Here is a 57671-nt window from a genome sequence, read left to right on the forward strand (position 1 = left end):
GGGAGAGGAAGGGAAAGAGATAATTTTTATTTTTATTCTCCCCCTTGCTCCCTGCCCCCTGCTCCTCTGCTTTTTCCTCTGCCCCGACGCGATCGCACAATGCTACAGTGCGGAATGACTCAACTGATGAGGCAACTATTTTACCGTCGGTATCTGGGGCGAATTGATAGACTATCACGCGATCGCACTTCAGAAGTTGCTGTACTTCTGCTACAGCTGTATTCAAAATTTGCTCTAGATTAAGAGACTGGCGAATTCTGAGAGCAGTTGTCGCAATTAAGCGCTGTCGTTCCTGAGTTTTATTAAGTTGGGCTTGCAAGCACGATTGCTTAATGGCGTTGCGGACTGCTAATTGCAGTACATCTTGTGTCACATTGTGCTTAACCAAATAATCCAGCGCCCCCCGTTTCATGACTTGCACAGCCACTTCTTCATCACCCCGCCCCGTCAGCATAATTACAGGGACAGAAGTCTTAAATATCTCCTGCTGCATCCGATCGAAGAGTTCTAACCCACTCATATCAGGGAGGCAAAAATCTAGAAGAATGACATCGTAACGGATTTTTTGGCACAAAGCAAGTCCTTCTTCTGCACAATCTGCCTCAAAAATCTGGTAAGACTGGTGCGGATCTTTCAACAGATATCGGCGATAGATTTTCCGATCTGCTGCACAATCATCAATGATGAGTAGCGTCGATGTGTCCAACATATACAAGTATGAGGATTGGGAATGTAAATCCCTTTTATCCAGATTGTGTTTTTATTGCATAATTCTAAAAATAATATAAAATTAGTATAAATATAATCTAAATTCTTTAGTAATCCTAAAGAAATACCAAATAGTCAAAAATAGAAAAATGAGCAAAAGAATCTAGCAGAGACAAACAGACACAGTGACTCAAAGAGAGAAATGTCTCTGTGCCCTCTGAGCCGTCTCCTTTATTATCCTTTTTCTCTACTGCCTCATCAACTAGACAATAAAATAAACAAATTAATCCAACACTGGTGTCATATTGGCTTCAAGCCAGTAGTCCACAAATGCCTGAATCGTCTTTTTGAGTTCCAGAGCATCCATCGGCTTTACCATATATCCATTTGCGCCCTTTTGGTAGCACAATTCAATATCCTTGGGGTTAGATGATGTGGTAAAAACAACGATGGGGATTTCCTTGAAACTCTTGTCTTGCTTGAGCCGATCCAAGATGTCACGGCCATCAATACCTGGCAAATTCAGATCGAGCAAGATCACAGAGGGTCGTAATCCTACTTTAGAGTTGGGTAAACTTTCGCCTTTGCTATAGGCATTGCCCCCCAGTTGATAGAGAAACTCTAAAACCTCATCCCCATTCGTACAACGATGTATGGGGTTCTGGACTGACATTCGCCGCATTAGACGTTGTAGCATCCGAAAATCTTCATTGCTATCCTCAACAACAAGCAGAGGCTCATCAAGTTTTTTTGTCATTCGTGGTCTTAAAAGAACTTAACAAAAATATATATTTGGTTCTTATCTTAAACTATTCCAGCCTGAAATAGAAAATTGAGCCAACACCTACGGTAGATTCAACCCAAATTTGACCGTTATGAAGTTCAACAATCTTCTTAACAATAGCTAATCCTGCACCTGCTCCTCCACCGTATTTTTCCTGGGAATGCAACCGCTTGAATAATCTAAAGATGGTTTCTAGGTGATGTTGTGGAATGCCAATACCGTTATCTCGGATATAAAAGATTGGGGAAGGTGGGGCCCCCTCTGGGGATAAGGGGTAATGGGGATTGAGGATTGGGGATTGGGTATTCTCCTTGTCCCCTTGTCCCCTATTCCCCTTGTTCCCTAGTTCCCAGTCCCTAGTCCCCAGTCCCTCATCTAAGTAGCCAATCTCAACCCATTGCTCTGCTTTATCGTTGTATTTGAACGCATTGCCAACCAGGTTACTAAAAACCTCATTGACGAGAACTCGATCGCACTGAACTGTTGGTAAAGGCCGAGGAATGCGAATATCTACAAGCCCAGATTCTTGGCGACTAGCACGAAAGATTTCAATTACTTGGTTGAGCAATTCGTTGAGATCGGTTGCTTGCTCTCGAAGATGTGCTTGTCCTAACTGCGAGAGTCGCAGCAAAGCATTAATCAGAGTTTCCATGCGTACAGATAAGGAGACTACTGTTTGCAAGCACTCAATTCCATCATCATCTAAGACTTGGGCATAGTCTTCTAGCAGCACCGTTGAGAAGTTATAAATGCCCCGCAAAGGTTCTTTGAGATCGTGGGAAGCAGCGTATGCAAAGGATGCTAGCTCTTGATTACTGCGCTCTAACTCCAGGTTGATTTTAGCTAATTCATCCGCCTTCGAGAGGACAATACCAACGATCGCATTACTCAGAGCGATCGCACTTTCAACTTCGCAAGCTTTCCAAGGTAGAGAAGTTAATCTAACCGTTTCTTGCCATTGTTCAAAGGATTTTCGTGGAGACAGGGTATAGCTACCATCTACCTGGGCTTGAATAGATTCCTGTGGATTTCCTGCCCAGTGTACCGTTTGGATAACTTCAGGGCGAAACCATAGAATGTAATAGCGCCGAACTTTAGAAATTCGCAGCAGCAACAAACCACTGGCAGTATCTTTAAATACCAGCGCTTCTGGATAAAGCTTCGGGAGAGAATCGGTAGAAAACAAGTTGTCACTAACTTGAGTATCTGCCCATTCAATTAACGCCCGTACCTCATCAATATTTGGTGTTGCTCCCACAAGGTTAATTTCATTATCCAGACAAACCGCAGCTCCAGAGGCACTGACAAAATCTGGCAAGCGGATTTCCGGTTTGATTAAGGCATCGATAAAGTTGTCTGCTTGGGAAATAGACTCAAGAAACTCAGACTGTAGCGATTTGAGTTTTACCTTATAGTCCCATTCCGAATTACTAATTTTGTGCGCTAACTCTGAAGACACAATTTGTCCCAAAAATTCGCACATCTTGCGGACTTCATAAGAAATATGCTTTGGTGTTTGATGATGACAGGATATTAATCCCCAAAGCTTCTGCTCTTGAATAAGCGAAATCACCAAAAGAGCCTTCACTCCCATATTTTGATGATATTCAGCACAACACCAATCAAAACTTCTTAGCAGAGAGTAGCTTAAATCAAGAGGCTGATGTGTTGTCGGATTTTCCGTTGGAACTAACTCAACAGCTTCGGCCGTCAAATCAGGAAGAAATCGGAGAAAGCAGCGCATGTACAACTCCCTAGCCTGCGCTGGAATATCTGTAGCGGGGTAGTGGAGTCCTAGATAAGGTGATAAATCTTCCCGTTTAACTTCTCCAACAACAGAACCTGCTCCCGACTCATCAAATTGATAAACCATCACCCGATCGAAACCGATGATTTTTTGGACTTCTTCAGCCACTAGATGCAAAAATTCTACCAGGTTTGATGTCCTTTGCATTTTTGCGATCGCAACACCTACCAAAGCATAGAAGCTTAAAAAACTCACCTCAGATTTGGAGTCAGTCGGTTCTAACTCCAAAATCACAGCCTCTTCTGTCCGATGAGCGATCGCGTCAAAATCTCGTTTCTGATGCGAAGTATTTATTGATACTTTAAAGGCATTCGCGCCGCCAATTTTTTTCACCAAGCACTGCTTTACAGTTTCTACTTGTTGAGCTTCTAATAAATAGCTCAATGGTTTGCCAAGCAAGTCTTTTGGCTCTTTACCTAAATATGCTTGGGTATTGTTGCTCACTTGCAGTATCTCTAGCTGAGTACTGAGCGCAAGTAGTACACCGTGAGGTTGAATAGAGCCAGGTATGTGGATAGGTTTGCGATCGTGGTTAGTGAAAGCAGTCGCTTGGTTAGTAGTATCTTCAGGCTGGCTCATAAATCAACTTATGTAAAGCTGAATTTTACAATAGCGCAATTAAATGTGACATTTCTTTAAAGTATATGCCGATAAGTCAGGAATGCGATCGCATCTCATCTTTTTATAGTAAGTAAGCGCAAATAATTAGAAGATTGCGTAGGGTGTGTTACGGCTTCCGTAACGCACCGAAAATACAAATTATAGTATATTCAAAGTAGATACACAAAATAGCTTAAAGTAGGCGCTCAAGCTGCCAAAGTTTTATGTTTAGGTGTGTAATTCTCTAAGAAAGCATTTTGAGATAGTTATGACTACAGTTGTTGCTAAGTGGGGAAACAGCCTCGCTATTCGACTTCCGAAAGCTTTGGCTGAACAAGTTAATTTAAAAGAGGGGACAGATATAACTTTCAGCGTCTCAGGCAATAGTATTGTCATCACGCCGCAGCAGCGAAAAAAATATACCCTTGATGAATTATTAGAAGGTATGACTCCAGATAATTTCCATTCTGAAATAGATACCGGATCTGCTGTGGGGAATGAAGTTTGGTAGTTAAACCATACATTCCAGATAGAGGTGATATTGTCAAGTTAGACTGCGGAACTACAAAGCAAATTACGGCTGATTCGATCCGACGTGTATTAGCCCTGATAACATCAGGAATGTCATTTGAAGATATTGCTGAAACGCTTAATGCTGAACTAAAACCTCAAGGGCGTGAGCAGATGGGCTATCGTCCTTTTTTAGTTATGTCGCCATTAAAATATAATCGAATGGCTTCCATAGTTCTAATTTGTCCAATTACTAGTCAAAAAAAAGGTCTTAACTTTGAGGTTCCACTTCCTGACGGAATGATAACTAGTGGTGTGGTGCTAGCCGATCAGATTAAATCGCTGGACTGGAAAGCTAGGAAGATTTTGTTTGTAGAAAAAGTTGAAGACGATCTAATTGAAGAAGTGCAAGCAAAAATTGAACCTCTGATTTTATAAAGACACAAATAGATTGAACAGACGTAATTAATTACGTCTGTAAAAATCAAATAAAAATCATCACATGCAGCAATGCAACACCAATATCCAACATCCAAAATCCGAAGCTGACTATGGTGTTGGGAACTTTTTTTTTACAATTTTGCCTCCTTTTATATCCAGCAATTGTGCTAATTCGGTTGTATTCAATGATTTTACGAGACTTAAACCAAGAGACTTACTAGAAATACTTTGAGTGTAGGCGGCATTCAGGTATGGCGTGTATTGCGGCCTTCCTGCAATGTATGTTTGGAAGAAAGGTAAACTTAAAACATTCATGTAACGACGCGCTTGAGAAGCATCACCAACCATATCGGCAGGTAATGCTACTTGTTGATTTGCAGGATTGCCATTACCAATGGTGGAAAAGTGAGTGCCACCTACAAGCATAACGAGATACTTTTGTGAATTCGCAAACCAGGAGAAAGGTAAAATTTGCTCAGATAAAGCTGGTGCAACTGTATCATCACTACTGCTGACAATCATCACTGGAGTTTTGATTTGACTTAAGCCAGCTTTGCCAAAAATAGAACTAGTAATGGGATTAACTGCGATCGCAGCTTTCACTCTCTCATCCCGCAGGTTATAATCCTTGCCAGACTTGCTGATGTTCAATTCTAAAGCGCGACACTGGAGCAGTAAAGACATATTCCAGGTTTTTTGGAGTGCTGCTGGTTGACAGTCTTGTTTTAGCTGCTCAAAGTTGATTTTAGCGCCTGCTAGGGCTAAGGCTGTGTAGCCTCCCAAAGATTGACCAAATACTCCGACTTGTTGCAGATTTAAGCGACCTTTAAACCGTGAATCAGATTGATTACCTTTTTCCAATTGATTCAATATATATGTTATGTCCATTGGTCGGTCTTTGAATTCACCGGGTTCTGCTATTTCATTGGCGTGTCCCTTTAGCAGAGAACGCAATTGTTTAGTATCGCTACCAGGATGATTGGGAACGACAACGGCAAATCCATAAGAAGATAGGTGCGTGGCTAAATATTGAAAGTTGCTGCTATCTAAACCCAAGCCGTGAGAAATCACAATGACGGGTGCGGTTTTCTGGACATTGGGAATGTAAACATCAGTTAATAAAAGCCGATTGCGCGTTGAATCAAAAAACTTTAGAGTGTATTTTTGCGACTTAAACTTTCCCGGAACCTTTAAATCGGGCAATTGCGAGAAATTTGGTTGTGAAATAGTAGCAGCTTCTATTTTAGACTCTTGCGAAACTGCTGCGATCGCCCGATGAGTTTGGTTAACAAGTTTCTCCAATTCCGTCGCAATTTCCAAAGTCCCTGCGACATCAAGGTGAATGCTGCTGTTGGGATATTTACGCAACACATTCAAAAGTGTCAAGCCTCCCGATTCAGCAGCGGCTAAAATTAGCGCCGAACGCAAAGTACCAAGTTCTGCTTGAGAAGATTTGTTTATAATAACTTGCGCCAACCGATGCAGCAAAAATTCTCCTTGCGGTGTGTAGAGAAGTTGCGAAAGGACTACCGGACTAACTTTCACCCGATTAAGTAAAATCCGCCGCAATTCTGGAAGCTGTTCTAGAGGCAGATATTGCTGATAGGCTGCCAAGTCTTCGTTAATTACACCTGTTTTGGCATAGTTTTCTAAAGTATTGACTGAAATGGAAAGCTCCAATGCTGAATAAGATGCATAAATCCGCTCTGCTGCCAAGACAGAATTACTAATTCCAAGCGTTGGCAGCAGTGTTGAAAGAACCAGCAATAGGGAATTTTTTCTGAGGCTGCTGGCCCAATTACCAAACAAACTATTCATCGCTCAACTATTTCGGTGGTCTGGTTTTATCAGGTGTTGGCTTTGGTAGTTATTCGGACACCCTGCTTAGTTTACTTAAAGTTTTTAGCCTCAATTTTATCAAAACAGAATTTAGGAGTCAGTCGTTATAATTCAGGATGAATTGTGGATGACTTGCGAATGTATAAAGCTCGATCTGACTCCTAAATTCTGATTTCTAAATTCTTCTTCAAGAATTTTTATCTTGGCCATAAAGTCAAGAATCAGATACTACAGAGTCACACAGATGAGTAAAATATCCATCTAATTAAGAGGCTGACCCCGTAGTTTGCCTTCACTATCAAATCATAACAAATAAAAAATCCTCTGCCTCAGTAGTTATGTTGTAGCTTTGAATTTTGCCCGAATTAATTAGAGAAAAAACGCCGTAATAATCCTGAAAATCCTTACTATTAATCAGCTTTTACCCAGTGCGATCGCGACTGAACCTGTGACTACTAAACCCGCTCCGAATATTGCTATAAAACTGAATTGTTCTGCTGGTATCCAATTAGGTGCAATAACTGATACAACTGCAACTAAGATTAATGTCACAATGGGAGCTAAAGCTATTACTGCACTTACTCGTGATGCTTCCCAATGTTCTAACGATTCAGCAAAAGCACCGTAAGCGATTAAAGTATTCAAAGCACAAAAAGCCAACATTCCTAAATGGAAACGATCGAGTATAAAAAGTGATGTTACTCTGGCCAGAGGAGTGAATAATAAAGCACAACCCCCGTAAATTATCAGCATGATGCTGGCGGAAGATAAAGATTGTAGTAATTGCTTTTGCGCTAAAGCATAAATTGCCCATGACGTTGCTCCTAGCGCAATCAAAACACTACCTAGTATATATGTGCCATGCGCTGTAATTAAATTTGTTAGTTGTTCTCGAAAAAATAAAACATAACCGCAAATCATTACACTAACACCAATCCATTGATACAGGCGGTAACGTTCTTTAAAAATCACTAACCCTCCGAAACCTAATAAAAGGGTAGATAATTGAATCAGAACTTCAGCGTTAGCAGGTGATGTTAGTGCTAAACCTTGTGTAAATAAGAAGTAATTAATCCCTAAGAATAGTGTAGCGATCGCTAATAACTTCCAAGAAGCAGAACGCAGTTGTTCTAACTTTGGTAATTTACCGCGTATTCCTAAATACACACCAAGGAGTACAAATGATACTAAAAAGCGAAACCAAATGATGGTATACACATCAAGTACTTGCAGAGTTACCGCCAGAGCGATCGGCAAAATTCCCCACAATAATACCGTTAATAGCGATAAAGCTAACCCTAAGCGCCAGCGACCAGAACTTTGATGTAGCGACATTCAAATATCCTACCCAAAGTAGGGCTGATGATAATTTAAAACATATCCAATTTGCATAATCTAAATGTTATCAATTTTTATTGATAATTTATCTTAATAACCTTGTGAAAGCAAATTAAATATAGAATAGCTTCTCAACCCGACTCCATTTATTTTTAGTCCTAAACTATGGCATTTTTTGTTCATAGAAAATTCGTAAATTGCGTAATTCCTTTACATGAATATTAAATTTCAAACTTCCACATAAATGTATGATTTGTTTCAGTGTTCTTTTATTACAAAAACCTATGGGGTTTATACCCATGTTAAGCTTAGTAGTCTTTATTACAGGCTTATTCATTTACTTTCTAATGACCTCAAAAGGTCGATTTTTGCTCAAATCTGTGGTGACAAAAATAAAGCGCCAAGAGTGGAGATTCGGATATAGCAAGCTTAACTACCTGAGATCGAGATTTTCAAAGACTATAACAATTGCTGCTCTTATTATGGCAGCAGTGATAGCTGGAAATACTGTATCAGCCCAGGTTACGCCGCCGCCTCTAGCCTCGCTAAAAAGCGTATCGGTTCCACAGCCTGACAATCTTGGAGACTTCGTAAAAAACAAACCAGCTGCCATACAGTTAGGAAAGGCTCTTTTCTGGGATATGCAAGTAGGTAGCGACGGAAAGACCTCCTGTGCTACTTGTCACTTCCATGCTGGAGCCGACAGTAGATCCAAAAATCAGATTAATCCTGGGCTTTTGCAGATTAACGCTAATGGTACGGCGAATCCCGACACGATTTTTGATGTCGGTGGACTACCAAACTACCAGCTAAAACCAGGAGATTTTCCCTTCCACAAACTGTCAGACCCGAATGATGCGAAGACTGTTGTCTCTGACCGTAGCGATGTCAGTTCTTCTCCGGGGGTCTTCAATACTAAGTTTGTTGATGTCACACCTGGTAATGCCCAAGACCAAGTAATAAACGAACCAGATCCAGTGTTTAACGTGGGAGGCATTAATGTGCGCCGCGTCGAACCGCGTAACACAGCAACCGTGATTAATGCAGCATTCAACTTCCGCAACTTCTGGGACGGAAGGGCACAAAACATCTTTAATGGGGTGAATCCCTTTGGTTTAAGAGATCCTAACGCTGCGATCGCCAAAGCAGCAACCCCAAATCAACTAGAATTTGTCAATATCAGCCTGAATAATTCGTCTTTGGCATCCCAAGCGGTCGGCCCGCCACTCAGTTCTTTTGAGTCGTCTGCTAATGGCAGGACTTTTCAAGAAATTGGTGATAAGTTCGGGTCAATTGACAAAAGATCCCTCAGCGTTGGTAAGGGTAAAAAGCTACCCCGAAAACTTGCTAAAAAGTTATTTCCCCTGAGACCGCTAGGTAAGCAAATAGTGCATCCGCAAGACAGCGTTTTAGGTCAAGATAGTAGATGGCCCAAACTTGGACTTAAAGATAAAACCTATGAGCAGATGATTCAAGATGCCTTCAAGCCAGAGTGGTGGAAGTCTAATCGACTCATTCAAGTTGATGCTCAAGGTCAAAGGACTTTTGTCAAAAAGCCCGATCGCTCCTTGGAGACTAATGAGTATACATTGACTGAGTACAATTTCTCGCTATTCTTTGGGCTAGCAATTCAGTTATACGAGTCTACACTCATTGCTAACGATACGCCCTTCGATCGCTTTTTAGAAGGAAATACTACTGCCCTAACTCCTCAGCAGCAACGAGGTAAACAAATATTTGAGGGCAAAGGTCTGTGTATTGGTTGTCACGTTGGCTCGGAATTAACAGCTGCTTCAGTTAGCAGTGTGAAAAAAGACGGACGAATCAAACGTGCGCCGTTCCCTCCAAACGGCCCTGAAGACAATGGCTTCTTCAACATTGGTGTCAGACCTGTTACCGATGACCCAGGTTTGGGTGGTAATGACGGCTTGTTTGGTAACGGTCAAGGTAATCCGCTTTCAGAGGTACGATTGGCTCAGTTGGGGAAATTTCAAGTTCTCCTCGGCGAAAATCCTCCCATCCTCACTCCACCGTTGAGTTCTAGTGAAACTGTGTTTGCAGACGGAGCTTTCAAAGCACCTGGACTTCGCAATGTCGAACTCACTGCTCCCTACTTCCACAATGGAGGTCAGGCGACGTTAGAGCAAGTGGTTGATTTTTACAATCGCGGTGGTGACTTTGGAGTTCTTCCCCCCCTAAATCTCTCACCAGATGAAAAGCAGCAATTGGTCGCTTTTTTAAAGGGATTGACTGATGACCGAGTTCGGTATGAGAAAGCGCCTTTTGACCATCCGCAACTGTTCGTCCCCAATGGACATCCAGGTGGCCCTACATCTGTTATCAACGATGGTACTGGCCAAGCTACAGATGAGCTACTGGAAATAACTGCTGTTGGTAAAAATGGCGGTAGTGGTACTCCAAATTTCTTGAATTGATATTAGGACTAGTATTTGATTTTTGAAATACACGTAGGGTTTGTTAAGCGTAACGCACCAACAGCTTAGGATGGTGCGTTACGCTATCGCTAACACACCCTACAAGACTGCGGTCTTCACGATAAGTCCTTAAACGGACATGATATTATTCCCCATTCCCCATTATTTAAAAAAAGTCAGCCATCCAAGGTGAAGCACCTGCAAATATTTGCGTGGCTGCTAAGATAGCCGTTTCTGTACCACTCAGTTTTCCGGCTTGTTGCAAATGGTAGGGGGTGAATAAACCTGTATACAATGGTGCCAATTCCCGAATATCTAGCTGCAACTCACCCTTTCCACCTTTGGTAACTTCACCGCGTCCGTTGGCAACCGAAAGAATGAATTTACCATTATTTCCAGTTAGCAAATTATCTTGAATTTCTAAGTGCAATTGGGTCTGGATTCCTGGTGGATAACCCCGCAATTCTAGCGCCTTGACTACATCTACTACCCGCAGCATCCAGCGAAACTGACGGTATATCTTGGTAGTTTGCTCTGGTAGTAGCAATGTTAGGGAATCAATTGCAGAACTCTTCCATCGCACGTGTTGAATTTGGGAGCGATGATTTGCTAGAAAAGACCAGAAAGTTTGGGCAGCAGCAACTGTACTCAGTACCCAATCTTTCACCCAGAGGATTTCCCCATCTTCTGTTCGCTCTTGAGTAAAGATGATGTAACCTTGGGGTCGATCTTTAGTACCAATAAAATAGGCGTAGACTGTTTCCTGTTTATCTGGTTGGATTATTCGCTCCCAGATTGCTGAATGTCGGTCTAAGTAGCCATGCGTTTGTCTCGCCTGTTGCTGATATAGCTCGTGAAAGTCTTCATGATTGATGCTCGCTACTGGTTGCAGAGGTAGAGGTTGCTCCCGCACCTGGATATTCCTGGTTGCAACTTCCCAAATACACCAGCTACCCCCCTGCTCATAACCTACTTTTCGGTACAAAGTTTGAACGGCGGGATAAAGAGCGGAGATTGCTATACCTCTATCATAAAGTTCTTTGAGGGTGTGCTGCATGAGAGCGATCGCTGCTCCTGAACCGCGATATTCTGGAGCAATGCCTACTGCGGCAATTCCTGTCATGGGTACACGTTGACCACCCCACCACTGGCCCATATCCAAAGTTGCTAATCCACCAGCTAATTCTTCCAATCCCCGAATAATGCGGAAGTTTTCTACGCCAATCAGATTGATGTAAACTTCCTCGCCACCAAGGGCGCTGATGAAACATTGCTCAAGGATATACGCCAACGGCTGGATATCCTGTGGATGGGCGAGAGTACTGTATTCAAATTGAGCCGTCATCTCTTATACCATTAGTATTACAAAACCAGAATCATACTACAAAGGATGTTTTTTGAGTGTTTCACCAACTTAATACACAACAAAAAGATTAATGCGGTTTGTATTTGCAGATATGGGATACTTAGTAAAGTTACTTAATCTTCATATTAATTTACATAACAAAGCTGTACAAATGTCACAAGCTTTGAATACCTAAAGTTTTAACTTCACTATTTACAAGGGATTTCCAAGTAAAAAAATATTCCGTCGCAGAGGGACAAGGGGGACAGGGAGACAAGGAAGACAAGGAAGACAAGGGAGACAAGGAAGACAAGGAAGAAAGAAGTCTAGTTGAGTAGACAAATTGAATAATTTATTTTTTGGAGTTCCCCAATATCCAAGCAAAAAGCCTCGATATTGACTTTCTGAGGCTCGATATTGACCTTCTGAGGCTGGCTGACATTTAATTTTCGATTATAATTCCAAATAATTATTTCTAACTCAATAAAATACTAATGAAAGTTGTATTCCATTTATTCCTTTTTTTGCTGCCAATTCTGAGTAGCTTTTGGATTGCCCAAACTTGTAACTCTTTATCTTCTTATCAGCCTCTTCAGTCTATAGATGGGGCTGCTTTATATAAAAAAGAATTAACTAATGGGAATGAAGCTTATTTACAAGTTATCAATTTGGGCAAAATGCACATAGACCAAATTATCGGAGAAGTAGATAATATGGGTCTAAATGAGGGTAAATATTATCAGGGAGAAGGTAAATATTACAGCCCATTTTTCCAAAGAAAGTTGTTTTCTAAAGTTGTAAATGAATATAAAGAACTATACGCAAATAACGTTTTTTCGATGATTAATTGTTCTTTTTTTGAACAATACAAATCTAGTACTCAATTATCCTTTCCAATCAAACTAAATGGTGTTGTCATCAGTGGTGGCACTAGTCCTTATGGCCCCATCAAGGAACCAAAAGATAAATACTATAGTAATATTCGCCTCAAAGCCCTAGTCTGGGATAATAAGCAGGCATACATTACCGATTACAACCAGGTTAGCGGTGCGCCTCTCAACCAAAACGCAGTAAAAAATGCGATCGTTACTTACCGATACAGCGATCATCCCGCAAAAGTATTAGCCCAAAACCAAGCAAATAAGTATCAACTCATCGGGACTCTAGACAAAGATGGTGTTAAGGGTGACGAGTTATTGTTGATTATGACGGTGAAACAAGCAACTCTGGATGAGGCAGCCGATTTATTACGTAAATTAGGCGTTAAAGGCGACATCATTACTGTTGACGGCGGTACGTCTACTTATTTATTTAACTCCCAAAATGGAAATATTATTGTTCCCCAACAGTCTAGTCTGCAAGAAAATCCTACTTTCCGAAACCTCCCTCATTATCTGGGATTCCGTAAGAAAACCAAAAATCAGGTTACGCCAAAAATCTCGATCTCTCAGCCAGTTGCAAAAGTACTTCCAAAGAAGGATCAGCCTTATTTAATATTGTGGCGGGATAATTTTGATGGCGATGTCTCGATTAAGCTGTACGATGGAGACAAACTTATCCAAAACATTTCTTCTCGTACCGCTAGCGATGGTGTTTATGAGTGGACACCACATATTTCTGTAAAAGAAGGCTATTTTATTCGTATTTCTAGCTGGAAAGACCGGAATATTTTCGGGCAGTTGCAATTGTAATCAAGATCGACGCTGTTTTTAGCGGTGCGGAATGGGAAATTGCAATGGATAACTAGCTAAACGCAAACCTTTCAACAAGTTTGGCGGTATGGCAGCGATCGCAATTGTTATTGTTTCTCACAGCAAACAACTAGCTTTAGGTGTGCGGGAACTCGCCGCGCAAATGGTTCAAGGCCAAGTTTCTATCGCTGTTGCAGCAGGAATTGAAGATCCTGAAAATCCATTGGGTACAGATCCGATTCAGGTTTACGAAGCGATCGCTTCTGTTTTCTCTGATGATGGTGTCTTAGTATTAATGGATTTGGGTAGTGCTTTGCTAAGTGCAGAAATGGCTATCGAGTTTTTGCCAGAAGCACAGCAGCAAAAAGTATATTTGTGTGAAGCACCTCTAGTAGAAGGTGCGATCGCTGCTGTTGTTGCGGCGGCGGCTGGTAGAGATATTCACCAAGTCATGGCGGAAGCACGCGGCGCACTCCTCGCTAAAGCAACTCAATTGGGTGTAAGTCCGTTGTCTGTTGTTACTGACAACATCGAAGCAATAAATCCCGAATTTCCAACCAAAGAAATCCGGCTAATTGTCAGCAATCGCTTAGGATTACACGCCCGTCCCGCAGCCCAATTTGTGGGAACCGCAGCCCGGTTTCAATCTCAAATTCTAGTGCAGAATTTAACCAGGAATACTGGGCTAGTTCGGGGTGACAGTATTAACCAAGTCACAACTTTAGGAGTGCGTCAAGGACACGAACTAGTAATTAATGCCACCGGTTCTGATGCAGATGAGGCACTGGCAGCATTACAGGCATTATTCGCAAATAATTTTGGTGAAGATAATCTTGCCTTGAATTCTCCACCAGCATTTCACCATGAAGTTACTCCAGCAACTCACGGCGAACTTTCGGGAATTGCTGCTTCTGCGGGAGTTGCGATCGCACGTGTTGTTCATTATCAACCCACTCACATTACCATTACGGAATATCACGTAGACGATCCTGAATCAGAGTGGCAACGAGTACAAGCAGCAATTCACACCGCCAGACAAGAAATTCAAGCAGTTTTTTCCCAAGCATCTCTGCAAATTGGTGACACTGAAGCCGCTATATTTGATGCCCAATTACTATTTTTAGAAGATCCAGTATTGTTGGAAGCCGCTTATGGGCGTATTTCAGACCATCATATAAATGCTGAGGCAGCTTGGCAAGCCGTAGTAGATGAAGTGGCGACTTCTTACCGAACACTTGAAGATTCTTATCTACAAGAGCGAGTTGACGATGTTGTAGATGTCGGGCAAAGGGTACTACGATTATTAGCTGGAAATCTCCCTGCTAACTTGCATTTTGATGAACCAGCGATTTTAGTAGCGACTGATTTAACCCCTTCAGATACCGCTAGATTAGATCCGACAAAGGTATTGGGTATTTGTACAACTTCTGGTAGCGCTACTTCTCACAGTGCAATTATCGCCCGAACATTAGGTATTCCCGCAGTTTTGGGAGTGGATGCCCAAGTGTTGCATTTGGCAGATGGTACACTGATGGCACTTGATGGGGAAAGTGGCAAAGCTTGGGTAGAACCAGAATCACATATCCTGGATTTATTAGCAGCAAAACAGTCAGCTTGGCAAACTGCTCAACAGGAAGCACGAGCTACAGCACATCAGCCAGCAATTACTCGTGATGGTCGGCAAGTTAAAGTTTTCGCCAATATTGGTAGTATAAATGATGTCCAAGTTGCTGTGGCTAGCGGTGCAGAAGGGGTGGGATTACTCCGCACAGAGTTTCTTTATTTAGATCGGACAAGCGCTCCCACAGAAGAAGAACAACTTGAAGTTTATCAGGCGATCGCCCAAATTTTAGATAATCGTCCCCTAATTATTCGTACCTTAGATGTGGGTGGTGATAAGCCACTTCCTTATCTGAGAGTAGGGTTTCCAGAAGCTAATCCTTTCTTAGGCTGGCGAGGAATTCGTTTCTGTTTAGATCGTGTGGATTTGTTCAAAACTCAGTTACGGGCAATTTTGAGAGCTAGTGTAGGACACCAAATTAAGATCATGTTGCCAATGATTGCCACTTTAGGCGAGGTACGTGCAGCTAAGGTAATTTTGGGTGAAGTGCAGACTGAATTAAATCAAGCTGGTATTTCCTTTGATGCGGCGATGAAAGTAGGGATTATGGTAGAGGTTCCATCAGCAGTTGCGATCGCAGATCAGTTAGCAGCTGAAGTAGACTTCTTTAGTATAGGTACTAACGACCTGAGTCAATACGTCATGGCTAGCGATCGCACTAATCCACGGGTGGCAAACTTAGCTGATGCGTTACATCCAGCCGTGTTACGAATGGTGCAGCAAACTATCCAAGCTGCTCATGCGGCGGGAATTTCGGTAGGATTATGTGGAGAATTGGCAGCAGATACTTTAGCAACACCAATTTTATTAGGTTTAGGGCTGGATGAATTGAGCGTGAATCCTCAAAGTATACCTGGAGTCAAACAGGCGATCGCTCGGTTGAGTATAGTTGAGAGTGAAGCGATCGTGGCATCAGCATTACAACAAGATTCCGCAGTTCATGTCAGAGAACTAATCTCAACTTCAGTTATTCCCCCTGCATAATTCGTAATTCGTAATTATTGGGGAACACTCGTGCGTAATTGTCTTTTTTGGTGCAATACGGTTCAGTTAAAAAAAATTGTAGGTTGGGTTTCCTTCCTCAACCCAACCTACACAGTTTAAGGTTTTTGGCGTAGAAAGAGAACTTAGTTCTTAATTTTGGATAAAGTCGAGCTTAGACTCCAACTAATTAAATTACGAATTACGAATTACGAATTACGAATTAGTTAAAATCTTATTCCCAATTGCCCGTTAAAACCACGAATAGAATTGTAACCAGCACCGACAAAAACGTTATCAGTAGCGCCTACCTGAACGCCACCTGAAACCGCAACACCTTTATCCTCAGAATAAAGTCCAACTCCTACATAGGGTGAAATCACAGGTAAACTGATAAATTTCAAAACATCTACTCCCGTAGCACCATCAGGGCCAACTCCTAGCTCAACCCCGAAATTCAAAGCTCTAGCGCCTACAGCATAAGTTATGTCACCATCTTTTCCACCAACTGAAACCCAAGGTTGCGGTATAAGTTGAGCCGATGCTTGACTTGGGGCAAATAAAGTCAACAAACCGATAGATGTAATTAATGTTTTAGTAAAAATAGCTATTTTCACGTTGTTTTCCTACACTAATTGTTCCATGTTAATTGTTTTATCAAAACAAACCCTAGTGTTAACTAGGGTTTTTCTATGATGACTAATCGTGACGGATTGAACCTCTTATGAGTGCCCGATGAGTTCAAGGATTATTTTTGTAATGTAATATTAATTACAGTAGTACGCAGCCCTAATTGTTAATTGTCAAGCAATACGGTTCAGTTAAGTATTTCTTTCTTTCTTGCTTTCTTCTCTTAGCGTCCTTTGCGTCCTTTGCGGTAATGCCTCCGGCACGCTCCGCGAACGTTAAAAAATTGACTTTGGCAAAGAGTTTTAACCTTAACTAAACTGTATTGAATTATCAAGTATATTTGCTGATTACTTTATCAAAAATACCTAATTACTTTCTTAAAATACTGAAATGCTTTCACAAAATACTGAAATGCTTTCACAAAAGCTGATTTGACTTATTCAAAAGCTTGTTTGACTTACTCATTTTAGTGTTTTCCGCAAGCAAAAGCTAATTTGACTTACTCAAAAGTTAGTTTGACTTACTCATTTTGGTGTTTTCCGCAAGCAAAAGCTGATTTGACTTACTCAAAAGTTAGTTTGACTTACTCATTTTGGTGTTTTCCGCAAGCAAAAGCTGGTTTGACTTACTCATTTTGGTGTTTTCCGCAAGCAAAAGCTGATTTGACTTACTCAAAAGTAGACACATCTCGCAGCAAACTAGGAATTTCTCCTTGAGAGAAAGGAAACTCCAGTAAAGTTTCTCTAAGACCTAAATACCCAGATTCAGCAAAAGACAAAAGCATTCGTGAAAGTGCTAGCCACACCTCCGGTTCGTATTCCCAATCACGATAACGCGAAGCTTTACCAGCAATTGAACGTAACGCCCAGAAATAAGAGTTTCTCACCACCGAACCACCCTTCTTAAACTCTGGTAAATCTTCGTGATGGATAAAAAGTATTTGATTTTCAATTTTGGCTCTCATCGCAATTTGAGATTTTAGATTAAAACTAAATCTTAAACATGATGTGCCGTCTTTATCAAAAAACTCCTCTTTTCTCTGTGTTCTCTGCGCGGCAGTCGCTCATGGGGGAAACCCCCAAGACCGCGCTGCCTTGCCTCTGTGGTTCAATAAATAACTTTTAAACCGCAGAGGCACAGAGAACGCAGAGAGGAAAGCAGACACCTAAAAATTGGCACTTAAACCTACACGAAAAGTAAATCCAGGGCTATAAATGCGATTAACTCGCTCATATTGCTCGCCGAGTAGATTTTCTAAGTAAAATGTCAATCCTAAATTACTAGTTAAAGGTACACGCCCACTCAAATCTAAATTCACGAAAGACGGTGCAAAATCTGTAGGCTTGTCAGTAGAGTTAGCAAAGATGGATCTACGAGCGCCGCTATTGTAGGTAACATACAAGTTAGCCTGCCATCCTGCTTTTTCATAACCTAAGCCAGTTTGAAGTACAGAGTAGGGAATCAAGCCTAATTGTAAACCGCTCTCTGAGCCTGTTTTTATTTGAGCATCTGTATAAGTGTAGTTGAGGAAAGTTGACCAGCCACCCGCAATTCTGAATTGCAATGCAACCTCTAAACCATTGGTATCTACTAATCCAATGTTTTCCCATCTGCCGGCGGTGACTCCCAAGCGATCGCCTATACTACTACCAAAGTAAGTAAACTGTCCAATTAGATTTTGAGAAAAATTAACATCTACTCCCGCACTCCAACTAGAACCAGTTTCTGGTCTTAAATCAGGGTTAGGTTCCCAACCATGAACTGTATCATAAAAATACAACTGATCTAACCCAGGATTGCGTTGCGCTCCTGCCCAACTTCCACGTACTGCTACTATTGGTGTGACAGCATAACGTAATCCAACACTAGGGTTGAGATAATTTCCAAACTGGCTGTCAAAAGTTTGCCTTAACCCTAAATCTATTAGAAAGTTATCGCTAATATTCCAAGTATTGACCGCAAATAAAGCTGTATTGAACAAACTCCTATCTTCAGTTCCGTTTTTGGCAATTCTACTAGGATTTGTACTCAAAACATCACCGGTTAAATCGGTGTTTTTCAAATCTAATCCCCAGCGCAATTTATTATTGGAAGTAATTTTCCACTCATGATCTACTCTGGCTGTAAGTTGTTGCGTATCTAAAGTTCCTGTGCGGTAAAATGCTCCTGTAGGGCCATAGGTGCTGAAATAATCTTGGTTATAACCAATTGAGGTTGTCAGATTAGAGCTTTCCCCATTACCTAGTCGAGTTTTCCAAGATAAGCCAACATTTAAACCATCGTGGTCTAATCTATCTTTTTGGAGAGGGAAACCAAAATAAATTAAACCGCGACGACTGCTAAGTGCGGTAACATCCAAATTCAATGAATTTTTCTTATCTAAATCTAGTCCAATGCTCCCAAAGTAGGTACTTGTAGCTGTATCTGCATTCGATAAAAATCCTTGTTCATCACGATTTGCTGCACCTACAGGAACGCGGTAACGGTTATCTGTAAAAAATCTTTCAAAGCTAAAGTTGTATTTGACATTATTGGATGAACCACCGTAGGTTACTTGTTGATTATTTAAACTTAATGAGCCAAATTCTGCACTAGCATTCAATTTAGGTTTGCCATAACCCTCCTTGGTGATGATATTCACAACTCCCCCAAAAGCTGAGGAACCAAATAACGCAGAAGCTGTACCGCTATATAATTCCACTCGTTCAATCGCTTCTACAGGAATGCTATTTAAGTCAGTTCCACCATGATAAGTATTGACATTATTGTTAATGGGTCTACCATTAATCAAAAATACAGATTGATTAATTGAAGCTCCCCGGTAGTATGTACCTGTGTGAGTATCTGCACCATGACCGACATCATTGATGGCAAAACCAGGCATTCTTTTCAAAATATCGGCTAAACTGCTAGCGCCCTGCTTTTGAATTTCTTCTTTATCAATTACGTAAGTTGGTGTAGATTGAGGTAGGTTGTCTGGTTCTGCGATCGTTTCTATATAAATATCTGCATCATCGGTTGGAGTTTGCTCTGTTTCTGGATTAACTTCGCTCGGTACAGATTGTTGAGTTAATAATTCGGCATTAGTAGCAGGTAGCCCAATTTCACTCAAACTTGGAATATCTGAAATGACTTCGGTTGATTTATCAGTATTTATTTCCTTAATTTCACTCTCAGCAGCCAAGCCAGGAAACGCTATCAGCAAACTCGGTAAAGTCACTGTTAGCAACAAAAAATCCTTTTTCACGTTCTCTTTCACACCAACTAAAACAGTCACCACGTAGTATTGTTGCTGTAATAGTAAAATTGTGTCAAAAGACACGCCGTCATATTTCCCCAGTTCAGATGAGACTGTTAGTCAATTCACTGACTACGGGTTTAACTCCAAAGCAGCCACATTTAAATAAGCTAGGAGCCATGTAAAGAGCTATACAGGGGGGATATTTAACCCCTTGCTCCCTTCGGCTATTTGTTGCCGCGGGCTTAAATTTTTCCTACTTAAGGAATAGATATTTTTCTTACTAATGATAGAGTAATAAATATCATATATGAAGTTAAGGTGAAATGTTAGTGTCTTTAAGAGAGTTATTAGTAACTATAAAATTTAACTAATGATTCAAAATAATCGAAGTTGATTAATTGTCAAAAAAGTAATTATTGAAAATTAACTTATGTATGTAGCAGTATGGCCAGGGAATGTATATCCTTTAGGTGCAACTTGGGATGGTAAAGGGACAAACTTCGCTTTATTTTCAGAAAATGCAACTGGGGTAGAGCTTTGTTTATTTGATAACGATGACGAAGAGATTCGCGTGCCTTTGACAGAAAAAAATAATTTTGTTTGGCATGGTTACTTACCAGGAGTCGGGCCTGGTCAAAAGTATGGGTTTAGAGTGCATGGAATGTGGGCACCAGAAGCAGGTCATCGATTTAATGCAAATAAACTGTTAATTGACCCCTACGCTAAAGCAATTGATGGTGAGTTTAGTTACGATCCATCTGTCTTTGGCTATTCTCTAGATGCTGAAGAAAAAGACTTAGTTTTTTCTGAACTAGATGATGCAAAAATAATGCCTAAGTGTGTTGTCGTCGATCAATCTTTTGATTGGGAAGATGACAAACTGCTTGGTACACCTTGGCATACAACTGTTATTTATGAAACTCATGTCAAAGGTTTTACAAAGCTACATCCAGCTATTCCAGAAGAGTTGCGTGGTACTTATGCAGGGTTGGCACACCCAGCTGCAATTCAACATTTACTGCAATTAGGAATTACAGCAGTTGAATTGATGCCAGTGCATCACTTTCTATCCCATCCAGGACATTTAGAAGATAAAGGATTAAAGAATTACTGGGGCTACGATTCCATCAACTATTTTGCCCCCTATTCTAGTTACAGTGCTAATAGAACTGCGGGTCAACAAGTTACCGAATTCAAGCAAATGGTTAAGGCATTACATTTTGCTGGAATTGAAGTGATTTTAGATGTAGTTTACAACCACACAGGCGAAGGAAATCATTTCGGGCCAACGCTATCTTTGCGAGGTATTGATAATTCTGTCTATTATCGCTTGGTAAAAGACGATCCTCGCTACTACATGGATTTTACAGGCTGTGGTAACTCTCTGAATGTGCGTCATGCTCAAGTTCTGAAGTTAATTATGGATAGCCTGCGCTATTGGGTAATAGAAATGCATGTAGATGGCTTCCGATTTGATTTAGCCTCGGCACTAGCACGAGAATTATATGAAGTAGATAATTTATCAGCTTTCTTTGACATTATTCATCAAGACCCAATTTTAGCAGATGTGAAGCTAATTGCTGAACCTTGGGACTTAGGAGAAGGAGGCTATCAAGTGGGGAACTTTCCACTGCGTTGGTCTGAGTGGAATGGGAGATATAGGGATACAGTAAGAGATTTTTGGCGTGGTGTAGATGATAGTTTAGGACAATTTGCTTACTGTTTTACGGGTAGCCCTGACTTGTATCAAACAAACGGGCGCAATCCAAATGCAAGTATTAATTTCATAACTGCTCATGATGGTTTCACGTTAAATGATTTAGTCAGCTACAACGAAAAACATAACCACGCAAACGGGGAAGATAATAGAGATGGTGAAAGCCATAATAGATCCTGGAATTGTGGTGCTGAAGGCGAAACCGATGATGCAGAAGTGATGCGTTTGCGCGAACGGCAACGACGAAACTTTTTAGCAACTCTAATGCTATCTCAAGGTGTACCAATGCTATTAGAGGGAGATGAAATTGGCTGTAGTCAAAAAGGTAATAATAATGTCTACTGCCAAGATAATGAGATTTCCTGGCGGCATTGGGATTTGCATAAAGCCAACTCGGATTTACTTGACTTCACACGCGAACTAATTGATTTTCGCCATCAGCATCCAGTATTTCGCCGGCGTAAGTGGTTTCAAGGTCGCCCCATCCACGGTTTAGGGATTAATGATATTGCTTGGTTTAATGCTGATGGTAGTGGAATGACTGAGAAGCAATGGCTAGTTAGTTATGCCAAAGTAATGGAGATTTTCTTGAATGGGCAGGGAATTCTTACTCCAGGGGATCGTGGTGAGCGGATTATTGATGAAAGTTTTCTGATATTTTTTAACGCTCACTATGAGTTACTTGAGTTTGCTTTACCCGATGACTTTAAAGATAAGGTATGGGAGATAGTAATTGACACTAATGAACCTCGCTTTTTAGATAGAGGAAAATTAGTTTCAGGCTCTCAAAGTCTACCAGTTACAGATCGTTCTCTGATGCTGTTACGCCTTATTAGTTAGAGGATGTTTGAAAAGTCCTAGAGTAGACCAAAAACCCCGATTGTCTTCCTCTCTCCCACTTGGATAGAGGCTTTTTTTATCATATAATTTATTTACTACTATGTAGTAATTAGGAATTACGTTAACATTAAGAAAACTGGACGTTTTACAAACACAATAGAATGATTCAAACCTTACGTAAACTAGTTACATTCGATGAATTCGTTGCTAAATATCCTGACAACACAGGAAAACGTTATGAATTGCATGATGGAGTAATTGTAGAGATGCCGCAACCCACTGGCGACCATGAAGAGGTAGTTGGATTTTTAGCCTTTGAAATTACTAGAGAGTGTATTCGTTTAAATTTCCCCTACTTCATACCCAAAACAGTATTAGTCAGACCGCCTGAAAATGAATCTGCTTACTCGCCAGATGTGCTGATATTGAATCGCCCTAATTTAGTAAACGAACCTGTGTGGAAAAAAGAATCTACTGTAAGCCAAGCGGAATCAATACCCTTAGTAGTTGGGGTAGTGAGTAGCAATTGGCGTGATGATTATTTAAAAAAAGCTGCTGACTATGAGGCTGTAGGTATACCAGAATACTGGATTGTAGACTACGCTGCTTTAGGTGGTAGGCGATTTATTGGCAACCCCAAACAACGAACTGTCTCACTTTATACTTTAATTGAGGGAGAATATCAAGTCAGCCAGTTTCAAGGTAGCGATCGCATTATCTCACCTACCTTCCCCGAATTAAATTTAACTGCCGAACAAATTTTTCAAGCTGGTGCATACCCTGTATAGCTTTTACAGTCTTATAAAAAAGCGATTTCAGTTACAGAAGAAATTTTTTGTCGCAAATTCTTCAGCAAATCGAGAGTTTTTTCGTAGGCGACTCTCTTTCCTTGATTATCAAAGTACTCAGATGCTTTTTGTAAATCAGACATTGCATCTAAATGATATCCTAAGCGATAACGAGCTATTCCCCGATTAACGTAAGCCTGAGCATTACTGGGATTGAGTTTGATAACTTGAGAAAAATCACGTACTGCACCAAAGTCATCTCTATTTCGTCCGCAAGCGCAACCCCGGTTAAAATAAGCTCGATAATCGTTAGCGTTGAGACGAATTGCTAGATTAAAGTCGAGCATAGCTGCTTGGGTATCTTGCAAGATAAAATGCGCCAAACCTCGGTCATTGTAGATATCTGCAAGCAGTAAACTAGTGATTTGGGGAATTTGAGTTAGGGCTAAATTAAAGTCAAGAATTGCCTCCGAGTCTTTCCCATCCCCAGCACGGGCTAATGCTCGGTTGTAGTAAGCTCGAAAATCGTAGGGTTTAAGTGCGATCGCTCGATTATGATCGACAATGGCAGCAGGATAATCTCCTTGTCTGTAGTGTGCTACTCCCCGGTTCAGATAAGCCTCAGAGTCATCAGGTGCAAAATTTATGGCTTGGGTACAATCTGCGATCGCTTGATGGTAATCTTGTAATTGGAGATAAGCAAGACAGCGATCGCTATAAGCAAAAGCCAAATCTTTCTCAACTTCAATTGCCTGATTGAAATTCTCTATTGCTTCCTGGTAATTACCGCGCTGCATCTTATCTACACCCAACTGCAAGAAATCACTCGCTGTAATTTGGGTAATTAAAACGGGTGCTGAATGTGCGGATAAAGTCAAAAAAGTGAGAGAAACAGCAATAATTACACTGATAAATAATCGCCAGAAATTATCCATAGTACCAACTTAGGATAGGTAGTATTGTTTGATATTCTTGAAACAGTCTTTTTATCAAGACTTTTAATCCAAAATTGGTATAAACATCCTAATTTGAAAATTTCGGCAATCCTAAAATTCGCGGGACAAAAGCCCCGCAAATTGCTAATTTTTGAAGTTAGATGTTAGTCTACTTCCAGTCCTTATCTGCTTGTGAAAGCACATAAGCCGCTACATCTTCAATCTGGCTATCTTTCAAACGTTTGCCGAAAGCAGGCATGGCATTTTTACCTTTTGTAACCTGGGCAATAATCGCCTCTGCTGAGTACATATCATACTTTTCCAAAGCGTCTTTCTTCAGACTTTTGGCAGCTTGAACCAGATTCTTACCTCCAGCGTGACAAGAAGCACAATTAGCACTAAATACTTTAGCTCCACCAACAGCATCCCCTGCCAAAGCTGGACTGCTGAAGGCAAAGGTGAAGATTGCTATGCCTAACAGCATGACTGTAATCAATTTTTTCATTTCGTGTTCTCTCTGCAATAACGGCTTATTGGGTTCAATATCCTCCATAATTGTCAGTTGAGCCGCTCCTATAGTCAAACGACAAGCTGTCAAACTTCGCTTTAAAATTTTTGAATTTTTTGGTTTTTAGATACAGAGTCATATCTAGCGACAAACTGCTTTTCATTTACGCCGATCGTGAAAATGCAAATTTATATAAATATTTAATATTTTATAACCGAAAAATGATAGGCGTTTAAGGATGAAATATTCAAAATATTCATCTTTTATACTTCATCCTTTGTTTTTTATTTAACAGTTCCTAACTGAGTAAGCGCATCTTCTGTAACACGGCAAATTCGCCAATCATCTAATATAGATGCTCCCATACTGCGGTAGAATGCTTTAGCTGGTTCGTTCCAATCCAACACACTCCATTCTAATCTTCCACAGTCACGTTCTACAGTTATCTGGGCTAATTTAGTAATCAGAGCCTTACCAATACCTTGCCTACGATATTCTGGTAAAACAAATAAGTCTTCCAGATAAATTCCTGGCTTGGTCAAAAATGTTGAATAATTATGAAAAAATAGGGCAAAACCAACAGCTTGACCGGCAGATTCTGCTAAAATCGCTTCTATATATCTGTGCGAGCCAAATAAATGCTCTTTCAGTGCCAGAGCATTGCCAGTGACAGCGTGAGATAATTTTTCATACTCAGCAAGCCCCTGAATTAATTGAAATAGTCTGCTGTAATCAGTTGGTTCAGCAAAACGCAAAATCAAATTGCTACACGAAGTCATTAGTCTATAGTCCATAGTTCATAGTCCATAGTCTATAGGCAACTGGGCAATTTTTTTTGAGTAATGACTAAATAAAAGCCGAAAAAAGGTACAGAATGCCCGGTTTTGTAGATGTTGATAGATGAAGCTCAAGAAATATACAGATACAAGCTCGCCTTCATTCGTTAGGAATGTGGATTTAATAAAGAGCAAGTTTTGTAGGGTGTGTTATGAACATTTATCCTAACGCACCTAAAATTGATGATGGTGCGTTACGCTACGCGATAACACATCCTACGAAATTGAAAGCTTTGCACTTTATTCGATCCATATTCGTTAGTTAAGCTAATTAGGTCAGGTATTACATCTCTATCTTTGTAAATGTAACTAAATCAACCAACCTTTTAAGCGTTTAGCTATATGAGGACGGCGCAATTTCCGCATGGCTTTGCTTTGAATTTGACGCACTCGCTCGCGAGAAAGATTGAACATATTGCCAACTTCTTCTAAGGTACAGGGTTCGCTGGTTGTCAAGCCATAGCGCAGAGAAATTACATCTTTCTCCCGTGGAGTTAACACGTCACCCAATACTTCCCAAATCTCCTGACGCATCATGTTTTCATTCATTTTTGCTTCTGGAGACAGATTATCTTCATCTTCGAGCAAATCCATCAATTCCGTGTCTTCTTCTTTACCAACGCGGTGGTTAAGAGAAAGTGCTTGACGGCGTAATTGTTGTAGTTGGCGTAGTTGTTGGACGCTAATTTCCAAAGTTTCTGCCATTTCACCTTCGGTAGGATTACGACAGAGTTTTTGTTTGAGTTCTCGTTGCGCTTTTTTCAGCTTGTTAAGCTTTTCAACAATATGAATAGGTAGCCGAATTGTCCGCGCATCGTTAGCTATCGCCCTAGTAATCGCTTGTCTAATCCACCAATAGGCGTAAGTAGAAAACTTGTATCCCTTGTCTGGATCGAACTTTTCTGTAGCGCGATTTAAACCCATTGCTCCTTCCTGAATTAAATCCAGAAAAGGCACTCCCCGATTTAGATATCGCTTGGCAATAGATACTACTAATCTCAAGTTAGAGCGAATCATTTTGCGTTTCGCTACTCTACCTTGATACAAGCGACTTTCGAGTTGTTTTTCCGTCATTTCTAGCTCGGAAGCTACTTCTAGTTTGCTCGGTTCGTGTCCCAGTTTTAAGTTTAAAGCAGCTTGTAATTCCCTAATTTCCTCTAGAAACCTAACTCGCCGCGCTAACTCCACCTCTTCATCAGCTTTTAGAAGCGGATAACGCGCCATCTCTTTAAAAAACGCGCCGACAGCATCATCATGCTCGGTTTTATTGTATCCCGAAGGACGGGCCGCGGCCATATTATCCCCGTCGCGTTCATCTGATTCCAGATTTTCTACTACAATTGGAGTCTCTTCATCTGCTACTGCATCTAAACTATCGAGTGATGGTTCTTCAATATCAGCAACATTCTCCAGTATTTCCATTTTTCCCAATTCAACAATATTCATAGTTTCCTTTAGGGATTGTTGTTTTGTTTGGTACATAATTTAGTTTCAGCTACTCCTTTGAGGCTTGGTAGTTTTCCCTAATCCCTAATTGACGAATGCACCTGTTTATATGGCAAATAGAAGCTTCTGCTAATTTCTATTCAGGAATAAAAATATGTATCTACCGACAACCTACGGGTTACAGTTAGATACAACCTATAACGAAACTAACCTTAGCACCCAACAAAACTTTCTTCTCAGGCTTCCAACAGATTATATTCTTCATTTTTTTCTTAATTATTAAATATGTCAAACCCCCTCAAACTTTCTCAACTTAAACAAACATAAAATTTTCAGCTAACTATCCAAATTTCTTAAACTTTCATATATTTTTCTAAATAAATATTTTTATGTTTATGTATTGGAAGTCACTAGATAAACTCAAAACCTGGTGATGGGGTTATGAATTATCAATTTCAAGTAACCAAGATGATACAAATTACAATAATGGCAGCTTAATTTGGGACGATCTTACTTGTATAAAAGCATCTCATATACAGAAAGGGTTGAATATCTATCGATAGGCGGAAAAAGGCTACTCCCTATTTAGTAGATAGAGCAACTGTTGCAGCAAGTGCCGACATGCTTTTATTTGTATAGTGGATACCAAATATTTATTGCATGTATAGTTGATACGAATTTGTCTAGTAGATTACATAAGAGGAAACTTATCAAGTATTATGAATGATAACAGTATTGAGAAATACTATTTAAATTTAAGAAAGCAAAAAATTAGAGTTTATTTAGCTAGGTTAATTTTGACCAGCTATGTGAGGAAAACATCTAACTATAAAGTCAGCAACTATGTATATTAATGATGTAAATTTATCTCCCTTAGTGGTGGCTCAAGCTAGTGAATCGTACCATTCAGGTACAACTCTTAATAGGTGGGTTGAAGTATTGGTAGACTGTCCAGGAAGTACAGGATTATTTACTTATCGATTGCCAGCCCAGTTAGAAATAAAACCAGGAGATATTTTGAGCGTGCCATTTGGGGCACAACAATTAGGAGCGATCGCAATTCGGTTACTGGTACAACCAAATATCGATTTAGCACCAGAAAAAATCCGGGAGGTAGAAGATATAGTCAGCGTTGGATTTTTCCCAAGTGCTTATTGGGAATTACTCAATCGAGTTGCCGCATATTACTATACGCCCCTGATTCAAGTAATCCGGGTTGCTCTACCACCAGGGTTGCTGGGGCGATCGCAACGTCGCCTCCGTCTGGTTAGAGGAGGGCGGGCAGGGGGGAGTAGTTATTTACTGGCATCTCCTAATCCTTCAGCTTTTTTAACTCCAACCGCGCGGCAAGTTTGGGAACTTTTGCAAGGGCAGCCTGCGGGGGATTATAGTTTCGCTTACCTTCAACAAAAAGTCAAATCTGCTTATCGGGGAATTCGGGAGTTGCTGCGATTCGGTTTAGTAGAAAGCTACTTGGAACCGCCACGGCTGACTCGACCAAAGCTGCAAAAAGCAGTTACGCTTACAGGTGCAATCGATAGCGACTTAACTACCCGCCAACGAGAGATTTTGGAAGTGCTGCGGCGGCATAATGGGGAGTTGTGGCAAAATGAATTACTGCAAATTTGTAATGCTAGTTCCTCTATCCTCAAAACCTTGGGACAAAAGGGTTACATCGTTATTGAAGAACGGGAAGTATTGCGAACCGAACAGGGACCAGCATTGGCAGGTGATGGGGCTAAATCTTTAACTACTGCCCAAGCTAGCGCCTTAGCGACAATCCAGACACTAGATGGATTTGCTGAAGTTTTATTGCATGGGGTAACAGGTTCAGGAAAAACCGAAGTATATTTGCAAGCGATCGCACCTCTCATCAACCAAGGCAAATCCGCCCTCGTTTTAGTCCCAGAAATTGGACTTACACCCCAGCTAACCGATCGTTTTCGCGCCCGTTTTGGCAATAAAGTTAGCGTGTATCACAGCGCCCTCTCCGACGGCGAACGTTACGACACTTGGCGGCTTATGCTCACAGGAGAACCGCAAGTTGTCATTGGTACGCGCAGCGCCGTTTTCGCCCCTTTGCCCAACTTGGGTTTAATTATTTTAGATGAAGAACACGACAGCAGCTTTAAGCAAGACTCACCCATACCCACCTACCACGCCCGCACCGTTGCCCAATGGCGAGCCGAATTAGAAAATTGCCCCTTGATTTTGGGTTCCGCTACGCCTTCATTGGAGAGTTGGGTAAGCGTCGGAACCTCACCCCCTAACCCCCTCTCCGCAAGCAGAGAGGGGGGACAAGAAAGAAATCTTAATTCATCACTCCTAAATCAGAAGTTAGCAGGCAGAAGTTATTACTTAAGTTTGCCCGAACGTGTCAATTCCCGCCCTTTACCGCCGGTGGAAATCGTTGATATGCGGCAAGAGTTGCAGCAGGGAAATCGTTCTATATTTAGTAGATCGCTACAAGAAGCTTTGCAACAGTTGCAAGAGAGAAAACAACAGGGAATTTTATTTATTCATCGTCGGGGACACAGTACTTTTGTATCTTGCCGCAGTTGTGGATATGTGTTGGAATGTCCGCACTGTGATGTTTCGCTGGCGTACCACCACACCGAAGAAAAAGCGCCGGAATTATTGCGGTGTCATTATTGTAATTATGCGCGATCGCATCCCAAATTCTGCCCCGATTGTAGTTCCCCTTACCTGAAATTTTTCGGTAGCGGTACTCAGCGAGTCACACAAGAATTAGCGCGACAGTTTCCAGAGTTGCGCTTGATTCGTTTTGATAGCGATACCACCCGCAACAAAGGCTCACATCGAACTCTACTCACCCAGTTTGCCAACGGTGAAGCAGATTTATTAGTGGGTACGCAAATGCTTACCAAAGGTTTGGATTTACCACAGGTGACACTTGTGGGCGTTGTCGCCGCCGATGGATTGCTAAATTTATCAGATTATCGCGCCAGCGAACGGGCATTTCAAACCTTGACTCAAGTCGCTGGACGGGCTGGGAGAGGCGACGATCCGGGGAGGGTGATTGTACAAACTTACACTACAGAGCATCAGGTAATTGCAGCAGTGCGATCGCACGATTATCACACTTTCTCCCAAGCTGAGTTAGAACAACGCCAAGCCCTCAATTATCCCCCTTATGGGCGGTTAATTTTGTTGCGCTTAAGTAGTCTAGATCCCATTCAAGTGCAAAATACCGCGCAAATCATCGCCACAGCCTTGAGTACAGAAGAAGAATTCGAGATATTAGGCCCAGCACCAGCGAGTATTTTACGGGTAGCTAATCGTTATCGCTGGCAAATCTTGATAAAATTTGCCCCCGATGCCTTGCCACAATTGCCAGATTGGGAAGAAGTGCGATCGCTTTGTCCGCCCTCTGTTAGTCTAACTATTGATGTAGACCCATTAAATATTATGTGAATTAAAAGAAAGAATCCCGGTCATCATTGATGATAGTACCGACTCCTTGGTTATTAGCAAACCTAGCATTTGCCGCACCAGAGAGATTGACAAAAAATGTTTCGTTGCTTTCAACTTTATTATCACCTGTGACACCAATACTAATAGTTTTGCTGGTTTCCCCAGGATTAAAAACGACCGTCCCTAAAGCCGAATTGTAATCAGAGTCAGAAGTTTTAGCAGTACCATCGCTCGTGCTGTAACTTACAACTATTGGTTGATAGAATTCACTGGAAAGAGTGACGACAAATTTAGCATTAGTTGTCATTCCTGTAGTACCTTCATTGAGTGAGACATCTCCAATGCTAATGGCCGGAGGTTCGTCATCATTTATGATAGTAGCCACTCCCAAGCTATCAGTAATTGTGGCATTTGTCGCACCAAAGAGATTGACAGAAAATGTCTCATTGGCTTCAAATTTGTTATCGCCGATGACACCAATACCAAGAGTTTTGCTGGTTTCGCCAGGAGCAAAAATAATCGTCCCAGAAGCAGAGTTGTAATCAGAGTCAGCAACTTGAGCAGTGCCATCACTCGTGTTGTAATTTACAGTAACCTGCTGCAAACTGGGTGCAGAGAGAGTGACGGTAAATTTAGCATTATTCGTTGTACCTGCGTTACCTTCAAGAAGGGAGATATCCGAGATGCTGATAGTTGATTGGTTGTCATCATCAATGATGGTACCAACTCCTAAACTATCAGTAACTGTGGCATTTGTAGCACCCGAAAGATTCACAGAAAATGTCTCGTTGGCTTCAGTTTTGTTATCGCCAATGACACCAACACCAAGAGTTTTACTGGTTTCGCCAGGAGCAAAGATAATCGTCCCGGAAGCAGAGTTGTAATCAGAGTCAGCAACTTGAGCAGTACCATCACTCGTGTTGTAATTTACAGTAACTTGCTCAGAACTGGCATTCGAGAGACTAATTGTAAAGTTAGCATTAGTTGTTGTCCCTGTGTTACCTTCTGTAACAGAGATATCCGAGATACTGATAGTTGGTTGGCTGTCATCATTAATTATGGTAGCCACTCCTAAACTGTCAGTAATTGTGGAATTTGTAGCACCTAAAAGATTGACAGCAAATGTCTCGTTTGTTTCAAATTTGTTATCGCCAATGACACCAATACTAAGGGTTTTGCTAGTTTCCCCCGGATTAAAAGTAATCGTCCCTAAAGCAGAGTTGTAATCAGAGTCAGCAACTTGAGCAGTACCATCACTCGTGTTGTAATTTACAGTAACCTGCTGAGAACTTACATTTGAGAGACTGATAGTAAAGTTAGCATTAGTTGTTGTGCCTGTATTGCCTTCGGTAACAGAGACATCCGAAATGCTAATAGTTGGTTGGTTGTCATCGTTGATGATAGTACCAACTCCTAAATTATCAGTAATTGTGGCATTTGTCGCACCTAAAAGATTGACAGCAAACGTTTCATCAGTTTCAAACTTGTTATCGCCGATGACACCAATGCTAAGAGTTTTACTGGTTTCCCCAGGATTAAAAGTAATNGTNCCTAAAGCAGAGTTGTAATCAGANTCAGNANNTTNGGCNNTACCATCANTCGTGTTGTAATTTACGGTAATCTGCTGATAACTAGGATTAGAGAGACTAATAGTAAAGTTAGCATTAGTTGTTGTCCCTGTATTGCCTTCAGTAACAGAGACATCCGAAATGCTGATAGTTGGTTGGCTGTCATCATTGATAATGCTAGCCACTCCTAAACTATCAGTAATGGTCGCATTTGTCGCACTCGAAAGGTTAACAGAAAATGCTTCGTTGGTTTCAAACTTGTTATCGCCGATGACACCAATGCTAAGAGTTTTACTGGTTTCCCCAGGATTAAAAGTAATTGTTCCTAAAGCAGAGTTGTAATCAGAATCAGCAATTTGGGCACTACCATCATTCGTGTTGTAATTTACGGTAATCTGCTGATAACTAGGATTAGAGAGACTAATAGTAAAGTTAGCATTAGTTGTTGTCCCTGTATTGCCTTCAGTAACAGAGACATCCGAGATGCTGATAGTTGGTTGGCTGTCATCATTGATGATATTAACTGTAGCTGAACTGTTAGTAATTGTGGAATTTGCTGGTGCAGTTGTGAGGTTGGGGTTACTTAGGTTAACGGTAATATCTTCATTGAGTTCAAATATGTTGTCACCCAAAACATCGGCTGTAATTGTCTTTGTCTTTTCCCCTACAGCGAAGCTTAAAGTCCCAGATACAGCAGTTCCTCCACCTGTAACTTGAATATTGTTATAATCACTACCAAAAGTTGCCGTACCGATAAAAGCATAATCTACGGTGCTAGCCACGCCAATACCACCACTGCGAGTAACCGTGAAGGTAACAGCTTGAGTACCGCTATTACCTTCAGTTAAATTTGAAGTGGCGCTGGAAATTGCATATTGAATCGAATCATTAGCAGCAATACTCAGAGTAGTTTCAGTTATTGTCCCTAAATCAGCCCCTATTAGCGTGCCGAAGTTGAGTACAACTGTCTCTGCATTCTCAGGTAAGTCGTCTGGGTTAATAGTAAAAGTAATTAGCTTTGTTAAATTTGAACCTGTCGCCCCAGCAGCAAAGGAAATAGTAGTGGGGGAAAAAGTATAATCGTTGCCACTAGTAGCCGTACTACTATTTTTGACGACAATAGGAACTGTGACCGCCGTTTCTGGAGAGGCATTTAAGGTAACAGAAATAGTTACTATAGTGGCGGTACTATCTTCTGTTGTATTGTACGTAGCAGCACCAAAGCTGACTTTTGGAAGCAGGGATTCAAATGCCCCAATGTCAATTCTGCCGCTTTCAATCCGGTTAAAACCTGTGCCACGTTGATCGGTAGTTAAGCCACCATTGTAAGCCGGATCGCCAGCATTCCTGGCAGGACTGGAAGAGTTTAGGGCGTGAGTTTGTGTAGAACCACCATAATCTCCCAGTGGTTTGAGTCCGGGGTTGGGGTTAATAATATCTGTACCCGTGCCCAGAGTCCCGGATAATTTACCAGCAATTTTGCCAATCAGGTTGTAAGCATTACCATTGAAGTTGCTACCATAGACATCGGCTCCTTGATTACCTGGATCGATATTGCCAGCAATGATGCTATTGCTGATGCTTGCCGTGCCACCAGACCTAAAAATGCCGCCACCATTACCTGAGCCATTGTTATCACTATCAGCCGTATTGCCAAATATAGTGCTATTACTCACTGTGCTACCGCCAGAATAGATACCGCCGCCGTTGCTTTTCGCGGTGTTACTGGAAATAGTGCTATTAGTAAGTGTAGTAATGCTGGTGTAGATGCCGCCGCCACTAGTGTTCGCTATGTTGCCGGAGATAGTACTATTGCTCACTGTGGCACTACTGGTACCGTAGATGCCGCCGCCGTTGTTCGCGGTGTTGCCGGAGAAAGTACTATTGGTTATTGTGGCGTTGCTGCTGTAGACACCGCCGCCACTAGTGTTGGCGGTGTTGCCGGAGATAGTACTATTGCTCACTATGACACTACTAGTACCGTAGATGCCGCCGCCACTAGTGTTTGCTATGTTGCCAGAAATAGTACTATTGCTGACTGTGACAGTATTGGTGCTATAAATGCCGCCACCGTTGTTATTTCCTGCATTTCCCCCAGTTATGTTTAACCCATCAATTGAGAGGGAGGCACTAGCATTAAAAACACGGGAAGCATTGTTGCCACTGATGGTGAGTTTATTAGCTCCAGTTCCTTGAATTATCACTCCTTCAGTAACATTCAATTCCCCAGAAGTCAGGGTAATAGTATCAGGGGTAGCATCACCGAATATCCCAGTCGGATCAAAGATAATTGTCTCAATCCCTGGATCGTTATTGGCATTGATAATAGCTTGCCTCAACGAGCCAGCACCGCTGTCATTAGTGTTAGTTACTATATAGGTGGTGTTATCGACTTTGATAGATACATCGTCGATCGCTAAACCGTGATCGTTGCCTCCATCATCTATATCTTCCCAACGGAATATAATCTCTTCACCGTTAGCTATTGGGGTAGCTAGGGTAATTGTTACAGGTGTGATAACAACTCGATTGGCAGCTTGATTGCCATTCAGGGTAGCTACGGTTGCAGTTGCAATTGGGCTGGTGAAATCTAGTGATGTGACAGGTGTCCATGTTCCTGTTGTCAAACCTGTGAGAGTTGATCCAGTTTGATAACTAAATTTCAGCTGTTGCTGCGATGTATTACCACCATTACGCCATTGTTCACCCGTGTAACTGACTTGCAACTCAGTAATAGGTGAACCTGTGTTGTTTTGGAGGCGCAACCCATAATAAATAGTTCCTGTGGTAGCAGAAGCTAGAGAACCAAGTGCCCGGTCTGCGTTACTAGTACCAAAACTGTACAATCCACCTGTGTTATTACTACCATTACCAGGGATGTAATTTGTTCTTGTGGCATACCAGCCCGAAATGGTTGAATCATTAGCCCAAGGAATAGATGTTCCAGAACTAGCTAATGAGTTAAAGCTTTGAGAGTATGTGCCAGTAAAACTAGCTGGCAAAATAGACTGGTAAGCCTGCATTACTTCAGGTTTAAATGCTAGGGATGCCTCAATTTTCCCAGTTTTTACCTCTAAATCCCAGTCGCCACCTAAAGCTGCACTTCCTGTTTTGTCAGTGGAAGCAGCAACATCTGCCCCAGTAATTCGACTCAGAAACTGGACAAATTTTGTGCCTTCACCACTGGCTACATCACAGCCATAAAGTAGAATGTCAGCTTTATCAGTTAAAACATTTGCCCATTTTTGTAACTGATTTGCATAGCTATTAAGGTTGGTGAGGTTAAGATAAGTTGACCCCAATTGCAAACTCCCCTCACCACCGTGGGAGACAATGTGAACTGATTCAACTGAGTCAGGTTTACACCCTGCTAAAAACTCGCTGATTTGCGTTAAACCGTCTCGATTATGGTCAAGGATAACGACTTCACTACCCAGTGTTATCCCAGCTACCAAGCTTTGGTAATCGAGAACTGCTGTATCTATAAAAACAATATTTCTGCCTGCTTCTAATAACTTTTTGGTGGAATTACTTTGGGCTTCAAAGTGATTATTTTCTGTCATCATAATTATTGTCCTCTAATAAAAGTTTTGATTGAATAAAAGACTTGTTAGTTCTAAAGATTTACGTTAATAGCATTTATCACACAACATCAAATAGGAAGCGAATGACTAAACATCCGCTTCCACGCTCAACTGGAATTGGTAACAAAATCTCTTGTTTTTTTGAAAGAAAACCGCAATATTTCTAATCGTTATACGAACCCTAGAAAAACTAAGTTATGTTCTATCTATATTTCTTCTAGTACAATAAAATTTATACCGTATAAAAAATACAAGCAACTGTAATTATACTTAAATAGAGCGCAGCTACCCCAATACGATTTATTTTGAGGATTTTGCGATCGCTCTTATCTATAAAAAGCTATACTCTCTAACTAAAAAACCACTGTATTTACACTTAAATCTGGTCTAGCACCTAGCTCGATGTAAATGAATCTAGTTAATCAATAATTCTGGTGCTACCAATCCTTTTTGGATCGCTAAGACTGCGGCTTGAGTGCGATCGCGTACTTCTAGTTTCTGTAAAATAGCATGGACATGAACCCGCACTGTACCAGGGGCAATGTAGAGAATTTCAGCAATTTCTTGATTGCTTTTACCTGCTGCTACCAGTGCCAAAATTTCTTGCTCCCGCTTCGTTAGGGGATTTTCTAGAGTTCCCTCAGTTTTTGCAGGCAGAACCACAGTAGAATTCCCCTCAAAAGCGGCTCTAATCTCTGTTGTTGCCGTTTGATCCCACCAAGAAGCCCCGGCTGCAACCGATCGCACTGCCAATATCAGAGACTCAGCAGGAATACCTTTCAGGCAGTAACCTTGCGCCCCGGCAGCAATTAACCGTGAAATCAGGGGTTTTTCAGAACGAGATGTTAACACAAGAATTGGTAAATTTGGGTGCTTCTGCTTAATTTGCCGACAAGCTTCAATTCCACCAATGCCCGGTAAACCTATATCCATCAATACCAAATCCAGAGGATAGCGATTTGCTAATTCTAAAGCTTGTTCTCCATCTTCTGCCTCTGCGACAATCTCCAAAGTAGTTTCTTGTTGCAAACGCATCCGCAGACCAAGCCGAAACAATTCATCGTCTTCAACAAGTAAGATTTTTGTCATTTTTTATTGGTCATTGGTCATTGGTCATTTTTTATTGGTCATTTGTCATTTGTCATTGAAGACTGGTTGTTAATTCTTCTCCCCCTGCTCCCTGCCCCCTGCTCCCTGCCCTCATCTCCCCGGTGGTGGACAAGCTGGGAGTCGGAAACCAAAGAGTGCCCCTCTTGGCGAGCGATTCTCTGCCCAAATTGTACCGCCATGAGCAGCGATAATTTGCCTTGTTAAATAAAGCCCTAGTCCAGAGCCTGAGACGTGGCGATCGCTATGTCCTTGATAAAACCTCTCAAATAAGTGGGGTAACTCTTCTTCGGTAAAGCCGGAACCAGTATCGAGTATTTTTACTACTTGATCGCTAGAATAACCTTCAAGTACTACTTCCACTTTACCGCCACGCGGGGTATGGTTAATGCCATTACTCAGGAGATTGGTGAAGACTCGCCCTAGTTGTAAAGGATCGCCATCTACCCAGAGAAAGCTCCGAAAATCTGATTCGCCATAGTGCAGAGAAATATAAACCTGACGTGTTCTCGCTAGTTCAGTCAGGGTAGCGATTACCTCCTCTGCCACAGTTGCCAAGTTAACGGGTGATATCTGTAATTTCAGCCCTTCGGCATCATTGCGGTATACATCTAAAAGAGTTTGGACTAATTGCAGTGTACTCCGATGACTACGAGCCATTGTTTGGAGGACTTTTGCTTGCATTGGCGTGATTTCACCAAATTGCTCGTTTTGAAAATATTTCAGTGTTTCAATTGCTCCTAATAGGGGTGTTTTCAAATCATGCGTTAGGGTAGAAACAAAATCTTCACGCATGATCGCTAGTTGTTCTTGGGAGCGTAATTGTGCTTGGGTATAAGCGATCGCTTCTTCATTGCGGTGGTTGCGATCGCTTAACCAACCCGTCACCACCAACGCCAATACTGCAATCAACCTATTTGCCAACGTTGGGGCATTAATTATTTCTCCTCCTGGGACAAACAAATTTAACAATGTTAATCCTGTGGCTGCCAGAGTGATCCCCAATACTGCTCTCCGATTCAATCGAGAATCTGCTACCAAAATCGTCCCTGTGTAAAGGTAGCCAAATACGTACTCAGGTGGTGTCAAATATTCCAAGCCGATTACGATCGCAAAGGCGATCGCAATTATCCCATAAGTCTCCCGACGCTCATTGATAGCTTCTTTTATAGCCACTAATCGACTTAACATTGTTATTTATGATTTACTAAAATTTTTTATCCTACAATCTTTACAACTATTTAATTCAACGATTATGATTTATCTGCAATCTATATCTGCAAATATTCACTTGAGCATTAACTCGGAAATTACGATTGTCTAGATGTAAAAATGGGTGCTGGATACTGAGGATTGGGGACTGGGTAGTTGCCCAGAAGGGTCAGAGTATCTAACACAACCTTCTCAAACCGTAATCCCTTTTAGAAAACCCTGTTAAATATTTATATTCTTTGAAACTAGCAAACTTCGATAATGTATTGTATAAACAAATAATCCTAACTAATAATATAGATGAATTAAGAGTAAAAATTAAATATTCTTAACAAGAACTTTAACCAAAATCTGGAAAATAGTAATAACTGAAAATAGTAAATCCAGATTAAAAAATGGCGTTGATATCTCAAAGATCGCCAAATCCATCCAAATCAAATACCTAAACAGCTAATCTGTTATTTCTAAGAATTGGCTTGCTAGCACTTAAATTTAATTGAGCGGGAAATATATGGGACAAGGTTTTTTGCAAATTGGCTTAACGCTATGTATTGTCATAGGAATCACTCCGCTACTCGGTAGATACATAGCCCGTGTCTTCTTGGGAGAAAGAACACTGCTTGATTTTTTAATGAACCCCATAGAGCGAAGTATGTTCGTACTAGCAGGTGTCCGCAGAAAAGATGATATGACGGGTTTGCAGTATATCCGGGCTGTATTGTATAGCAATCTGATTATGGGTATTTCAGTGTATTTGCTGATATATTTCCAGAGACACTTGCCCTGGAACCCTAACGGCTTTGGTGCGCCCAGTTGGGATGTATTACTGCACACAACCATTTCCTTTGTAACCAATACCGACCAGCAACACTATACTGGCGAGACAACCTTAAGCTATTTTAGCCAGGTAGCGGCTTTAGGCTTTTTGATGTTCACCTCCGCAGCCACCGGCTTATCTGTGGGAATTGCCTTTATTCGCGGGTTGACGGGGAGAAAACTGGGAAATTTTTATGTCGATCTCGTCCGTGGAATTACGCGAATATTGCTGCCGATTTCGATTATTGGAGCGATCGCTTTACTTGTCGCAGGTGTACCACAAACATTAGCTAAGACTCTGGATTTGAGAACCTTAGAAGGTGGGACGCAATATCTTGCCAGAGGCCCAGTGGCATCCTTTGAAACGATCAAACTTTTGGGCGAAAACGGCGGTGGCTTTTTTGGCGTAAACTCAGCGCATCCTTTTGAAAATCCCAATGGCGCTTCTAACTTGATAGAAATGATCGCCATGATTTCTATCCCAGCCGCCTTGATTTACACCTACGGTATATTTGCCAACAACATCAAACAAGCTTGGCTACTTTTTTGGATGGTGTTTGTAATTTTTGTTGTTCTGGTGGGAGTGACAGCCGTGGGAGAATTGCAAGGCAATCCCCTGGTTAATAACGCCTTTGGATTAGAACAGCCCAATTTAGAGGGTAAAGAAGTTCGATTTGGCTGGTTACAAACGGCATTTTGGGCAGTTATGACTACTGCTACTATGTCTGGCGCTGTGAATGGGATGCACGATTCTTTGATGCCGCAAGGAATATTCTCGACACTTTTCAACTTGTTTATCCAGGTTATCTGGGGTGGGCAGGGAACTGGAACAGCTTACTTATTTATTTACTTAATTCTCACAGTGTTCCTCACTGGACTAATGGCGGGACGCACCCCAGAGTTTTTAGGACGCAAAATTGAAAAGCGGGAAATCGTCCTCGCCAGCGTAGTGTTGTTGATTCACCCAATTCTAGTTTTGATTCCCAGTGCGATCGCCCTAGCTTATCCCATCTCCCTATCTGGAATTAGCAACCCTGGCTATCACGGTATTTCTCAAGTAGTTTATGAATACGCCTCAGCCGCAGCAAATAATGGTTCCGGCTTAGAAGGGTTGAAGGATAACACCCTGTGGTGGAACTTGAGTAGTTTAGTTAGTTTAATAGGAGGACGCTACATTCCGATAATTGCCATCCTGCTGTTAGCTGAGGGGATGTCTCGCAAACAACCAGTGCCCGAAACCCCTGGTACCTTACGAACCGATTCTCTAGTATTTACTAGTATTACAGCTGGAGTAACACTGGTTTTGGGAGTGTTGACTTTCTTTCCCGTTTTAGCTTTAGGCCCCATAGCTGAGGGTTTGAAACTAGCATCTGGCAATTAGAAAATTTATGAGTTATAAGTCTGGAATTAAGAGAATACCAAAAAATAAATAAATTATCCGGTTTCGTAGGAGAGCCATTGCGTTGCGGTGAATCCAGCGCTGTAGGCGACTGGTGTTAGCGAGTCAGACGCTAACGCTGCGCTATCCGTTGTAGCAACTGGCGTTGCGTTAGCGTTAGCGTAACGCACCCTACAGGTTGGATCTATTTTTTATGGGAAACTCCTAACTCCTAACTCCTAACTCTTGTACAGACGCGATTCATCGCGTCTCTCCTAACTTCTAATACCATTTCTTTATGAGGTTGCGCCAAACCCTTTTAACTTCTTTCTTTGGGCCCTTTGCGTCCTTTGCGGTTCGTTTATCTTTCTTTCTTGTAATCATGGTTTAGCGCATCCTCATACAGAATTGGTATAACTTTTAACTCCTAACTTTATTAATTAATCAAGTGGCAACTAACTTCAAAGCTAGACGGCCAAATCCTCGTTCTGGCGATCGCCGCCAGGGACGGAAGAAGGCGAAAAAAATTACTAAGTGGCTGTACTTAAGAGCAATTAGAGATGCTTTTGTCAAGCTCAATCCTAAGTATGCAATCAAAAATCCCGTGATATTTGTGGTTTGGGTGGGGACAATCATCATCCTATTGCTAACGATTGATCCCAACCTATTTGGCCCGTCCCTGCAAAAGAACCCGCAAATTTTCAACGCCTTGCTGTCGGGGATTTTATTCTTTACAGTTTGGTTTGCTAATTTTGCCGAAGCAGTGGCAGAAGGGCGGGGTAAAGCTCAAGCTGATGCCTTGCGATTAACGAAATCAGAGGCGATCGCTAAAAAACTCGCTTCCGACGGCATAATTAGTGAAGTTTCATCCACCAGCCTGAAACAGGGCGATAACATCTATGTCGTTGCTGGCGATATCATCCCTGCCGATGGCGAAGTAATTATGGGTGTCGCCTCAGTAGATGAATCGGCAATTACTGGAGAATCCGCACCAGTATTAAAAGAATCAGGCTCCGATGTTTCTAGTTCCGTCACTGGTGGAACGAGGATTATCTCCGATGAACTAATTATCCGCGTTACTACTGACCCAGGCAAAGGCTTTATTGACCGGATGATTGCCTTGGTGGAAGGGGCAGAACGCAGCAAAACACCCAATGAAATTGCCCTGACAGTATTGCTGGCAGTTCTCAGCTTAGTGTTTTTGTTAGTCGTAGTAACTTTGCCGGCACTTGCTTACTATGTCAACAGTCCAGTCAGCGTGCCAATTTTAATTGCTCTATTAGTGGCATTAATTCCTACAACCATTGGCGGCTTACTCAGTACCATTGGCATTGCTGGTATGGATCGAGTTGCCCAATTTAACGTCATTGCCACTTCCGGACGAGCAGTCGAAGCCTGTGGTGATGTCAACACTTTAGTTCTCGATAAGACAGGTACAATTACCCTCGGCAACCGTTTGGCGGAAGAGTTTATCCCTATCGACGGTCATTCAATGTCAGAAATTGCTAATGTTGCCTGGGCGGCTAGTATATTTGACAATACACCAGAAGGTAAATCCATTGTGCGACTGGCGGAGAAATTAGGCGCACGGTTTGATTTCGACTCCAACCAAGCAGAAGGAGTCGATTTTTCCGCCAAAACCCGGATGAGTGGGACTAACTTGCCTGGTGGATATGAGGCTAGGAAAGGAGCAGTCGAAGCCATTAAAGGATTTGTCCGTTCTCGCCACGGACGCGATACACCAGAATTGGATGCCGCCTACGAACGAGTTTCTCGCCTGGGAGGTACACCCCTAGCAGTCAGCCTAGATAACGAAATCTATGGGGTTATTTATCTCAAAGATATAGTTAAACCTGGTATCCGCGATCGCTTTGAGCAACTGCGACGGATGGGAGTGCATACCATCATGCTAACTGGAGACAACCAAATTACAGCTTCTGTCATTGCCAAAGAAGCAGGCGTTGATGACTTCATTGCCGAAGCCACACCAGAAGACAAAATCAGCGTCATTAAAAAGGAACAAGCAGCAGGTAAACTAGTTGCCATGACGGGAGATGGAACTAACGATGCTCCTGCATTAGCCCAAGCTAACGTCGGCGTTGCCATGAATACAGGGACGCAAGCTGCAAAAGAAGCCGCCAACATGGTCGATTTAGACTCCGATCCCACAAAGCTAATCGATATCATTAGCATTGGCAAACAATTGTTGATTACTCGCGGGGCATTAATGACATTTTCTATCGCTAATGATATTGCCAAATACTTTGCAATTATCCCAGTGATATTTGTCGCTGCTAACCTGCAAAGCCTGAATATTATGAATTTAACTAGCCCTAAGTCTGCTGTACTATCAGCGTTGATTTATAATGCTTTGATTATTCCCGCTTTGATTCCCTTGGCATTGAAGGGTGTGCGATTTAGACCCCTGACAGCTAATCAGCTACTCCAACGCAATATCTTAATTTATGGCTTAGGTGGGGTGATTGCGCCATTTATCGCCATTAAGTTGATAGATATACTGATTACACTTGTAGGCTTGGCTTAAGGATAGCAAAAGTACAGATCCTGCGAAATAAACGCATCTTTACCAAAGTAAAATAATAAACATTTTTACTTTTACCTGTTGAGAGAGGGAACCAAAAGAATATGAATAAACAGGTCGATGGTGGGGAAAAGTTTTTGCCGATAGATGCGATCCAGGCGATATCCTTTGTTTGGTCGCAATGGCGTAAACATCACCCACCACTCGCTATTTCTATCCTGCTGTGCTTGAATGTGGTAATTGCCCCAGCTATTTATGCTGTTGCTAACAGCATGTTTAAATATCGTTCTGATTGGGTAAAAGAATTAAAACTAAAAATTAAAAATTAAATTTGAGTAGAAATTGGAAATCTTTTTATGGCTATTATTCGAGAAACTATCAGAGCAATTTTTATAACTCTAATGCTTTGGTTGTTAACTGCAATCATCTATCCTCTGATAATCCTTGTAGTAGGTCAAGTTTTTTTACCCTATCAAGCTAATGGCAGCATTATGCTGAATCTAAATAATGAAGTAATTGGTTCGGCTTTGATTGGGCAGGTGTTCACATCTGAGCGATATTTCCATTCTCGTCCCAGTACTGTTAGATATAGCCAAGGGAAAAAAGCCAAGCCAACTGGCATATCTGGAGCTAGCAATCTCGCTGCTAGTAATCCAGAGCTATTAAAGCGGATTCTAGAAGAGGCAAATCAATTGCGAGACGAAAATCTTCAGCCGATCGCTGATATGATTTATACTTCTGGTTCTGGTTTAGATCCGCATATTTCCTTCAAAGCAGCACGGCAGCAATTGACGCGGGTTGCTGGTGCGCGGGGAGTCAAAGAAGAAGAGATCCTACGTTTAATTAACAAGTATACTGATGGCAGATTTTTATGGATTTTTGGCGAACCAGGAGTCAATGTTCTCCGACTGAATTATGCTCTTGACTTACAGGATATTAATCGTCAGCAAAATTAATAAATGGGGATTGGGGATTGGGCTAAACGTCCCGCTAGCGCTAACAGCACCCATAAGGGGCATGGATAAAGCACCGTTTTCCGATGTCATAGGATTGCCATTATAGCTACCAAGAAGGAAATGTCAGATAGTAATACTGGTTCGACTGGCAATGCACCTTTAAATTCTGGAATTTACTCGCTTTATGCGGCACGACGGCGGGGTAAGCATAAAATATTTATTGGCATGGCTCCTGGAGTAGGCAAAACCTACCGGATGTTAGAAGAGGGACACGCCCTTAAACACGAAGGAATTCATGTCATCCTTGGGCTTTTAGAAACCCACGGACGCAAGGACACGACGGAGAAAGCAGAGGGACTGGAGATTTTGCCGCGTAAGCAATATCCTCGCGGTGAGTTGACGCTAACGGATATGGATACAGACGCTATTTTACAGCGATCGCCACAATTAGTTTTAATCGATGAACTTGCCCATACCAATGTCCCTGGTTCCCCACGCGAAAAACGCTACGAAGATGTAGAAGTAGTTTTGGCAGCTGGAATTGATGTCTACTCCACAATGAATGTACAACATTTGGAAAGTCTCAACGATCTAGTAGCAAGAATTACTGGGGTTGTAGTCCGTGAGCGTGTTCCTGACAGGATTCTGGATGAAGCAGATGAAGTAGTGTTAGTAGATGTCACGCCAGAAACCCTGCAAGAAAGGTTATTAGAAGGGAAAATTTACGCCCCGCAAAAAATCCAACAATCCCTAGAAAACTTTTTCCAACGCCGTAACCTGATTGCTTTGCGGGAGTTGGCTTTGCGGGAAGTCGCAGACAACGTAGAAGAAAATGCGATCGCTACTATCCCCAATGGGCAATCCTGTAATATTCACGAGCGGGTTTTGGTGTGCATATCTACTTATCCCAACTCAGTGCAGCTGTTACGCCGGGGTGCAAGGTTGGCTAACTACATGAATGCCCCACTTTATACTTTATTCGTTGCCAATCCAGAGCGCTTCCTCACCAAAGAAGAAAGCTTACACATTTACACTTGTGAAAAACTCTGTAAAGAATTTGAAGGTACTTTTCTTCATGTTACCAACAATAACGTCGCCAATGCGATCGCCGAAGTGTCCGAAAAATATCGCATTACCCAAATTGTAATTGGAGAGAGTCAGCGATCGCGCTGGCAAATGCTTCTCAAAGGATCTTTGACGCAAAAATTGGTACGCTTGCTCAAAAATATCGATTTGCATATCATTGCCAGCGAAAAAATGGTTTCATCCAAATAGGGGATTAAATTTCCCCAAAAACCTCAGAAGTAAAGCTCCCATGCAAACCATAAGGGATATGATGCTTGAGATGTAGTCGTGCCATTGTTCCTTTAGAAAAATCACTAGCATCCAAAATTACCAAATCTGAGCGGTGATGGGCAGCATCATAAACCAAAGCTAATACCCAACCATCATCTTCCTTTTCAGAACCTGGACGCGGGACAAAAATCGGTTCGCCGACAAAACCACGAGGTGCAGCACTCCAAAATTGTCTTTCTCCAGACTCTAAATCAATTTTCAGCAAAGCTTGTAAGGGAGCATTACCACTCTCTGCATGAGCCGCACCTATATATAGATATCGATAAGGGTGTCCCACATTCGCCGGATGGATGGTGGGAAATTCACAACAGCGACTATCGATTAATTCCCTTCGGACTGTCCCATCTTTTAGATTCAGATAAAATCGCCAGAGTTGTCCAGGTGAAGATGCTTCAAAATCAACTTGTCGAAAATCGCTTTCGGGTTCCACTTCTGGTAAAGATTGGTAGCAAATGGAGTCAATCAAAACTTCCTCTCCTACCTCAAAAGCATTGACGTGGTGGAAGACGAAACCCGACTGAGTTTCCAGAGTTTTTATCTCCTCTTGCCCTTCTTTGGGGAAGCGGGGAATAATTAAAATTTTAGTTGGCTGATTTGGCTGAAATTTGATACATTCTCCTGCCGCACGTATTCCCAAGGCGAAAGGTATGGGGTTAAAGGTGACAGGATTTTGAAAGAAGATACAGTAATTGGGAGTAATGACAAAATCGTGAATGAAGCAAAAACCAGGAACCTGATGAGCCTGCTGTCTGACAATTTCACCTGCTGGGTTTAACTCAAAAATAGTAATTGTGGTAGATAATCCCGGCTTAATCGAGAAATTTACCAGGCAAGGTTTACCCCCATCTTGCTCGCAATTATTTTCTAAGCGGGGATGAGCAGCGAAAGCTTCACCTGCTGACAAAGCACCATTAAAATACTCATTGCCCAAGGTTTCAAGAGTGTAGGGATCGAGACGATATGCTTCAGAAGCTTCCCATAGTGCTAGGAGTTTACCACCCCAATAGATAACATTTGTATTGGCGATATTTTTGAGTTTGAAGTCAAAGATATTAGCTAGCCAACCGCCAGGTTTTTGAGTACCAAAAGTACCGCGATAGAGAATTTTTCCCGCCTTTTGCTCTGCCAAATACCCAGTTGTGCGGACAAAGCGGTTGCGAAAATGGGCCCGACCATTAGTAAAGGTAATTTTGCTAATCATCCCATCCCCATCAAACGGATGATGAAGATATTGACCATTCACATCCAGCAACCCGGGGCCATTTCTAAACAGCGTACCTTGTAACTCTGTAGGAATTTGCCCTTCTAGATCATCAATCCAATAATCAAATTCTTGGGTGAGAGATTGATATCCTCCTTGCCAATCTGCACGAGTGTAGGATTTTTCTGCAACTAGGCTTTCTTGATTTTTAAAACTCTGCATATACCTTGTTTTTTATTGTTACCTTGTAAGAAAATATGTAGCCGCTAAAAAGATTTTTTGCAACTTTGTTGCAATGGGAAGGCAGCGTACTGACTCGACTTTTAATTGATTGCGCTATTCCACTATTTTCGACTCTGGTTCTCTCACTACCAACTCAGACATCAAATTTGGCAAAAACTCTTGTTCCCCATCAATGGATGTCTCAGTTTGTTCCTCAGCAGCAGGTAGCCAGTTGATAAATGGTAGGGGTAACAGCGTACTGAGGTTAGTAATTAGCACCAATAGCCAAAGTGACTCAAAGTTCGTTGCAGTAATCCCCAGCCAATAGGTGAGTAATGCCCCCAATGCTTGAGAAACTGTTCCTGCTGAATTAAATACCGACATCAACAAGGCAAATAACGTTGCTTCTACACCAGAGGGACAAAGCCTTGCTGCTAGCACCATCACTGGCATAAAGGTAATTTTACCCATCACAGTGAGAATAAGACTATCACCCAAACTAAACCAGTGGTCATCTATACCTAAGAGTCTGTTTGTGTGAGTCACTAACAACAGCGTCGTCATCCCTAAAAGTGATGAAAGGACAGTACTCCAAGCAAAAATTACGCGAAAAGGGATGCTTTTGAGGAAACGTTGAAAAATCCAAACACCTGCTAAAGAAGCGAAACTTGTCACCAAGTTTACCCGCCCCAAAAATTCTGGTTCAAAGTGGAGTTCGTTGGTAGAGAAGTAGAAAAAGGCTGATTCAGCATTTGGGGTAGCTTGCCAGATGAAGACAAAGGCTGTTGGTAGCCAAATTGTTTTTTGGGTAATGGCTTGGCGTAGCTGCCCCAGTTGATGTTTGATTGGTAAAGGGTTGGTGTGATTACTATCTTGAGCATCTTTGCTAACGGGGGACTCAGCAATTAACCAAGCTACCCCTGAAACTATGAGAGGGAATAAGGCGGTAATTCCAAAGACAGTACGGGTAGAAAAGTCTTGGAGCAGCAGACCGCTAAAGTATGCTGTTATTAAACCTCCGATCGCAGAAGCACCCCAGCAGAGAGATTGTAGTGAACCAGCTTTTGCTTGCGATTCGCCTCTAGCACGTTCCACAACCAGCGAGTCAACTATCACATCACTCATGGCGACACTAAGAGAACTAAGAGCGATCGCTAATGTGGCTGCCCAGCTAGTATTAACTATTGTGGCCAAACTCACCCAGGAAGCAGTTCCCAATATCCCGGATAAAATCAAGTAAGGACGACGACGATAACCAAATATAGGCAAGCCATCAGAGATAAAGCCAAACACCGGCTTGATCGTCCAAGGTAGGAAAACAATTCCCAATAACGCCGACACCTGGACTGGACTCAGCAGCAGTTCATCTTTGAGGAAAAAGCTTACGGCTAGACGCGATAGCCCTAAAATTCCTTGGACAAAGTAAACAGTGAGAATTGCAATTAATTCCGCATTGGGTTCATTACCCAAGAAGATTTTTTGTGTTAATGAGTCTTTGACCTTGGACAAGCCAGATGATTGAAGCACCATTCGATAAATATTTTTTAAATTTTATCTACTTTCCTATCATATCGATTCTTAAAACCTGGGCTTTAGGATCGGCGCTATCTCAAGTTAATCCTGTAAGCTGAAGCAGAAGTCAATTCGGGCATTGTCTAAGTGGTGTAAAGTGACTGCTCATAAAATAAATCGCAAAACAATTGGGCGAGTTTACTTAAGTAAACTCGCCCTAACTTGTATTAAATATTGACTTTTCGATGTAACTTCTGAAATCCTGCCATAGGCAGACTACGCGAAGTGGAGCCTGGGAGTAAGGCATAGAGAAAATCAGGCAAATCTTACTGAGCTACAATTAGTATCTTTAATAAGATTGCTTTAAAGCAGTGCTATTAAAGTGGCGATCGCTTGAGAGTGACATTCCCTTAATTATCATCAGAAGTGCAAAAGGCTCTTAATGTAAGCCCCTACACTTATGACAATTGCAAAACTGATTTTTTCTTAACTCGACGAGTCATAACTGAAGTAGCACCCACAAAACCAATTACAAAGACTCCTAATACAGAAGAAGACTCAGGAACTGCTGCTGTAACTACATCACCAGTGATACTCTTGTAGCCAGCAGCAACTGTGTGATTATCTGATTCAAAACCAGTTCCGCCAATATTGGTGAATTGAACTTGATCGAAAGTTCCGCCAACATCGTAGAAGTTGATGAACGCAAAGGGTTCTCCAGAATCCTGATTTTTGAATGCCGCATTAGGATTACCGTAGTAGCTGGCTTTATTTGATAACCCTGCGATATAATTGACCACATCAGCAGTGGTCATAGAAAAAACAGTCTGACCTTGTGAAAGAAATGTAAGTACGTTGTTAGCATCTCCAGCAGACCACCAAAGTCCAAAGTAACTTTGTGGGCTTGTCAAATTCAGGGTGGAAACCTTTTGATCGTTACCCGATCTACTTGTATCTACATCAAAATACTTGCCTGTTCCCCCAGCAGCACCATACTGGTCTGGATTCTCGATCAGAGTATCTTTATAGCTACCAATATTTTTTGTTCCATCCTTCCATTGAAAGCCTGTTGCACTGTAACCTTGTGCTTGTGCATCAAAGGTTTGTATATGAGCATCAACAAGATTTGATAAATTTGCATTTTGTACGCCTGCGTTTTCTATTGATATCGCAAAAGATCCAGCCATTGCAGGACGGCTAAGAGTAGCTAAGGACAAAACAATACCAGAAGCGATCGCAGATTTCATTAAAAGACTTTTCATTGTACAATCCTTTTTGTTTTTTATCTTTCGTGTTCTTAGCCTCATTTTGCGATGTGTTTATAGATTCCAACATCAGAGGGATTACTAATTTTTAAATTTGATTATACGCAGATAAAAATGTAAGTCGTTGCGTTTGATTTAGAGGAGAATCACTGATACTATTTTCTGTGATGTCTATCGCTTTATGTAGAGAGTGCGAAGTTATCAGTGCTAAGTTATAAACAAGCTTTATTTATAAAAAGTGCGATTTGATGATTTGCAGGTAGTTTACATTTTTATGGTTATAGGTCAAGAAGAGATGAGGCATTATGCTATTCAATCTCTTTAAAGCCTGTGCTTATCACTTGGCTGAATAGTTTTTAAAGCTGACGCTCAAGATTATCTTAGTTATTCTTTAAGGTAATTAAATAACCTGCATTTTGCTGTATGACTAGCTTCACAATCTTTTTACGGTAGCTTGCAAGAAAATGAAGTACGAAATGCTGGGTTAACTCATCAGAAATAAAGAGTTTCTATATCCTGCCTCCAAACCTCTAGCTTTGTAATTCATGCAAAATAAAACTGCTGTATAGCAACCGTCCACATCAATTTTGACAATACATCACACTGGGATTACTGTGATTTCAAATGTAATTCTTCTTTCTAATTCAAGGGAATACTACGTTCTTTGACAGGTAGCTGTCGCTTGCCTCTCACCCCTTCCCTAACAATTCGTCTTTTTCCAGTCAACTATGCCACCTTAGTTTTTTTTGACATCGGTAGTAGCATGAATTAAACTACCTCTTGCAATCAACAAAAGAATCTTGAGCAATGCATCCGACTGAAGAAGTTGCTGTCCCTACTCGCGTTATCGGTTTAATTAGTGGCACATCTGTAGATGGCATAGACGCGGCGTTGGTAGAGATTTCCGGTACAGAATTGGATCTTAAACTTGAGTTGCTAGCTGGGTTCACATATCCTTATCCAGCCGAACTCAGAGAAAGAATATTAGCAGTTGGTGCAGGCGCTGCCATCTCAATGGCAGAATTGGCAGAAATAGATGATGCGATCGCCCAAGTCTTCGCCCAAGCCGCTCAAAAGATTCAAATTGGTCATCAGTCAGCCACTCTCATTGGCTCCCACGGTCAGACGGTTTATCATCGACCACCTAAAGAAGGAGCAGGGGAGCAGGGGAGCAGGGGGAGAGAAATGCTCACTTCTCACTCAGAACTTAGCACTCGCTTGGGTTATAGTCTGCAACTAGGGCGGGGCGAATTAATTGCCTATCTTACCGGCATTACAACTGTGAGCAACTTCCGCGTTGCTGATATCGCTATTGGTGGTCATGGTGCGCCTCTCGTGCCTAGAGTAGATGCGTATTTGCTCAGTCATCCTGAACAAGGGCGTTGTATTCAAAATATTGGTGGCATTGGTAATGTAGCTTATATTCCACCTCAGCATGGCGACTGGCTTTCAAAAATTCGTGCTTGGGATACTGGCCCAGGAAATAGTCTGTTGGATCTGGCGGTGGAGCATTTAAGCGCTGGTGCTAAAACTTACGATGAAAATGGCAATTGGGCAGCAAGTGGTACTCCTTGTCATCCTTTAGTAGAACAATGGCTCCACCAAGACTATTTTCATCTACCGCCGCCCAAATCTACTGGTCGAGAGTTATTTGGTGTGGCTTACCTGCATCAGTGTTTAAAAGATGCCGAAGCATACCAACTCAATGCTGCTGACATACTGGCAACTCTGACGGAACTGACAGCTGCTTCAATTGTTCATAGTTACCGTACTTTTTTGCCGGAAATGCCACAACGCGTACTATTATGTGGGGGTGGTAGTCGCAATCTCTATTTGAAACGTCGATTAGAGTTGTTGTTGGCATCAATCCCAGTATTGACTACAGATGAAGTTGGTTTGAGTGCAGATTTTAAAGAAGCGATCGCTTTTGCAGTTTTAGCCTACTGGCGGCATTTGGGCATTCCCGGCAACTTACCTACTGCTACTGGCGCACCGAAAGAAGTGCTTTTGGGGGAAATTCACCAAAGTCAGTCCTGAGTTATGCGACAGGAACAATAAAAAATTTCTTTATTCTTCACTCAGTACGGTCTAAACGCCTCGCTACCGCTAACAGCACTGCTATAACTATAGTCTTGGCGGCACTCGATCGAGACAGGGAATATATAAGTGGCTCATACTTTTTTATTGGAACCAGGACGCTGGGCAATGCAAGGAAATTGGCTGGAACGTAATGGTATGCCAATCAGCGTCAAGGGTATGACCTTGGTAGCTTGGAATCGAGATAACTGGTTCACTATGGCCACTAAGCTGATATTTCCTGGTAGCGATCGCTCGGAAATCTCTCTACAATACAAAGGACGATTGCATGAGGGGGAGCGGCAGTATACTTTTTTACTACAACATAATATTTGGGGACAAGTTGAAGGTGAAGGCTGGATTGGTTTAGATACTATTGTGCAGCGTTACTGGGTACTAGGCGATCGTCAGCGTCGTAGTGGCTTTGAAACCCTACACCGGATTTCAGAAGATAGATATTATCTCAGTAGTGGTATCTTAGCGGGTCATTTTTTAACTAACACAATGGAAGTTAGCTTAGAACGTCAGTCAGCCTAATAACATTACAGGCTGACTTTTGTGAGTCTCGGTTGGCAGCCTTTCGATAAAATACAGAAGTTTCCTTTTATATGAAGTACAAAGCTATGGATTTTGAGGCAGTTATTGTTGGAGGCAGATCGCTTTTAGCATCTCCCCTTGGGAGTAGATAGGAATTCTTTATATCTGAATTTTGAGTCATACATTTTGTACCTCACTTATTTGCAAACTGCTGTAACTTTTAACGCACTGCTTTTCTCAATCATCAATGTCTCATGCCTGACCTTAAAGAGTCATCGTTTATTCTCACTCACCTCCTGAGTTGTATAGTATGAAAGAGATGTTTTTAAATTATCGTCAGAATTCTAGTATTTTTACGTAACTGTGTAGTCTGGAGTTCAGTTTTATGAATCCTAAAGTCTCTGTCATTATCCCTGCTTACAATACTGAAGCATATATTGCGAAGGCAATAGAGTCAGCCTTAGAGCAAACGCTCAATGATATTGAACTGATCGTGGTCGATGATGGTTCAAGCGATCAAACTGTAAAAGTCGCTAAAAGTTTTTCTGACCAACGTCTCAAAGTAATAGTTAATCAAGAAAACCTGGGGGTTTCTGCTGCGCGTAATCGTGCCCTCACAGCAGCCCAAGGAGAATGGATTGCTATTCTTGATTCAGATGACTGGTATGAGCCGGAAAGATTAGAAAAGCTTGTGTTGCTGGCAGAGGAAACAAATGCAGACATGATTGCTGACGATCTTTATTTAATCCAAGATGGTGCGACATCTCCTTGGAGTACATTGATTCAAGAAAGTGGAGAACATATAGATAAAATTATCCAAATCGATCCCGTTTATTTTGTGAAAACTAATGTCTATGGACAAGCAGGGTCGAGTCTTGGTTTAACCAAGCCTATATTCAAACGAGAATTTTTAGTTAAGCACGGCATTATATACGATGAAACTGTCAGCATAGCTGAGGACTATTGGTTCGATATGAAATGCCTAATCAATGGCGCTCGTTTTTTTATTGTGCCAAAACCTTATTATTTCTACCGTTCACGCTCTATTTCTCTTGTCCGTCAAAGCATATTGTCACGTCTAAATCAATACTGTGTAGCGAGTAATTCTTTCATGCAACAAGAAGCTGTGAAAAAAAATCCAGCTTTAATACGTGCTTTGTCTTATAATCTTGCGGTTGTTAATAAAAATTTAGCTTACTTTCAAGTTGTAGTGCCTATCAAGCAAGGAAAATGGTTAACGGCATTAACAGAAATGATGAAAAATCCTTACTTTTTTTATGATTTCATCTCTCGATTTAACAATATTATCAAACGTCGAATTGAATACTATATAATGGGCAATAAATCAGTTTTTGATATTTCTTATAATCTTCAGAGAAAACGAAAAAATTCCAATTACTAGTATCAACCTTGGATCGCAACAGTAGATATTTACGTAACAGAATGAAACTCAAAGTTAAAAACCCGATCGCGCAATAAGTATTTGTAATTATCTCTACCTACGAAACAAGTTATCATAACTCTGTAGTGAGTGTGGCACTCCCTTAAGACTAGCTCTTTCAAGATCGCTCCAAAAATATCTTTTTTTCCTTGTGTTCTCTGCGTCTGAAGCAGTTTACAAGTAATTATTTAACCACCCCAGACGCTGAGAACATAGAGGTAAGAGTTTAAAAAGAGATTTATTGAGCAACATTATTACCAACATTTAAAGGGCTACACCCAGCATTTACCAACCCTCTCCACTTTACTGGTTGCGATCGCATAGCTTTATTATCCGGCTATTTGTCACCATAACAGGGCTACTCCTGTCCCTAATGAAGGTTTTTGGTAGATCCTAGAGTTATCTATCTACTCAAAATTGGGCAAACTAAGACTACACCACAATTAAAGTGCAAAATGGTACAAGCGTCATTATAAATCTACTCTTTCTGTTTGTTCGATCTGGTATGTTGCACCAGTTGTAATAACCGTCTCGCTTGCAAACTGTCAGAGCATGGTTTCAGTCCTCCTTTAGAGGATTGAAAAAAGCTAGCACAGCACCGCGTAAATAGAGCAACGATTTTAAGTCGCCAGCCAGAAAGCTTACTTGTATGATAAGATTTTTGGCTTTTTAACTCCGATTTATAGCTTGTGGTACTCATCTAGAAAGTCATTTCTGGGCGTAATAATTCAGACATCAGTTTGAATACACTTTTCCTCGCAAACACTTACAACCTGCTTTTGGATTCAAATTCTCTATGTCAGACCCCAACATTGGTCGCTTACTCAGCAAACGCTACCAACTCCAGGAGTTAATCGGTACTGGAGCAATGGGTCGGGTTTATCGTGCTAAAGATACTTTGTTGGGAGGTGTACCTGTTGCGGTTAAATTTCTCGCTCTATCAATCCAAAATGAAAAGATGCGATTGCAAGACCGCTTTGAGCGAGAAGCAAAAACCTGTGCCTTACTAGGACAAAAAAGCATCCATATTGTCCGAGTTATGGACTATGGCGTAGATGACAATAATACCCCGTTCTACGTTATGGAATTCCTGCAAGGACAAAGCCTAAACAATATTATTCGCAAGCAACGACTGCCTTTACCAAGATTCCTGAGTATGGCGCGTCAACTCAGCCTGGGGTTACAGTGCGCTCATGATGGCATCCCAGTTGATGGCGCAATTTGCCCAATTATCCATCGGGATGTCAAGCCAAGCAATATGCTGGTGATTCAAGATCCCAGTTTCGGAGAATTGGTCAAGGTTCTAGATTTTGGTATTGCTAAGTTATTACAGTCAGATGGGGACCATACAAAATTCTATTTGGGGACATTGGCTTATTCTTCTCCCGAACAGATGGAGGGTAAAGAATTAGACAACCGTGCTGATATTTATAGTTTGGGCGTGATGATGTTTGAGATGCTCACAGGCAAAATGCCACTGGTGGCACCAACTCACTCTTTTGGAGCATGGTATAAAACACATCACTATCAAAAACCCCGTTCTTTTGCTGAGGCTGTACCCGGATTAGAATTACCAAAAGAAATCGAAAATTTGGTGATGAGTTGTCTCGCTAAGGTAGCACGCGATCGCCCCCAAAGTATCACCGAAATCCTCAAAGTTCTAGCATCTCTAGAAAAGCCTGAGTATGCCCGCAAAATTAAGCAAGATAGCCACGCCTTAATTCCTGCTACGACGACGGCTAGTCCTGAGCTTGAACAGAAGACTAAAGCCGATTTGCGGGTATCGTTGTCAAACGATGAAATCGCTCGTGCCATTTCCTGGCCCCAAAATAAACCAATTGCCGATATTGTGTTTCCTCAGTCCATTCACACCAATGGCGAGATTTTACCTGCGCTGTGGGTGATGTTACCACAAGAAGAAATTCAAAAGCGCTTACTCTGTACCCGCTATAACCAATTTCTTTTCATCTCTATTCCTCATCCCATGCTGCTATGGATTACTGTTATCTACAACCACAAGTATGGTGCTAAATGGTTGCCCTATTACCTCGATCTCAAAACCAGTCTTGGTCAAGAAATTGCCCGGTTACTACAGCATACAGGTTACTACCGTCTGTTGTTCTTTGCGCGAGAAACACCAAATCGCTGTACCCATATCTTACTTTCCAGCGTTGCTTCTGCCCAGCGTCAACGACTGCAAGAGTGGGTTGCAATGAGCAATACGTTGATGTCGTCTGCCGACCCGCAAATGAGTAAAAGCTTATTGAAAAATGAGTATGAAAAAATTAAGCCTCAAATTCTGGCAAAACTAGAAAGCATTGATACAGATTCTCCATACGATCTTTCCAGCTAAGAATAATTTCTCAATGTTACATGTCTTACATGTAACCAAAAGGTGGTAACTCAAAGAATGTAAACTTTTATAAACAAAATATATATAAAGATGTAAGTTCTAGTTATATGTATAAAGAGTGAAATAACGAGGCTGCTAAATCAGGGCTGATTAAAAGTTCTCTCTAAAATATTCTTGTGTACTACATTTCAGGAAATTGTAATTTACGCAGGTGCAACTCTCAAACTAGACGAAAGAGACAATATAGGACTTTGGCTAGATAGAACAGTAAGTTTATCCTGCAAAGCTAAAGTTAGGTCTAGACTCCAGCAGACTTACCATCGAAAACTTTACTAGTTGTTAGTTGATTTTGTGAATTGAAATTTTGTGCCGCTCTTGTAAAATTGTTTATCGAAGTTGACGCCCCGACATCCCCAGCTCTTTTCCTCCTTGGAACCCAGCAAGAGAAGGAGGTCGCCCACTGCGACAGTAGAACGACTCTATGCCATAGTGGAACCGGAATCTAAGCCCCACTGGTGCTTAAGAAGCTCCTGATAAGTGGCCTCGCGCACTACCATTTGCTCGTAGAGCTTAACCAAAAAGTCTTTTGCTTGGTCGTGGCTCATATTCTGTACTTGAGTGGCAAATGAGCAGATGCTGAATTGCTGTTCCAAGGATAGTTTCATGGGTTGGTTCATAGTTAACTCCGAAAAAACAACGTGTAAAGTTGATATCGCTTGCAGAAGTCCAAATGGGATAATAATTGGACTTGTATTTGTCTAACATTTGTTCCTCTGTATTAAGGAAGATAACAATTGTTTGACAAGATTGCCCACATCCGAAGTGTGGATTTTTTTGATATGATATCTTGCACCTAATCCTACTGATATACCACCCAAGTCAGCCGAGCCAGATTCCGGAAAATAGGCTCGATTTGGACGAAGGTAGATATAATTACCTCTCTTACTCCTTTCTGCTTTGCACAGGTCTCTTTTGAGGAGATAAGCAGATTTTGTCCCGAATCCGATAGTTTCGCTGTTTGAGAAAAACTAAGATGCTTTCTCCCCCAATATGGAGGAAGCTTTGGAAGCTAGGAATTTTTAGGAGGTTGGGGAATGAATGGTAATAAGCGTGAATTATAGTCGCTCTACCTTATTACGTGCAAGATGTCAATTTACCAATTTTATGCAAATTTAGCCTCATTAGGTCACTTTGGAGGCTAAAAATATTTGTATCAAATTGTAAAAACTAAAAATGCTCGCACTGAACAAATTACTGAGTATATCTACCAGATTTGTCATTTGTCAGTTGGCCTTTGTTTAAGGTTAGTGAGGATCGACTAATGACTATTTTTTATTCGAGTGAGACGATGACAACTGTGATGTTATCGTGCCCTCCATGCTCCTTAGCAGCCTCAATTAGAGAGATGGCGGCTTTATCAAGCCAAGGTGCGTCTTGGAGGCAGCTAGCAATCTTCTGTTCAACGAGTTCTTCTGTGAGACCATCACTACATAACAGCAAGCGATCGCCAAGTTTTACATCTAGTGGTTGCACATCAACCTGATGCAAGTCTTCACGCCCTAAACAGCGCGATAATACATGACGAAAAGGATGGGATCGCGCTTCATCAAAGGTGATGTCACCGATTTTGATTGCTCGTGCAACCCAAGTGTGGTCTTCTGTCACCTGTTCTAATTGCGACTCTCGGAAGCGATACAGCCGCGAATCGCCAACATGAGCGCACCAAGGCGATTCTGGGGCGCGGAAAATCACTGCTACAACTGTTGTACCCATGTCGGCACGTTCGGGATGATTTTGCTGATCCCGCAAAATAGCTTCATTTGCACCCCACAAAGCTTGCTCTAGCAACTCTTGAGAAGATTTAGAAGATTCCCAATTTGCTACCAAATACGCCTGAATTTCTTCGGTGGCTATGCGACTTGCTTCCTCACCTCCCGCATGACCACCCATTCCATCGGCGACAATGAAAAATCGCCCTTCTGGGTCGACATAGTAAGCATCTTGATTATTAGAACGAATAAGTCCCGGATCGCTAAAACCCGTGAAATTAAGTTTCATAAATTTTTTTT

Annotated in this window: 38 protein-coding genes and 1 pseudogene; 17 read left to right on the top strand and 22 right to left on the bottom strand. The window is 41.6% G+C overall.

Annotation, left to right across the window (positions count from 1 at the left end):
• The 3 genes from CDG77_RS09325 to CDG77_RS09335 form a co-directional block, all read right to left on the bottom strand.
• A partial coding sequence (locus CDG77_RS09325; protein WP_223269756.1) for a response regulator occupies positions 1–709 on the bottom strand: 709 nt, incomplete at its 3' end.
• A gap of 282 nt (positions 710–991) precedes the next feature.
• Positions 992–1465, bottom strand: coding sequence for a response regulator (locus CDG77_RS09330; protein WP_094329117.1), 474 nt, complete (start codon positions 1463–1465; stop codon positions 992–994).
• A gap of 52 nt (positions 1466–1517) precedes the next feature.
• Positions 1518–3878, bottom strand: coding sequence for an ATP-binding protein (locus tag CDG77_RS09335; protein WP_094329118.1), 2361 nt, complete (start codon positions 3876–3878; stop codon positions 1518–1520).
• A 289-nt stretch (positions 3879–4167) separates the two neighbouring features.
• Here CDG77_RS09335 and CDG77_RS09340 point away from each other — a divergent pair, with 289 nt between their 5' ends.
• Both CDG77_RS09340 and CDG77_RS09345 read left to right on the top strand, forming a co-directional pair.
• Positions 4168–4410 (top strand): AbrB/MazE/SpoVT family DNA-binding domain-containing protein, encoded by a 243-nt coding sequence (locus CDG77_RS09340; RefSeq protein WP_094329119.1) that lies wholly within the window; start codon positions 4168–4170, stop codon positions 4408–4410.
• Positions 4404–4847 carry a type II toxin-antitoxin system PemK/MazF family toxin gene (locus tag CDG77_RS09345; RefSeq protein ID WP_094329120.1) on the top strand — a complete coding sequence of 148 codons (444 nt, stop codon included), beginning with the start codon at positions 4404–4406 and terminating at the stop codon, positions 4845–4847. The genes CDG77_RS09340 and CDG77_RS09345 overlap by 7 nt, the downstream gene beginning before the upstream one ends.
• A 111-nt stretch (positions 4848–4958) precedes the next feature.
• Here the strand turns inward: CDG77_RS09345 and CDG77_RS09350 are convergent, their stop codons facing one another.
• On the bottom strand, positions 4959–6668 hold the full coding sequence (locus CDG77_RS09350; RefSeq protein ID WP_143856988.1) for an alpha/beta hydrolase: 1710 nt from the start codon (positions 6666–6668) through the stop codon (positions 4959–4961).
• Positions 6669–7103: 435 nt separating this feature from the next.
• Complete coding sequence (locus CDG77_RS09355; protein ID WP_094329121.1) at positions 7104–8024, bottom strand: DMT family transporter; 921 nt, start codon at positions 8022–8024, stop codon at positions 7104–7106.
• A 287-nt stretch (positions 8025–8311) separates the two neighbouring features.
• Between CDG77_RS09355 and CDG77_RS09360 the strand changes: the two genes are divergently transcribed.
• Positions 8312–10462, top strand: coding sequence for a cytochrome-c peroxidase (locus CDG77_RS09360; RefSeq protein WP_094329159.1), 2151 nt, complete (start codon positions 8312–8314; stop codon positions 10460–10462).
• A gap of 166 nt (positions 10463–10628) precedes the next feature.
• Here the strand turns inward: CDG77_RS09360 and CDG77_RS09365 are convergent, their stop codons facing one another.
• Positions 10629–11807: a GNAT family N-acetyltransferase gene (locus CDG77_RS09365; protein WP_094329122.1), complete on the bottom strand. Its 1179-nt coding sequence runs from the start codon at positions 11805–11807 to the stop codon at positions 10629–10631.
• A 494-nt stretch (positions 11808–12301) separates the two neighbouring features.
• Between CDG77_RS09365 and CDG77_RS09370 the strand changes: the two genes are divergently transcribed.
• Positions 12302–13498, top strand: coding sequence for a phosphodiester glycosidase family protein (locus CDG77_RS09370; RefSeq protein WP_094329123.1), 1197 nt, complete (start codon positions 12302–12304; stop codon positions 13496–13498).
• 88 nt (positions 13499–13586) lie between these two features.
• Positions 13587–16103, top strand: coding sequence for a phosphoenolpyruvate--protein phosphotransferase (gene ptsP, locus CDG77_RS09375; protein WP_094329124.1), 2517 nt, complete (start codon positions 13587–13589; stop codon positions 16101–16103).
• A gap of 224 nt (positions 16104–16327) precedes the next feature.
• Here the strand turns inward: ptsP and CDG77_RS09380 are convergent, their stop codons facing one another.
• From CDG77_RS09380 to CDG77_RS09390, 3 genes are all read right to left on the bottom strand, one after another.
• Positions 16328–16717: a hypothetical protein gene (locus tag CDG77_RS09380; protein WP_094329125.1), complete on the bottom strand. Its 390-nt coding sequence runs from the start codon at positions 16715–16717 to the stop codon at positions 16328–16330.
• A 680-nt stretch (positions 16718–17397) separates the two neighbouring features.
• A complete protein-coding gene (locus CDG77_RS09385; RefSeq protein WP_094329126.1) occupies positions 17398–17694 on the bottom strand; it encodes a hypothetical protein in 297 nt (98 codons plus the stop codon).
• 201 nt (positions 17695–17895) lie between these two features.
• Positions 17896–19977, bottom strand: coding sequence for a TonB-dependent receptor plug domain-containing protein (locus tag CDG77_RS09390; protein ID WP_094329160.1), 2082 nt, complete (start codon positions 19975–19977; stop codon positions 17896–17898).
• 424 nt (positions 19978–20401) lie between these two features.
• Between CDG77_RS09390 and glgX the strand changes: the two genes are divergently transcribed.
• Both glgX and CDG77_RS09400 read left to right on the top strand, forming a co-directional pair.
• On the top strand, positions 20402–22528 hold the full coding sequence (gene glgX, locus CDG77_RS09395) for a glycogen debranching protein GlgX (RefSeq protein WP_094329127.1): 2127 nt from the start codon (positions 20402–20404) through the stop codon (positions 22526–22528).
• Between the two features lie 161 nt (positions 22529–22689).
• Positions 22690–23316: a Uma2 family endonuclease gene (locus CDG77_RS09400; protein ID WP_094329128.1), complete on the top strand. Its 627-nt coding sequence runs from the start codon at positions 22690–22692 to the stop codon at positions 23314–23316.
• An 11-nt stretch (positions 23317–23327) separates the two neighbouring features.
• On the opposite strand, the gene CDG77_RS09405 is transcribed toward CDG77_RS09400, so the two are convergent.
• The 4 genes from CDG77_RS09405 to CDG77_RS09420 all read right to left on the bottom strand — a co-directional run bounded on the left by CDG77_RS09405 (position 23328) and on the right by CDG77_RS09420 (position 27077).
• Entirely contained in the window at positions 23328–24251 is a 924-nt protein-coding gene (locus CDG77_RS09405; RefSeq protein WP_094329129.1) for a tetratricopeptide repeat protein, read from the bottom strand.
• A 169-nt stretch (positions 24252–24420) separates the two neighbouring features.
• Complete coding sequence (gene petJ / locus CDG77_RS09410; protein ID WP_094329161.1) at positions 24421–24756, bottom strand: cytochrome c6 PetJ; 336 nt, start codon at positions 24754–24756, stop codon at positions 24421–24423.
• A gap of 287 nt (positions 24757–25043) precedes the next feature.
• On the bottom strand, positions 25044–25538 hold the full coding sequence (locus CDG77_RS09415) for a GNAT family N-acetyltransferase (protein WP_190233937.1): 495 nt from the start codon (positions 25536–25538) through the stop codon (positions 25044–25046).
• 366 nt (positions 25539–25904) lie between these two features.
• Complete coding sequence (locus tag CDG77_RS09420) at positions 25905–27077, bottom strand: RpoD/SigA family RNA polymerase sigma factor (RefSeq protein ID WP_094329131.1); 1173 nt, start codon at positions 27075–27077, stop codon at positions 25905–25907.
• A gap of 807 nt (positions 27078–27884) precedes the next feature.
• Here CDG77_RS09420 and priA point away from each other — a divergent pair.
• Complete coding sequence (gene priA, locus CDG77_RS09425; protein WP_094329132.1) at positions 27885–30476, top strand: primosomal protein N'; 2592 nt, start codon at positions 27885–27887, stop codon at positions 30474–30476.
• A 1-nt stretch (position 30477) separates the two neighbouring features.
• Here priA and CDG77_RS09430 read toward each other — a convergent pair.
• The 3 genes and pseudogenes from CDG77_RS09430 to CDG77_RS09440 form a co-directional block, all read right to left on the bottom strand.
• A pseudogene (locus CDG77_RS09430) lies at positions 30478–35610 on the bottom strand (Calx-beta domain-containing protein).
• 432 nt (positions 35611–36042) lie between these two features.
• Positions 36043–36717: a response regulator transcription factor gene (locus CDG77_RS09435; protein WP_094329133.1), complete on the bottom strand. Its 675-nt coding sequence runs from the start codon at positions 36715–36717 to the stop codon at positions 36043–36045.
• Positions 36718–36828: 111 nt separating this feature from the next.
• Positions 36829–37926 carry a sensor histidine kinase gene (locus tag CDG77_RS09440; RefSeq protein ID WP_094329134.1) on the bottom strand — a complete coding sequence of 366 codons (1098 nt, stop codon included), beginning with the start codon at positions 37924–37926 and terminating at the stop codon, positions 36829–36831.
• Between the two features lie 532 nt (positions 37927–38458).
• On the opposite strand from CDG77_RS09440, the gene kdpA reads away from it, so the two are divergent.
• Complete coding sequence (gene kdpA, locus CDG77_RS09445) at positions 38459–40144, top strand: potassium-transporting ATPase subunit KdpA (protein WP_094329135.1); 1686 nt, start codon at positions 38459–38461, stop codon at positions 40142–40144.
• A gap of 53 nt (positions 40145–40197) precedes the next feature.
• Here kdpA and CDG77_RS38470 read toward each other — a convergent pair whose 3' ends face one another.
• Positions 40198–40332 carry a hypothetical protein gene (locus CDG77_RS38470; protein ID WP_258169812.1) on the bottom strand — a complete coding sequence of 45 codons (135 nt, stop codon included), beginning with the start codon at positions 40330–40332 and terminating at the stop codon, positions 40198–40200.
• Positions 40333–40580: 248 nt separating this feature from the next.
• Between CDG77_RS38470 and kdpB the strand changes: the two genes are divergently transcribed.
• From kdpB to CDG77_RS09465, 4 genes are all read left to right on the top strand, one after another.
• Positions 40581–42686, top strand: a complete 2106-nt coding sequence (gene kdpB, locus CDG77_RS09450) for a potassium-transporting ATPase subunit KdpB (protein ID WP_094329136.1) — start codon at positions 40581–40583, stop codon at positions 42684–42686.
• A gap of 101 nt (positions 42687–42787) precedes the next feature.
• Complete coding sequence (locus CDG77_RS09455; protein ID WP_094329137.1) at positions 42788–43012, top strand: hypothetical protein; 225 nt, start codon at positions 42788–42790, stop codon at positions 43010–43012.
• A gap of 27 nt (positions 43013–43039) precedes the next feature.
• Positions 43040–43639, top strand: a complete 600-nt coding sequence (gene kdpC / locus CDG77_RS09460; RefSeq protein WP_094329138.1) for a K(+)-transporting ATPase subunit C — start codon at positions 43040–43042, stop codon at positions 43637–43639.
• 120 nt (positions 43640–43759) lie between these two features.
• Entirely contained in the window at positions 43760–44914 is a 1155-nt protein-coding gene (locus tag CDG77_RS09465; protein WP_094329139.1) for a universal stress protein, read from the top strand.
• 4 nt (positions 44915–44918) lie between these two features.
• Here CDG77_RS09465 and CDG77_RS09470 read toward each other — a convergent pair whose 3' ends face one another.
• The 3 genes from CDG77_RS09470 to CDG77_RS09480 all read right to left on the bottom strand — a co-directional run bounded on the left by CDG77_RS09470 (position 44919) and on the right by CDG77_RS09480 (position 49192).
• On the bottom strand, positions 44919–46418 hold the full coding sequence (locus tag CDG77_RS09470; RefSeq protein WP_094329140.1) for a carotenoid oxygenase family protein: 1500 nt from the start codon (positions 46416–46418) through the stop codon (positions 44919–44921).
• Positions 46419–46532: 114 nt separating this feature from the next.
• A complete protein-coding gene (locus CDG77_RS09475; RefSeq protein ID WP_094329141.1) occupies positions 46533–47948 on the bottom strand; it encodes a folate/biopterin family MFS transporter in 1416 nt (471 codons plus the stop codon).
• A gap of 440 nt (positions 47949–48388) precedes the next feature.
• Positions 48389–49192 carry an Npun_F0296 family exosortase-dependent surface protein gene (locus tag CDG77_RS09480; RefSeq protein ID WP_143856989.1) on the bottom strand — a complete coding sequence of 268 codons (804 nt, stop codon included), beginning with the start codon at positions 49190–49192 and terminating at the stop codon, positions 48389–48391.
• Positions 49193–50002: 810 nt separating this feature from the next.
• On the opposite strand from CDG77_RS09480, the gene CDG77_RS09485 reads away from it, so the two are divergent.
• From CDG77_RS09485 to CDG77_RS09500, 4 genes are all read left to right on the top strand, one after another.
• Positions 50003–51232, top strand: coding sequence for an anhydro-N-acetylmuramic acid kinase (locus tag CDG77_RS09485; protein WP_094329143.1), 1230 nt, complete (start codon positions 50003–50005; stop codon positions 51230–51232).
• Between the two features lie 129 nt (positions 51233–51361).
• On the top strand, positions 51362–51808 hold the full coding sequence (locus CDG77_RS09490) for a hypothetical protein (protein WP_094329144.1): 447 nt from the start codon (positions 51362–51364) through the stop codon (positions 51806–51808).
• A 385-nt stretch (positions 51809–52193) separates the two neighbouring features.
• The gene (locus CDG77_RS09495) at positions 52194–53210 is read left to right on the top strand and encodes a glycosyltransferase family 2 protein (protein WP_094329145.1); all 1017 of its coding nucleotides are present in this window, start codon (positions 52194–52196) and stop codon (positions 53208–53210) included.
• A gap of 835 nt (positions 53211–54045) precedes the next feature.
• Positions 54046–55602, top strand: a complete 1557-nt coding sequence (locus CDG77_RS09500; protein ID WP_094329146.1) for a serine/threonine-protein kinase — start codon at positions 54046–54048, stop codon at positions 55600–55602.
• 479 nt (positions 55603–56081) lie between these two features.
• On the opposite strand, the gene CDG77_RS09505 is transcribed toward CDG77_RS09500, so the two are convergent.
• Together CDG77_RS09505 and CDG77_RS09510 are read right to left on the bottom strand one after the other, a co-directional pair.
• On the bottom strand, positions 56082–56279 hold the full coding sequence (locus tag CDG77_RS09505) for an NblA/ycf18 family protein (RefSeq protein ID WP_041565841.1): 198 nt from the start codon (positions 56277–56279) through the stop codon (positions 56082–56084).
• Positions 56280–56934: 655 nt separating this feature from the next.
• Positions 56935–57660, bottom strand: a complete 726-nt coding sequence (locus CDG77_RS09510) for a Stp1/IreP family PP2C-type Ser/Thr phosphatase (protein WP_094329147.1) — start codon at positions 57658–57660, stop codon at positions 56935–56937.
• Positions 57661–57671: the final 11 nt, after the last annotated feature.

It is taken from the genome of Nostoc sp. 'Peltigera membranacea cyanobiont' 213 (assembly GCF_002245975.1).
Classification (GTDB): Bacteria; Cyanobacteriota; Cyanobacteriia; order Cyanobacteriales; family Nostocaceae; genus Nostoc.

Coding starts and splice junctions, on each gene's coding strand:
- CDG77_RS09330 (WP_094329117.1), bottom strand. CDS start 1,465: ATGACAAAAAAACTTGATGAGCCTCTGCTTGTTGTTGAGGATAGCAAT.
- CDG77_RS09335 (WP_094329118.1), bottom strand. CDS start 3,878: ATGAGCCAGCCTGAAGATACTACTAACCAAGCGACTGCTTTCACTAAC.
- CDG77_RS09340 (WP_094329119.1), top strand. CDS start 4,168: ATGACTACAGTTGTTGCTAAGTGGGGAAACAGCCTCGCTATTCGACTT.
- CDG77_RS09350 (WP_143856988.1), bottom strand. CDS start 6,668: ATGAATAGTTTGTTTGGTAATTGGGCCAGCAGCCTCAGAAAAAATTCC.
- CDG77_RS09355 (WP_094329121.1), bottom strand. CDS start 8,024: ATGTCGCTACATCAAAGTTCTGGTCGCTGGCGCTTAGGGTTAGCTTTA.
- CDG77_RS09360 (WP_094329159.1), top strand. CDS start 8,312: ATGGGGTTTATACCCATGTTAAGCTTAGTAGTCTTTATTACAGGCTTA.
- CDG77_RS09365 (WP_094329122.1), bottom strand. CDS start 11,807: ATGACGGCTCAATTTGAATACAGTACTCTCGCCCATCCACAGGATATC.
- CDG77_RS09370 (WP_094329123.1), top strand. CDS start 12,302: ATGAAAGTTGTATTCCATTTATTCCTTTTTTTGCTGCCAATTCTGAGT.
- ptsP (WP_094329124.1), top strand. CDS start 13,587: ATGGCAGCGATCGCAATTGTTATTGTTTCTCACAGCAAACAACTAGCT.
- CDG77_RS09385 (WP_094329126.1), bottom strand. CDS start 17,694: ATGAGAGCCAAAATTGAAAATCAAATACTTTTTATCCATCACGAAGAT.
- glgX (WP_094329127.1), top strand. CDS start 20,402: ATGTATGTAGCAGTATGGCCAGGGAATGTATATCCTTTAGGTGCAACT.
- CDG77_RS09400 (WP_094329128.1), top strand. CDS start 22,690: ATGATTCAAACCTTACGTAAACTAGTTACATTCGATGAATTCGTTGCT.
- CDG77_RS09405 (WP_094329129.1), bottom strand. CDS start 24,251: ATGGATAATTTCTGGCGATTATTTATCAGTGTAATTATTGCTGTTTCT.
- petJ (WP_094329161.1), bottom strand. CDS start 24,756: ATGAAAAAATTGATTACAGTCATGCTGTTAGGCATAGCAATCTTCACC.
- CDG77_RS09415 (WP_190233937.1), bottom strand. CDS start 25,538: ATGACTTCGTGTAGCAATTTGATTTTGCGTTTTGCTGAACCAACTGAT.
- CDG77_RS09420 (WP_094329131.1), bottom strand. CDS start 27,077: ATGTACCAAACAAAACAACAATCCCTAAAGGAAACTATGAATATTGTT.
- priA (WP_094329132.1), top strand. CDS start 27,885: ATGTATATTAATGATGTAAATTTATCTCCCTTAGTGGTGGCTCAAGCT.
- CDG77_RS09435 (WP_094329133.1), bottom strand. CDS start 36,717: ATGACAAAAATCTTACTTGTTGAAGACGATGAATTGTTTCGGCTTGGT.
- CDG77_RS09440 (WP_094329134.1), bottom strand. CDS start 37,926: ATGTTAAGTCGATTAGTGGCTATAAAAGAAGCTATCAATGAGCGTCGG.
- kdpA (WP_094329135.1), top strand. CDS start 38,459: ATGGGACAAGGTTTTTTGCAAATTGGCTTAACGCTATGTATTGTCATA.
- CDG77_RS09455 (WP_094329137.1), top strand. CDS start 42,788: ATGAATAAACAGGTCGATGGTGGGGAAAAGTTTTTGCCGATAGATGCG.
- kdpC (WP_094329138.1), top strand. CDS start 43,040: ATGGCTATTATTCGAGAAACTATCAGAGCAATTTTTATAACTCTAATG.
- CDG77_RS09465 (WP_094329139.1), top strand. CDS start 43,760: ATGTCAGATAGTAATACTGGTTCGACTGGCAATGCACCTTTAAATTCT.
- CDG77_RS09470 (WP_094329140.1), bottom strand. CDS start 46,418: ATGCAGAGTTTTAAAAATCAAGAAAGCCTAGTTGCAGAAAAATCCTAC.
- CDG77_RS09475 (WP_094329141.1), bottom strand. CDS start 47,948: ATGGTGCTTCAATCATCTGGCTTGTCCAAGGTCAAAGACTCATTAACA.
- CDG77_RS09480 (WP_143856989.1), bottom strand. CDS start 49,192: ATGAAAAGTCTTTTAATGAAATCTGCGATCGCTTCTGGTATTGTTTTG.
- CDG77_RS09485 (WP_094329143.1), top strand. CDS start 50,003: ATGCATCCGACTGAAGAAGTTGCTGTCCCTACTCGCGTTATCGGTTTA.
- CDG77_RS09495 (WP_094329145.1), top strand. CDS start 52,194: ATGAATCCTAAAGTCTCTGTCATTATCCCTGCTTACAATACTGAAGCA.
- CDG77_RS09500 (WP_094329146.1), top strand. CDS start 54,046: ATGTCAGACCCCAACATTGGTCGCTTACTCAGCAAACGCTACCAACTC.
- CDG77_RS09505 (WP_041565841.1), bottom strand. CDS start 56,279: ATGAACCAACCCATGAAACTATCCTTGGAACAGCAATTCAGCATCTGC.
- CDG77_RS09510 (WP_094329147.1), bottom strand. CDS start 57,660: ATGAAACTTAATTTCACGGGTTTTAGCGATCCGGGACTTATTCGTTCT.